A 57338-nucleotide genomic window follows, 5' to 3' on the forward strand; every position below is an offset into this window, starting at 1 on the left:
GATCCACAAAGCGCAGGTCCTAAGTTACATGAAACTTCTTAATGTGCCGCTCGGGCTGCTACTGAATTTTCACGAACTGAAGCTAACAGACGGCATCAGTAGACTCATCCTGCCTGGAGCAAATATTTGACACAATGAGAAATTTCCCGAAACCAAATTTTACAGGAGGAAACGGAGGAAACAGAGTTCCGCTGAAGAAATTTCGTCTTTTCCTTCTGTTGGTTTCAGCGAATATCTTTTTTTAGAAAAAGAGCTAAAACAAGCGGCAACTAAACAATTGAATGTGTTTCTGAAAGTTTTTCTCTCCGTTCCCTCCGTTATCTTCTGTTCAATGTCCGGTTTCCGACAGCTTTACCAACAGCGTTATGGCCGAAACACAACCGCCGGAACCACGCCGCAGCCGGGAGGAAATTCTAGCGACGGTTCGCGCACATCAACCGCTCGCCAGTGAGTTGCCCACGCTGGATCGCCAGTGGATCACCTACCCAGACCGGCCGGCCCAATTCGCCAAGGTTCTTTCTGAAATCGGCGGGCAATTTGTGCGCGTGTCCTATGCGGCAGCGGCTCATGTTGCGCTGGGCGAAATTCCAGCGTATCGCGATGCCAAGCAATTCATCTCGCTCGTGCCTGGCATTGGCACATCAAATGTCGATTTGACCGCAATCAGCGATCCGCACGCCTTGGAGCCGATCGACTTCGCCATTCTATCGGGCAATTTCGGCGTGGCGGAAAACGCCGCCATTTGGGTGACCGACCGCAATTTGCCGCTGCGGGCCCTGTTTTTTATTGTGCAGCATTTAGCACTGGTGTTGCCGGCCGGCCAAATTGTTGACAATATGCACCAAGCCTACGAACGAATAAAGTTCGATCGGGCGGAGTTCGGCGCGTTTATTGCCGGGCCTTCCAAAACGGCGGATATCGAGCAATCGCTGGTCATTGGGGCGCACGGGCCGCGGTCGCTGACAGTGTTTTGCATCGGATGACGCGGGCTACCGCTCATGCACCAGAAATCGGCTGGAACGCGGCCTCCGGCTGCGGGCCACTGCCGGCGACCCACACCGCGGGCGAATTCGTAGAAAAAAACATTGGACCCTGATTTTGTCTCACGGCGAGGATGTTCATGATGATTCGGCAGAACTGGCATCGACTGATTCCCTGCGTACTCCTTGGGTTAGTGATGAACTGGGCCGTCAGCCTGCGGGCTGATACGATCGAAAAGCCGCAGTTGAAGAGCGGCATCGACCGCGACACATTCGATTCATCCGTCAAGCCCGGCGACGATTTCTTTCAATACGTCAACGGCCAATGGATCAAGGAAAACCCCATTCCCGCCGAATATAGCCGCTGGGGCGCGTTCCCGAAGCTGCACGACGACAATCTCACGCACTTGCGCGAAATTGTGGAAGGGCTTTCCAATCAAACCACGCCGCTGGATGCCGATTCGCGGAAGCTCCGCGATTTCTATCAAACGGCCATGGACGAAAAACAGCTCAACGACCAGGAAGCCAAGCCGCTGGCGGACACGTTTGAGAGCATTTCAAAAATTAAAAGCACCGACGAATTGATCTCGCTGATCGGGCAGTTGCGCGCTTCGGGGCTTTCAGCGGGGCTATTCGGATTTTCCGCCGATCAAGACGAAAAGCACAGTTCGCAGTATACCATCGTCCTTTGGCAAGGCGGACTCGGTTTGCCGGATCGCAGTTATTATTTAGACACTACCGACGACTCAAAGCGCATTCGCGATCAATATCGGCAGCACATCGAAAACATGTTTAAGCTGCTCGGAGATTCGCCGGAAGCGGCCAAAGCGGCCGCCGACACAGTCTTGCGAATTGAAACACAACTGGCCGAGGCTTCCCGCACGCCGGTGCAATTGCGCGATCGGGAAGCGCAATACAACAAAATGACCTCGGCCGAACTGGCCGAGTTGACGCCGAATTTAGATTGGAGCGCATTTTGGAAACTCGTGAATGCCCCCGCAGTGACCGAAGCGGTCGTCGGCCAGCCGGAATTTTTCAAGCGCGTCAATGAATTGCTGAAATCGACACCGATTGCCGATTGGCAAACCTATCTGCGCTGGCACGTCATTCACTCCGCCGCGCCCTATTTGAGCGACGATTTTGTCAACGAAAACTTCCATTTTTATGGCGCCCAGTTGCGCGGCATCAAGCAATTGCAGCCCCGCTGGAAACGGGCGATTGGCACATTGGACGGCCAAATGGGCGAGGCGCTGGGCCGGCTGTACGTCCAAAAATATTTTCCGCCGCAGGCCAAACAGCGAATGGACGAGCTGGTCAAAAACCTGATGCTGGCCTACAAGGAACGCATTGAATCGCGCGATTGGATGAGCCCGGAAACCAAGCAGGAAGCGCTGGCCAAGTTGGCGGCGGTGCGACCGAAAATCGGTTATCCGAACAAATGGCGCGATTATACCGCACTCGAAATTGGGACCGATTCTTACCTTCAAAACGTAATGCGGGCCGATGCCTTCGACATGCAGTACCGATTGGCGCGACTGCACAAGCCCGTGGATCGCGACGAATGGTCCATGTCGCCGCCGACGGTGAATGCCTACTACAATCCAAATCTCAACGAAATTGTCTTCCCCGCGGGCATTTTACAGCCGCCGTTTTTCGACATGACCGCTGACGACGCCGTGAATTATGGCGGCATTGGCGCGGTCATTGGCCACGAAATTACGCATGGCTTTGACGATCAAGGAAGCCGCTCCGATGCCGACGGAAATTTACGCAACTGGTGGACCGCCGACGACCGCGCTCATTTCACCGCCAAAACCGACAAGCTGGTCAAGCAGTACAACGAGTGCAATCCCATCGAAGACCTGCATATTAACGGCCTCTTGACATTGGGCGAAAACCTGGCCGATTTGGGCGGCGTCACCATTTCCTATGCGGCGTATCAAAAATCGCTGAACGGCAAGCCGGCGCCGGTCATCGACGGCTTCACCGGCCCGCAGCGGTTCTTCATCGGTTACGCCCAGGTGTGGCGCGGCTCGCAGCGCGACGCCGATTTGAAAGTGATGCTCCGCACCAATCCGCACTCGCCGGAGCATTTCCGTACTTTGGTGCCGCTTTCCAACGTCCCGGCTTTTTACGAAGCGTTTGACATTCAGCCCGGGCAGAAAATGTATCGCCCACCGGAGCAGCGGCTGGAAGTGTGGTAGCAGACCTCGGAAATTTACACTTCGCTGTGGCCTCTGAGCACGCTTTTAGGCGTAGTCCACGGTTTGGCATAAGCCGAAATCAAGAAGGCAGGCGGCCACAACAGTCATGTCTATTCAACCACGGCAAGCAACCGTCGTTTGCGGACGGCCCGCACGAATTCCCGGTAATCTTTTTCATTTTGATCGGCGTAAGATTCCGCAAAGTCGGCAATGGATTGATCGAACCGATCGCTGGCCCCAAGATATTCGCTGATCGTCTTGGGGTTCCCGCTGCGGGCATGAGCACGCGCCAACACCCATCCGCAATATTGCGCATAGACATTCATGGTAGGCGGGTCATACACCTCGACCATGGGCTTGACTTTGACATCGTGCAATTGGCGGATGTAGAAATGCCGGCCCCCGCGGCCGTAAGTCCAACCGAGGAATAAATCGCTGGCCGCCTGCATCAGCCGCTGCCCAATCACCACACGCTCGCCATGACTATCGTATTCCGACTTTCCTAAATACGGCTCCAACACCGACGAATTGGCTTCCTTCACCTGCAAGAACAGCGGATCCTCAGGGCCAGCCATCAGCAGCAAAATTCCACAGCGCGTTCCGACGCTGCCAACCCCGACGACCTTGACGGCATGATCGGTCAACGTATAGCGGTCGATCAGCACTCGGCGCTCGTCAGGCAGCGTTTTGCGGTAACGATGAAAGGCTTGCTGCAAGTCTTCAATAAACTCGCGCGCTTCGGCATGCCGTGGGTGATACACCAGCGGCGGATTATCGCGGATTTTCGGCTGATCTTTCTCCAGTTCGACGAGTTTTGGAAAATCGTGTTCCGTACCGCCGTGGGCAGCCTTGCGAATGTCGGCTTGGGCCTGCTCGCGAAACGATTTTTCGGGCAAGTGATCGAGCAATTCGTCGACATCGATTCGCTCATACCAAATTTCGAGGGCCGGCATTTGCGAATATCTGGCCATTTGCTCGCGATAGCTGCAGGCACAGGCCAAGGCCGCGCCGCGCGCTTGCCCACGCTTAAATTGGTTGTGGCGACCGGCGATCATGAAGCTGGCGGTCAACCGTTTCAAATCCCATTCCCAGGGCCCGGGCAAGGTTTCGTCGAAGTCGTTCACGTCGAAAATTAAATGCCGCTCAGGCGTGGCGAAGACGCCGAAATTCATCAAGTGGCAATCGCCGCAGAGCTGGACCTTCAAACCCGTGATGGGAGTGCGCGCCAGGTCGGCGGCCATAATCGCGGCGGCCCCTCGATAAAAAGCGAACGGCGATTGGAGCATCCGGCCATAACGGATCGGCACCAAATGCTTGACGCGCCGCGCGCTGGAGGCAACCAGAATCGCAATCGGATCGTCCCGATCGGCCGGCGCCGACCAGTCGGCATGGCTGGAACGCGGCACATGCTGACGCAATTCTTTGCCATGCACGTGGCGGTGGCTGATCAGGCGATGCTTGCTTGCCAAAGCATTTGCACGCGATGGCGAGGGAGCTTTTTCGGTTTTCTCTCGTTCGGTTACGATTGTTTTGTTCATGACATTCACCTAGCTGGTACGTCGGCGAAAATCGTCGGTTTCTATAGAGTTAATAGAACAGTGAAAAAACCTCAGTCAAGCATAATCGAGGGATAGTAGTGGGCCAATTTGAACATAGCCCGACTGTGTCAGTCGGGAAAAGCGGCTGTCGGAATTTCAAATTGTCCCAACACCCGAGGGATTGTGGCATCGGCCACGCCCAGGCCATTTTTTTCAGGGCCATCAAGCGAGTTACAGAAGCGGGAAGGCCAATTGATAGCAACTGTGCTTTCGGCAAAACGGAGAGGATGGGATTCGAACCCATGGTGGGCTGTGACACCCACACCGATTTAGCAAACCGGCGCTTTCGACCACTCAGCCACCTCTCCAGCGATGGCGCAAACCGCCACAGCGTAACGGTTGCCAGGCCGTAATTCTATTGATTCCACTCCACGCCGCAAGGTTCAGTTGATTCCCGGTGGAGTGGATGGCAAGAAGTTTCCGGATTTTATCTCACCAGGCCGGGTTTGACGTCGAGACTCAATGGCTCGGTCAAACCTGCTTTCAGCCGCTCCAGGGCAATCGCCCCCATCACGGCGTTGTCGGTGCACAGTTGCGGCGGAGCAATGTGCAGCGTGAAGTCGCGCTGGCGGCAAGCTTCCTCCAGGCGCTTTCGCAACCGCAAGTTGGCCGCCACGCCGCCGCCGACGGCCAACGTCTTCAGGCCGGTTTTATCGAGCGCCAACGCCGATTTGTCGACCAAACAATCGACCACCGCTTCCTGAAAGCTGGCCGCTAAGTCGGCCACGGTTTTTTCGTCCAGATGCAATGTGTCGGCCGGCGGCGCCTTGCCGGGCGGATAAATTTGATACCGCACCGCTGTTTTCAGTCCACTAAAACTGAACGCCAGTCGATCGCGGTCTTGCAAAAAGGCGCGGGGAAAATCGTAAGCCTGCGGATTTCCGCCGGCTGCGGCCTGCTGAATCGCCGGTCCGCCAGGGTACGGCAATCCCAGCAGGCTGGCCACTTTATCGAACGCTTCGCCCGCGGCGTCGTCGATGGTGCCCCCCAGCAATGTGAAGTCGAGCGCCGTCTGGCAGCGATACAAACTGCTGTGCCCGCCGCTGACAATCAATCCTACGCAGGGAAACAAATGCTCCGCGCCGGCCACGCGGCAGGCGTAAATGTGCGCTTGCAAATGATCGACTGCCACCAGCGGCTTGCCCGTCGCCACGCACAAGGCCTTGGCCGCGGCCAGGCCGACGAGCAGCGAACCGGCCAGTCCCGGCGTGTTGGCCACGGCCACAGCATCGAGTTCGTTCACCGTCAGGTTCGCCCGGCGAAGCGTCTCGTCGATAACGGGCAAAATCCGCTCCATGTGTGCCCGCGAGGCAATTTCCGGCACCACGCCGCCGAACCGCCGGTGCAAATCGTCCTGCGACGCCACCACCGAGGAAAGCACCACGAGCGGCTCGGCAATCACAGCCGCCGCCGTTTCGTCGCACGTAGTTTCCAAAACAAGGATGCGCATGGGGCAGTGCCAGTTGTCAGTGGTTGGTGCCAGAAGTAATTGGTCATTGAGCGGTGGCCGGGCGGGTTACGAGCGGAACACGCTGTGCCACAGCAAGGCGGTGCCGGCGACCGCGAACATAATCCCGGCGGTAACCACATGGTAGGCATTGTGGTTGGCGCCCAGCATCACATTTTGGTGATGCGTCGACATGCGATCCATGGCCGCCAGCAGGTTGCCCCAAAAGTGCGACAGGCCGCTGTCAGGGCTGAGGGTGATTAAGCCCGCCATGAGAAGCAGAACCAGGCCGGCCATCAGTTCGAGGATGCGGCCGGCGGAGCCGCCGAGAAAGCGCAGCGGTTCGTCGTCGGCCGGCTCCCGTGGACCGCGCTCGATGAGTTTGGCCTCGGCCACGGCTTTGGCGTGCAGCTCTTCGGCGGCCTGCTGTTGCTGGACCACGGAAACCTGATTGGCGCGAACCAGGCCGCCGTCGTGAATCCACTGGATGATGCGCGGCAAATCGTCGGCATCGAGCCAGACGCCGTGACGACCGCAAATATCGATAATCACGCTGCTGCCGTGGCCGTAATTTTGGCGGATCATCAATTGCTGACAGGTGGGGCAATGTCGGTAGTACAAATCACCGTCGGGCGGAGGAGCATCAGCGTGCGGCGCGCGGGCAGTGGTGGGAGTTAAACGGGGATCGATATTCAACCCTTGCTGGGCCGCTTGCTCGGTGAGCTGTTGAAACGACGCGTGGCTAAGCCACAGGCCGCCGCAGCGCTGGCACTCCATCGTGGAAACATCTCCCAGAGCGCGGCTGCTGAGGACGTGGCCCTCGCCGCAGGCGGGGCAAACCAATTGCGAGGCGTCGCCGGCCGTGGTTTCCGGGTGAATGGCGGCGCCGCAGAATTCGCAAAACCGGGCCTGATTGCTGACGCGGGCAAAGCAGTGCGGGCAAACGGTGTCGAGATCGCGGTCATGGAGCGAGAATTCCGCGCCACAGTACGCGCAGCTGAGGGCGCCTTCGGTGCGCGGGGCGCCGCAGTGAGAGCAGCACACCGGTTTGGCTTCCTGTGATTGCGGGGCCGGAACGGTGAGAATTTGCCCACAGCGGCAGTGAAAGCGAGTGCCCACGCCCAGTTGGGTGGCATCGTACTGACGTTTGCATTGCGGGCAAGCGACCAGGAGGCGGCGCATGATGATACGATGCGGCAGTAATAAGATGAATTGTTTTGCGGCGGTAAATGACGGCCCGGCCACGCGAGCGGGAGCCTTTTGTTATTCGCGATACGGGAGAAAATATTGCTGCGGAAGGAAATAGCCGGACGGCCACGCCGTCCGGTCCTGAGGCTGTGAGCATCCAGCTATGGCTACCGCAGGTTCGTGAAAGTGTTTATTGCGTGTGGGCCAGCTCGGTGGACAAGTAATCCAGCGCTTTTTGCAGTTGACGGTCGGTGAACTTCGAGGTGTGAGGGACGAGGGACGAGGGTTGAGCGGCGGCGGATTTTTCCGATTTGCCCGGTGCGGTGACATCGGCGGAGGATTTGGCGTCGTCGTGGTGGACCTCATCGTGATGCGCGTCGTCGTGATGAGCATCATCATGCGCGTCCGCGGATGGTTTTTCTGGGCTGGCGGCGGCCAGGGTTTGCGGCGGTTTCTCCTCGTGGGAGTGGCCGGGGACAATGTCGCGCTGGCGGCGGTCTGCCAGCAGGGCGCCCATTTCGCCGTCGGACAAACGCACCTCGTAGCCGTCGTTGGGCTTCACGCCCCATTCGTCCGTTTCCTTGGAATCGGGAAAGCGATGGATGTTGTGACCGTTGGGCCGCGTGTAAGTGGCGGTGGTCAACTTCAGCGCGCTTTTGCCGTCTTCCAGCTCGATCACGTTTTGCACGCTGCCTTTGCCCCAGGTCCGCTCGCCGATGATGACGGCCCGATCGTGGTCTTGCAGGCAGGCGGAAACAATTTCGCTGGCGCTGGCGCTGTATTCGTTCACCAGCACGGCCATGGGGAAGCCTTCGAACTTGGTCGCGGGGGTGGCATCCCACACGCGCTCCGGACTGTTGCGCCCCTTGGTGCTGACAATGCGCCCCTCGCTAATGAACATGTTGCACACGTCGATGGCCGACGTGAGCAGCCCGCCGGGGTTGAATCGCAAATCGAGCACCAGGCCGCGCATTTTTTGCTGCTTCAGCGTTTCCAGGGCGCGCTTCAAATCGTCGGCGGTATCCCGGCTGAAGGCGGAAATGCGGATATAGCCGATGTGCTGGTCCGTGTCGAGCATGTAATTCCACGTATCGTCGCTCTGGTGCGAATCGCCCATCACCGTGTCGACGTGAATCAGTTCGCGCTGGATGGTAAAGGTTTCTTCCTTGCCGGTCAGGGCGTGGCGCACGGTGAACGAGACGGTGGTGCCGACTTCGCCCTTCAGCTTGCGGACCACATCGTCCAGCGACATGCCGCGAATCGATTCGCCTTCGATCCGGATGATTCGGTCACCCGCCAACACGCCCGCCTTATAGGCCGGCGTGCCGACCAGGGGCGTGCTGACTTTCACCTGGCCGTCGTCGGGAGTGATTTGAATGCCGATGCCGCCGAACTGGCTTTCGACCGTGGTGCGGAAGCCGTTGATTTCGTCGGGGCTGATGTAACTGGAATAGGGATCGAGCTTGCCCAGCACCCCTTTAATGGCGGCTTCCATCAGCTCGCGCCGGTCGATCGGCTTCACATAGTTGCGTTCCACCTGGTCGATCGTGTCGGCCAGCGATTTATAAAATTCGTAATCTTGATCTTCCAACTGGCGACGGGCCGCGGCTTCGGCAGGGGTAACCGGGCCGGGTTTGGCGCCATCGGCGGCTGATCCTGAGCTTTTATCGTCGGCGGGTTTCGCGGAATCAGTCGATTGATCGTCCGACGATTTGGCGGAGTCGCCGGCAGGCGGGGTGGACTTTTTCTCAGATTTCTCCAGCGATCCCGGCGCGTCGGGGTCGGCTTGCGATTTGCCCTCGGCGGGTTTTGCGTCCTCGGATTTGGGGTCAGCGGGTTTGCCGTCGGCGGGTTTAGCGTCCGTGGCGGCGCCGTCGGCCGCATGGGCGGTTCTGGCCAAAGGAGTTGTGAACACCAGCGGGGCCACGGCGGCGCCGCAGGCTGCGGCAAACATCCACAATCCAAGCAGGCGGCCCAGAGCAGAAAATTTGCCGATGCGACGAACAGACGCCTTCATTGCAAGTACTCCAATTTTCCTTGTTCCATAACGCCCAGGTGCAATCGAAAAGCCCGGTCCTCAATGGTCACTTCATTATAAACGACTTTCTGGGAGGGGAGCATAGCGTTTATGCAGAACATTCTGGCCTTGCGGGGAGCATGCCACCGAGCCCTTGCCGCACGAATCGGCTTGTACGGCAGCGGCTGAAAGACCGTCCTGCACGGCATTTTACGCGCCACTGGTTTGTGGCTGCGGTGACTACAGTCGTTGCCCGGAGACATCCGATTGGTAAGAGCGGCATGGTCTAGCGCAGGGCAGCGCATAAGTTCCACCACCGCGCGAAAGCTGGGAGCCCTAACGCGCGCATTTTCGTGTGGAAGGGGGACCCGTTTGAAACCGTCGTTAAGCGTGCTGCTGTCGGTCCATAACGCCCAGGCGGTGCTCCAGGCCGGCGTGCATAAATTGTTGGACACGTTGCCGGAACTGACCAACCGCTTTGAAGTATTGATCATCGACGACGGCTCGACCGATGCCACCTCCGAAGTGGCCTACGATTTGGCCCGCGATTTCCCCCAAGTAAAGGTGACCCGCCACGCCACCGCCTTGGGTTGGGCCGCCGCCCTGGCCAAGCAAGCGCGATGTGCCCGGGGTGAATTTTTGATGATTCATTGCGGCGGCGCGATCGACGCCGACGAAGTGGTTTCGCTGTGGCGAATGCGCAATCGCATGGCCGCGGCGGCAGGTGCGCACACAAATGCAAAGGATAAGGCCGGGCCGCGCGGAAAATCGTGGCGGGTGGACGCCCAATCGCAGACAACCGTGCCGCCGGCGGCGGGGAAAATCCAGTTCACCCAACTGCTCGGCGGAAAGTGCCTTCACGCCCGGGCCCCCAAATCCAACTTCTTATTGCTCGGGCGGGGGCAGTTGGAGCGGCTGGAGCATTCGCTGGCGGCCATTCCGCGGCCCAATTGGTTGGAAGCACCCGCCCCGAAACGGAGCCACAGCCAGCAGGCACTGAATAAACAGCACAACCTGAAATCGCCCAGCATTTTGGGGCGCGTGCGGAATTTCACGTTGGGTGAGTAAGCCGATAGGCAGAACCTGCCCAGCTGTAAGCCGGTGATGTCATGGCCGGCGATTTGTGGCGCTGCAGCTCGCTTTGTTCCATCCCCGTCCCCGTTTTATTGCGCCGAACTCTCGGTTAGAATGCACCGCTTGCGGCAATCACAGAATTGCCGACTTTTCAGTCTAAATGCGCGGTGCATTGGGTCCGCGCTTTCTTACGGGGAGGTTTCGGCCATGAGGCGTTCGAAAATCGCTTCGAAAGATAACGTTAGCAAAATTCTGGAACGCGCGCTTGACGCCGGCGAGGGTCTGCTGCGGCTCACGCCCACGTGGGTGCCGCGCAGCTTTTTGCACCCAGGCAAGCGCATCAAACTGCATCCGGACGATTGGTATGCCTACGGCGCCCAGCGCGGCGGCATTGACGAACGCTGGTTCGCCAGCACCACCGAAGCCGCCAACGAAGGCCGGCTGCCCGACGAAGGGTTAAGTTACGCAGCGTTTGGCGGCGAGCGATTCACGCTGCGCGATGCCGTGGCCGAGGCGGGAGCGCGGCTGATCGGCCGAGCGATGTTCGACAAATACAAACACTGGCCGGTGTACTCCAAATTCTTCGACAACATGGGCCCCATTCCGCATCACATGCACCAGGGCTTCGAGCACGCCAAGCTCGTGGGCCAGGAAGGCAAGCCGGAAAGTTATTATTTCTGCCCGCAATACAACAACTGCGACAATCATTTTGCGTACACCTTCATGGGCTTGGAGCCGGGCACGACGAAAGCCCAAGTGCGGCGGTGCCTGGAGAATTGGAACCAAGGGGACAATGGCATTTTAGATTTGTCGCGGGCCTACCGGTTGAAGCGCGGCACGGGTTGGTTGATTCCGCCGGGGGTGCTGCACGCGCCGGGCTCGCTCTGCACGTACGAGCCGCAATGGGGAAGCGACGTGTTCGGCATGTTTCAATCGATTGTCGAAGGGCGGTACGTGCCCTGGTCGCTGCTGGTGAAAGACATGCCCCAGGAAAAACACCACGATTTGGATTTCATCGTCAGCGAGCTCGATTGGGAACGCAACGTCGACACGCATTTCAAAGAACACAATTATTTGGAACCGATTGCGGACAGCGCGAAATCGGGCTCAGGCTTCACCGACCGCTGGATTGTGTACGGCACAATCGACGGCGTGCAGCTGTTCAGCGCCAAGGAATTGACCGTGGAGCTCGGCGCGAAGTGTGTGCTGAAAGAACCCGGCGCCAGCGGTTGGATCACCGTACAAGGCAAGGGACGGATGGGGAAGCTGAATTTGCAAACCCCGGCGATGATTCGCTTCGGCGAGGAAACCGAGGACGAAGTTTTCATTTCGCACGAAGCAGCGGCCCGCGGCGTGGAAATCGAAAACACCGGCAGCGAACCGCTCGTCGGGCTACGTTATTTCGGCCCCGACGTGCACGCCAATTTGCCGAAGGTGGGTGATCACACGAGATAACCCAAGCCGACGGCTCCGCCGTCGAACGAATTGCAAAAAACATAACCATTTCAACCCCAAGCCGACGGCTCCGCCGTCGGATAACCGACGACCAAGTCGTCGGCTTGGGAATGAAATTGAATCCTCAATGGAATATATCCATGCCCAAATGGTGGCTCATCACCTGGACGACTTACGGCTCCTGGCTGCCGGGCGATCCACGTGGATTTCGCACTTGGCGAAAGCGCGAGTATGTGCCGCCGCCCAAACGGTACGCGGCTCCCGGAGAACCCGTTTACAATCCATCGGTTTATGCCGAGAGGCGTCGTATTGCACAGCAAACAACCGCCGCATCGATTTCGTTAACCAAGCGGCAACAACTGTGCGTACTCAATGCGACAGTCGACGAAATCCGACAGATGGATGTAGTGCCAGCCATCATTTCCATCGGGACAACACACGTGCACTGGCTGGCGCAATTTGAACGGCTTTCAATTCGCTTGGCAGTCGGTCGTATCAAAGCAAAGGCGACCCTCTCGCTAAGAGAGATTGGCTTTGACGGTAAGCGACCCTGGACCAAAAACTGCCACATGGAATCGAAACAAACCGACGACGAATTTCATGGTGCCTTTCGATACATACACCATCACGTACATGAAAATTGCCTAATCCATGTCTGGCCGAGCTTTGCGGACATTATCGACGAGATCTTAAACTCGTAATGCCCAAGCCGACGGCTCCGCCGTCGAACGAATTGCAAAAAAACATAACCATCCCAACCCCAAGCCGACGGCTCCGCCGTCGAATAACCGACGACCAAGTCGTCGGCTTGGAAATCCATATTTCAAATCCGGAATCATCCATCATGCCCACGCACACGCTGCCCAAGTTGCACAACGCCATGTGGCCGGGTTTGGTCGGCAAGGAAGCGGGGACCGATCATCCGCCGATCAGTTTGGACCGCATGCTGGAATTGACGGCCGCAGCCACGGTCAACGGCCAAAAATTCGACGGTGTCGATCTATTTCTCTTTCATCCGCATACCGATCCCGATGCCGGCGAAGATGAAATTCGCAATATGGCCGATAAAATTGCGGCCCACGGATTGGCCGTCGGTTCACTTGTCGCGCCGGTGTGGCCGGGCACGGTTGGCGATTCAGCGATGGGGGACGCCACCGCCCGGAAAAAATTTGTGTTGGCGGTGGAGAAAGCCTGCCGCATTGCGCGCATCCTCAATCAACACGGCGTGCGGAAGTACGGGGTGATTCGCATTGATTCAGCGGACAATCCCGCGCATTGGGCAGCCGATTCGAAAGGCAACACAAAAAAAATCGCCGACACTTTTCGCGAAGCCGCCAAAGTGGCAAAAAATTTCGGCGAACGCTTGGCCGCCGAGGGAGAAATTTGCTGGGCCGGCATGCACAGTTGGCGCGACATGCTCAATTTGCTGGAAGCGGTCGACATGCCCGACACGGTCGGTTTTCAGGCCGACTTGGCTCACACGTATTTATATTTGCTGGGCTGCAACGCCCCGGAGCACGCGCTGGCCAAGCCGAATCACAGCGACGCTGAGTTTTGGCACGCCTACGAAAATATGGTGAACGCCTTGCGGCCCTGGACGATCGATTTCCACGTCGCCCAAAACGACGGCAGCGTGCACGGCACCGGCAGCCACGACAAAACCGGCCGCCACTGCCCGGCGGACGATCCCAACGGCAAACTCGACATTGTGAAGTGCGCCGGCTACTGGCTCAAAGACGCCGCCCAGCGCGGCATCAAACACATCTGCTGGGACGGCTGCATGTTCCCGAATGCGATGCTGGAAACGCAGCAAACCTGGAACACGATTTTGGGCGTGATGCTGAAAGTGCGGGAAACCTGCGGTTGGAATGACTAATGACGAATGTCTAATGTCTAATGAATGACGAAGTACAAATGTCGAACGATGGCCAGCCACAACAGCGCTCAAAATATGATCTCGAAGAACGAACCGCTAAGTTCGGCGAATCGGTGGTTCGCTTCGTTAAAGGCATTCAATTGACAGCGGTCACCAATCCAATTATCGGTCAACTAGTTCGTAGTGCGACAAGCATCGGGGCCAACTACTGCGAGGCCGACGATGCCGGCTCTCGAAAAGAATTTCTATATCGCATCAGCGTTTGCAAACGAGAAGCTCGCGAAACAAAGCATTGGCTTCGAATGCTAGTCGCCGCTCTGCCGGAATTGAAAGCCAATGCACGCACATTGTGGGTTGAGGCGAAGGAATTACACCTTATCTTTGCCGCCATTTTCCGCGCCAAGACAAAGAAATGATTTCGTCATTCGGAATTCGTCATTCATTAGACATTCGTCATTCGGAATTCGTCATTTTCATCCCTCTCCCAAACTCACATGACTAAACCAATTAACCTCGGCCTCGTCGGTTACGGCTTTATGGGCCGGGCGCATTCCAATGCATATCGGAAGGTGAACAATTTTTTCAATCTGGAATACCGGCCGGTGCTGAAGGCGGTTTGTGCGCGCGATGAGAAGAAGGCGAAAGCCTTTGCCGAAAAATGGGGTTATGAATCGGTCGAGACCGATTGGCGAAAGCTCGTCGCCCGGAAAGATATTGACGCCGTCGATATTTGCACGCCCAACAATTTGCACAAAGAAATTGCCGTCGCGGCGGCTGCCGCAGGCAAAACCATTCTGTGCGAAAAGCCGCTGGCCATGAACGCCGCCGAAGGGGCCGAAATGGTAGCGGCCGTCGAAAAAGCCGGCGTGCCGAACTCGGTCTGGTATAACTACCGCCGCGTGCCGGCCGTCACCTTCGCCAAAAAGCTGATCGAGCAGGGCAAGCTGGGCCGCGTGTTTCACTATCGGGCGAATTTTTTGCAAGACTGGACCATGTCGGCCGATTTGCCGCAAGGCGGCCCAGCGCTGTGGCGGCTCGATGTGGCGGCCGCCGGCAGCGGCGTCACCGGTGATTTGCTCGCCCATTGCATCGATACGGCCCTGTGGCTCAACGGCGGCATCAGCACCGTTAGCGCCATGACCGAAACCTTCATCAAGGAGCGAAAGCACACGCTCACGGGCAAAGTGGAAAAAGTCGGCATCGACGATGCCTGCGCGTTTTTGTGCCGATTTGGGAATGGCTCGCTGGGACTGTTCGAATCGACTCGTTACGCCCGGGGGCACAAGGCGCTGTACACGTTCGAAATCAATGGCGAGCATGCCAGCATCAAGTGGGATTTGCACGATCTGCACCGATTGGAATGGTTCGATCATCGCGATGAAGGCCCGCTGCGCGGTTGGCGCAGCATTCACGTGACCGACGGCGAGCATCCCTACATGAGCCATTGGTGGGTGCCGGGCTTGCAAATCGGCTACGAGCATTCGTTCGTGCATCAGGTGGCCGATTTTTTGGATGGCCTGGCCAAAGGCAAACCGACCAGCCCGACATTCCGCGAAGCGCTGGAAACGCAAAAAGTTTGCGACGCCGTGCTAGCCAGCGGGAAAAGCGGGCAGTGGACGCGCATCGCCTAAAAATGCTACGCTGCTGGGGCACTTCCGCTTGAGCGGAATTTTCAAACGCATTCCAGCTTCCTCCCTTTGAACTTGCTTCACAGAATTTCCCGCCATGCCCAAATACATTGTCCGTTATGGCGCGATGCGGTTTCTGGGGATCATGGCGACCCGCGGAGAGGAAGTGTTTACGCGCGGCTCGCAAGTGGTGGCGCGCACCGACCGCGGCTTGGAATGCAGCGTGGTGCTGAGCGAGGCCACGGAAGAAAGCACGAAGGAACTGAAGAATCCCGTTCAGGGACAGATTTTACGGGCGATGACGCCAGCCGATTCAGTGGAGCTGTCGCGTCTATTGGCCCAGCAGCGCGACGAGTTTATCAAGTGCCGCGAGCTGGTGGCCGCTTCCGGCCTCCCGATGGAACTTGTCGATTTGGAACACATTTTCGGCGGCGAACGGATCGTGGTGTATTATCTGGCGGAAAATCGGGTCGATTTTCGCGATTTGGTGAAGCAGTTGGCCGGCGAGTTTCAAACCCGCATCGAATTGCGGCAGATCGGCGTGCGCGACGAAGCCAAACTATTGGCCGATTACGGCGATTGCGGCAAGCCGGTCTGCTGTAACACGCATTTGAGCGAAATGCCGCCGGTTTCGATGAAAATGGCGAAACTGCAAAAGGCCACGCTGGACCCCACAAAAATTTCCGGGCGTTGCGGGCGGCTTAAATGTTGCCTGCGTTACGAGTACGATACGTACGAGCAACTGCAGAAAGAGTTGCCGCCGGTCGGTTCCGAAGTGCTCACGCAGCGCGGCCGGCAGCGCGTGCTGGCTCACGAAATTTTAGCCCAGCAATTGTTGGTGGAGACGGAAGACCATCGTCGGTTGCTGATTCCCGCGATGGATGTGCTGACGGTTCTGAAACGAGGAGCCGAAGACGCCGACACCGGCGGAACGGCCGGCGAAGCGGAAGCGTGATAACCCAATCGAATTCCTAGACCATACCTCTCGAATCACCACCATGCCGATGCTTGATCCTGCCCATCCACTTGCCAAACTTTTGCAGAGCGACAAACGCTATAAGTTCGAAGCGTATGCTTTCGTGTTCGAATCACTGAATTATGCCCAAGAGAAAATGGGGCTCGGGCAGGAACAACCCACCGAAGAGGAAGAGGCGGAGCCGACCGCTAAACACAAAGAAGAACCCGCGGCCAAACGCAAACAGGAGCCCACGGCTAAACGCAAGGAGGAACCGGAGGCTAAACGCAAGCGCAAATTGGAGCGCCACATGACCGGCCAGCAATTGTGCGAGGCCATTCGCCAGTATGCCTTGGAGCAATTCGGACTGATGGCTAAGGCCGTGCTGAATAGTTGGGGCGTGCGCAGCACCAGCGATATTGGAAATATCGTGTTCAATTTGATCGAGATTGGGCAGATGCGGAAAACCAAACAGGACAGCCGCGAAGATTTTAACGACGTATTCGATTTCGACACGGCCTTGGTGCGCGACTTTAAAATTACGCCGGCCCCGCAAGCCCAAGCGGAATGACGGAAACAAAATGGCTCGCACGAGCAAGGTTCGATGGCCAACATCAGCAAACCACGCCGGCAACAAAAGGTTGTGGCCCAGCCCGCTCAGGAAGAACCTCGCCCCGCGCCTCGTCGCTGGCAAATTGTGTGCTTGGTGTTCAGCGCCATTCTGTTGATTGCTTGGCTGGGAGCATTGTCGTGGATGGCTTGGAAATGATGATTCGCTTTGCGCTCCGACCGTATGTGCCTACCGGCAAAGCAGTTTCCGCCGGTCCAGCTTCACCCGCTTGCAAGGCTCAAGTGGGCGTGCGAAAATCGGCCTCGTTCGCTCGCGGCTGACCATTCGCGGTTTACTTTTACCGCCACGTGATTGGCAAGCGATTTTTTCAGATCGGGTCCAGCGCGGAGGTGTCATTGGATGAACGTGGTGCCAGTGGGGAATCATGTCGTAATTAAGCGTATGGAGGGAGAGAAAAAAACAGCCGGCGGCATTGTCCTGCCAGATAGCGCCCAGCAAAAGCCGCAGCAGGGGCGCGTGCTTTCGGTCGGCGACGGCCGGCGACGCAAAGACGGCGCCCGCCTGCAAAGCCAGGTTCAAGAAGGCGATCGAGTGCTGTTTTCGACGTATTCGGGCATGGAAGTGGAAGTCGACGGCGAAAAATTGCTGATTATGACCGAAGACGATATTTTGGCGGTGATCGATTAGCCAAGCCAGTGGCTGAGCGATGATCGACTCTCCTGCAGCGTGTTGTATAATTAAGCATCTAACCAATCGCCGCCCAGCGATGTGCGAAACGCGGCCGAACTGCCTGTGTTCTTTCCTGGGAGGTGGATATGCGCATCTCGCGAAAGCATTTTCTGGCGTCTGTTGGCTGCATTGTCTTGGTTTCGGGTTTCTCGTTTTCTTATCCCGCGGCGGTCTTGGCGGCAGATAGTGCTCCGGCCACAACGGACCAAAAGGGGGCGGCTCCTGTCCAATTCGACCCGCAGCTTTATCAAACCACGGTCGATCGGGGCGTCGATTACTTGCTGAAGAAGGGCGAGGCCGACGACGGCTCCTACAGCGCCCAAATTAGCCCGGCGGTAACCGCCATCTGCGTCGACGCGCTCTTGCGCAGCGGCCGTTCGCCGGATGATCCAGCCATTGCCAAAAGTTTGAAGTATTTGGAAGGCTTCGTGCAGCCGGATGGCGGCATCTACCGGCCGGACTCGGCCATTCAGAATTACGAAACCAGCATTTCCATCATGTGCTTTGCCGAAGCGAACAAAGACGGCCGCTACAAAGACTTGATTAAAGCCGCTGAAAATTATGTGAAAAGCATCCAATGGGGCGCCGACGGGAAAACCGACGATTCGGCCCTGCAATACGGCGGCGCCGGTTACGGCCGCACGAAAACTCGGCCCGATTTGTCCAATACCAGTTTCTTGCTCGATGCGCTGCAAGCCGCCGGCGCGGAAGCCAACGACGAAGCAGTGCAACGCGCGCTCGTGTTTGTGTCGCGCTGCCAAAATTTGGAAAACAAATACAACACGACGCCGTTTGCAGGCAAAATCAACGACGGCGGTTTTTATTACACGCCGTGTGATGACGGGCAAAGCCCCGCCGGAAAAACCGAAGACGGCGGCTTGCGCAGCTACGGCTCGATGACCTACGCCGGGCTGAAAAGCATGATCTTCGCCGGACTCACGCCGGAAGACGAACGCGTCAAAGCCGCCCTCGACTGGGTGAAAAAACATTACGATTTATCGCGCAACCCGGGCATGGACCAAAAGGGCTTGTACTACTATTACCACACTATGGCCAAGGCGCTCAGCGAATTGAAAAGCGACACCTTCACCGACGACAAAGGCGTAGCGCATGCGTGGAAGGCCGAATTGCTGCAGGAATTGGCCAAGCGGCAGCAAGACACCGGCGCGTGGGTGAACAGCGCCAACCGTTTTGACGAAGGCGACCGGAATTTGGTGACCAGCTATGCGCTGTTGTCCCTCAGTTACTGCAAGCCGGCCGGTGCCAAGTAAATGGTGCCCACTGCGTAAATGATTCAGCCACACGGCAGCCCGGGGAGTAAATTCCTCGGGCTTTTTTCATGCCGTCGTTTTTTTAAAGCGCTAAGCGTTACAATAAAACCATGTCGCCGCCAAACTTTATTTTCGTCACCTGCCAATGCGGCGCGGAAGCCGCCGTGAAAGCGGAAATCGCCCGTAAGTGGCCGGCCTTTCGGTTCGCATTCTCTCGGCCCGGTTTTCTCACGTTCAAAATCCCGCCGGGCGCGGCGCTGGCCGACGATTTTGATTTGCACAGCGCCTTCGCCCGGGCCTATGGTTTTTCGTTAGGCAAAGCGGATGGCGAGACCCTCGACGAACGCGCTCGCCAGGTGTGGCAGTTGGCCGCCGAGCGCGAGTTTGAAGTGCTGCACGTTTGGCAGCGCGATTTGCACGAGCCGGGCTATCGCGGTTACGAACCGGGTTTGACCGAAGCCGCCACGCAGGCCGATTCCGCAATTCGCGCGCAGGGCGCTGAGCGATCGGCGCAGGAATTGTCGACGCCCGGTGAAAAATTAACGCCTCCATCCGCTAGCGGTTTAGCAAGCGCCTCGAGCGGTTTAGCGGTCGTCGTTAAAAAGGCGCGGCATTATGAGCCGCCGAACTCCGCGCGCGCCACTCAGCTCGTGCTCGATTGCGTCATCGTCGAACCCAATCAATGGTGGATCGGTTATCATCGGGCGAGTTCCATTTGCTCGCGCTGGCCCGGCGGAATGTTTCCGCTGGAATTGCCCGCCGATGCGGTTTCGCGGGCATATTTGAAAATGGAAGAAGCGCTGGCCTGGTCGCGCATGCCGCTGAAAGCCGGCGACGTGTGGGCGGAAATTGGCAGCGCGCCCGGCGGAGCCAGTCAGGCGCTGCTACGCCACAGCCTGAAAGTGATCGGCATCGATCCGGCCGACATGGACCAGCACGTGCTGGCAAATCCCCATTTCACGCATTGGAAAAAACGGGGCGCCGACATCCGCCGCCGCGAATTTCGCAAAGTGAAATATTTGGCCGCCGACATCAACGTCGCGCCGGCATACACGCTTGATACCGTCGAAGCCATTGTCACGCACCCGGAAGTCAAAATTCAGGGGCTACTGTTGACGCTGAAGCTGCTCGATTGGAAATTGGCCGAACAACTTCCGGAATTTCTCGACCGAATTCGCTCCTGGGGCTACAGCCACGTCCGCGCCCGCCAACTGCACCACAACCGGCAGGAAGTGTGCGTGGCGGCGCGGCGAAAGGAAAAGTAGCTGGCGCGGCCACCGTCCCAGCCGACGGCTTTGCCGTCGAACGAATTACAAAAAAACATAACCATTTCAACACCAAGCCGACGGCTCTGCCGTCGCATACCGATGACCAAGTCGTCGGTGCCATAACCGCCAGAAAGTTTGCCTGGCGGCGCGGCGAAAAGAAAAGTAGTTGGCGCGGCCACCGCCCAAGCCGACGGCTTTGCCGTCGCATACCGACGACCAACTCGTCGGCCTGAACTCACCAATCCGCCGGTGGATGCAGCGTGCCGCTGGTGATTTCACGGCGGCCTGCTGTCGTATCCAACAGCAGTGCGCCATCGGGCGCAATCCCAGCGCAGCGGCCGGTGATGGTTTGTTCTCCCTGATAAACCGTCAGCATTTTGCCGCGCTGCAGGCACAGCATATCGAATCGCTGGCCGAGAATTTCCAGCGGCTGGCCCAGTTGCACGAGCGCGGCTTCCATGTTTTCCAAAATGGCCAGCAGCAATTCCGTGTGATCGTGCGTGCGGCCGGTGAGATCGCGCAGCGTGGCGATAGCATTCCGCAACGGCGGCGGCGCATCCGTGGCCGTGTTGTTGCTGTTCAGGCCAACGCCAATGATGTGGTACCCAGCCGGCAGCACTTCGACCAAAATGCCCGCCAGCTTTTTGCCGCCGACAAAAACATCGTTGGGCCAGTGCAGACCCAGCGGTTGTTCCGCCAGCCGCGGAGCCAGCGCATCGATCAAGGCCACACCGACGGCCAGCGACAGCCGAGGCACCATGCGGCGCTCGAAACCGAACTGTTGCGGATCAACCAGCAGGCTAAACGCCAAGCTACCCTCACCCGTCCACCAGCGATTGCTGGCCCGGCCGCGGCCCGCGGTTTGAGTTTCGGCCACAACCAGCGCCGGCAGCGCGATTCGGCCGGCGGCAGCCTCGTCGGCCAAAGCCCGGGCGCGCGTTTGCGTGCTATCCAGCTCCGGATGATGCTCGGCGTGCGCCAGAAACGTGCTGCTCAGAAGTGCTTGGGTATCAATCATGTTGTTTCTCGACGCGCGGCCCTCTCAATCTAAAGTCCCCAGCCGAATTTAAGCCACAACTGGCCCAATTGGTGGTGGGACAATTTGAACACAGCCCGACTATGTCAGTCGGGAAAAGCGGCTGTCAGAATTTCAAATTGTCCCACAACTGGCCCAATTCCACGGCTTGAAGTCGTCGCGGTTCATTTGCGATAATGCCCAGTTCACCCGCACAGCCAAAGTTTGTGCTGCCAACGCGCCGCATCCCAAATTGGTTCGCAGCAGCCAATATGGCAGCCCTGCGGGTTCCCAGTCAAAGCCCTGGCCATGCTTACATATCGCTTTCAAATCATTGCCGTCCAATTACTTATGCCGCAAATTCAGTTTATGGCGCGCCGCTTGCATTTTACCGGGCCGACTGGCCGGTTCCCTGCGCCGATTGGCAGGTTCCCCAGGTCGTCGGCCGATCGTCGCCGCATCGAGCATGCTTCTACGGTTGCCTGCGGTTTTCGGCCGTTTTTCCACCGGTTTTCGACCGTTTTTCACCGTTTTTACCGTTTTTCATCCAACGATAACTCTGGGAGTTAGGCAATGAGTGCGACGGCAACTAAATCCAAACCCAAAACCTCGAGCAAGACACGTCTGCAACCCTTGGGCGACCGCGTAGTCGTGGAACGTGACGAATCGGAAACACGCACCTCCGGCGGCATTTTGCTCCCCGACACCGCCAAGAACAAGCCGGCCCGGGGAACGGTCATTAGCGTCGGCGACGGCAAGCTCACCGACGACGGCAAACGCAAGCCGCTGCAAGTCAAACCGGGCGACCGCGTGCTGTTCACCAGTTACGCTGGCGAACAATTCAAAGTCGGCGACAACGAACTGCTGCTCATGCACGAAGAAGCATTCTGGCGGTGATCGAAGGCTGAAATCTATTGAACCGCAGAGGCGCGGAGATGCTGAGAAAACAGGAAGATAAAATTGGCAAGTCTTTCTCCTCTCCGCGACTCAGCGTCTCTGCGGTTCTCCCAATGCGAAAAAATCAAACTCATAATTACTCAGGAGTAAATTCCACATGGCAAAGATGATTGCTTTCGATCAGGAAGCCCGCGAGGCAATGCGGCGCGGCGTTTCCAAATTGGCCCGGGCCGTCAAAGTCACGCTGGGCCCCAAAGGCCGCAACGTCATTCTGCAAAAAAGTTTTGGCTCGCCGACCGTTACCAAAGACGGCGTGACCGTGGCCAAGGAGATCGACCTGGAAGACGTGTACGAAAACATGGGCGCCCGGATGGTGCGGGAAGTAGCGAGCAAAACCAGCGACGTGGCCGGCGACGGCACGACCACCGCCACGGTCCTGGCCGAAGCCATTTTCAACGAGGGGCTGAAGGCCGTCGTGGCGGGCGTGAACCCCATTCACATGAAAAACGGCATTGAAAAGGCCGTGGCCGACATCATCGACAAGCTGCACAAAATGTCGATCAAAATCAAAGGCAAAACCGAAATGGCCCAAGTCGCCACGGTGGCCGCCAACAACGATCCGGAAATCGGCAGCATTTTGGCCGACGCCATGGAGCGCGTCGGCAAAGACGGCGTCATCACCGTCGACGAAGGCAAAAGCCTCAAGACCGAAACCGAATGGGTCGAAGGCATGCAGTTCGACCGCGGTTATCTCTCGCCGTACTTCGTGACCAATCCGCAGCAAATGAAGTGCGAATTGGAAGACGCGTACATTTTGGTTTACGAAAAGAAAATTTCCAACGTTAAGGAACTTGTTCCGGTTCTGGAGCAAGTGGTGAATGCCGGCAAGCCGCTGTTGATTGTGGCCGAAGAAGTGGAAGGCGAGGCGCTGGCCACGCTCGTCATCAATCGGTTGCGGGGCACGTTTGCAGTGTGCGCCGTCAAGGCGCCGGGCTATGGCGATCGCCGCAAGGCCATGCTGGAAGACATTGCTGTGTTGACCGGCGCAACGCCGGTGTTCGAAAGCCTGGGCACCAAGCTGGAAAGCCTGACGCTGGCCGACTTGGGCCGCGCCAAGAAAGTGATTGTCGACAAAGACAACACCACGATTATCGAAGGCGCGGGCAAAAGCACGGAAATCAAGGGGCGGATTGAATCCATCCGCCGCGAAATCTCCACCTCCACCAGCGATTATGACAAGGAAAAGCTGGAAGAACGGCTGGCCAAGTTGGCCGGCGGCGTCGCCAAAGTGAACGTGGGCGCCGCGACTGAAAGCGAAATGAAGGAGCGCAAAGCCCGCGTCGAAGATGCCCTGCACGCCACGCGTGCGGCGGTAGAAGAAGGCATTTTGCCCGGCGGCGGCGTGGCGCTGTTGCGGGCCAGCACATCACTCAAGCCGGAAGGTTTGCAGCACGACGAAGAAGTGGGCTACAACATTGTCGTGCGTGCCTGCCGTGCTCCGCTGACAATGATTGCCGCTAACGCCGGCCAAGACGGCTCCGTGGTGTGCGAGAAAGTTGCTGAACTGAAAGGAAACCACGGTTACAACGCGGCCACCAGCGAGTACGAAGATTTGGTCAAGGCCGGCGTGATCGACCCCACCAAGGTTACCCGCACGGCATTACAAAACGCCGCCAGTGTGGCCACGCTGTTATTGACCAGCGACGCCCTAATTGCCGACAAACCGAAAGAGGAAAAAGGCAAGAAAGGCCCAGCCGGCCACGGCGGCTACGACGACATGTATTAATGAGGGCGCAGGGAGTAGGATTCAGGGCGCAGCTCATAAAGCCGCGACCGCTGGTCGCGCTTGTTATCTGGGAAAATTATTTAGCCCCCGGCGAAAACGCCGGGGGCTTTTTTTGCGTGCCGATTACTGGCCGCGTAGCGAAAATGCTTGCCTTTGGCGAAGAATTTGACCAGACTAACGAGGCGGTGCAACGGCCGCTGCGGGCCAGCGCGATCGCAAACTCCGGAAATCGGCACAGTAGGAGCTACGGGCATGGCAAAGAGGAAGAGACGGGGGCAACATCCGGCAGTTCGCACGGCGCGAAAGTGGCCCGGGTTTGCGCATGCCGTTGGGGCAGTGCTGGCCGGCGCGTTATTCCTGGCGGGCGTGGTGGAGGCGGCCATCACCGGCACCGTGACCGCCCACGATCCGTCGCCGGTTGTCGCCGACGGGAGCATGTTCTACTATTACGCCACGGGCAGCAGCACCGGATTGATCACGCGGTCGTCGTCGAACTTAAGTGCCTGGCAACGCGGTCCGACGATTTTTTCCACGCCGCCCTCGTGGGTCACGACCGATGTGCCCAATTACGGCGGCAACTTGTGGGCGCCCGATATTGAATACTTCGACGGGCAATATCATTTGTATTATGCGGCGTCTTCGTTCGGTAGCCAGGTGTCGGCAATCGGCATGGCCACCTCGCCCACGTTGAACACGTCGTCGCCAAGTTTCGGTTGGGTCGATCAGGGTGCGGTGATTCAATCGACCACGGGCAGCCTATATAACGCCATCGACCCGTCTGTTTTTCTGGATACGAACGGATCGCTGTGGATGTCGTTCGGTTCGTTCTGGCAGGGAATTTATTTGACGCAGTTGAATCCGACGACCGGGCAGTTGCTGAATCCGTCGACGCCGCCGACCCGCATTGCTCGGAAAGACACGGGGACCGACGCCATTGAGGCGTCGTATTTATACAAGCGCGGCAACTACTATTACTTGTTCGTCAATTGGAACGACTGCTGCCAAGGGGTGAACAGCACTTACGAAGTGCGCGTCGGCCGCAGCACCAGCATTAACGGGCCATTTTTGGATAAGAACGGCGTGGCGTTGACCGACGGGGGTGGAACACTGTTTTTAGACGACGCCGGGGCAATTCTGGGCAATAGCGCGATCATTGGGCCCGGACAAATCGGCATATTTTCCGACGCTGGGGTCGATTACTACTCGTTCCATTATTACGACGGCAACAATAACGGAACGGCCAAGTTCGATTTGCTGCCGTTGTATTGGACCGGTGACAACTGGCCTTCGGCGGTGCCGGTTCCTGAGCCTGCTTCATGGGGATTAGCGGTGATTGCCGCAGTTGGCGGCTTCCTGCTGTGCATGTTGATTCCCCTGGCCACGGCGCGGCGAAAGTTAAATCGCGTCAAACGGCTGCAACAGGTTGCTTAATTTTCGACGCCACTGTCGTGGCGTATCGTAGGTTTCCAATCGCGCCGCAAACTATTCCACAAACCGCAGCAGGGCGTACGATTTTTTGCCGCTGCGGAGAACCATGACGGTTTCGCTGGCTAAATGTGCGGCGGTCAGCTTCGCTTCAAGTTCGCCGATGCGGCGGTTGTTGACGTAAGCGCCCCCTTGCTGGATGGTGCGGCGGGCGTCGCCTTTGCTTTTCGCCAGGCCGCTTTCGACCAGGGCTTCGACCAGCGGCAGGCCTTCGCCTGCCAGCCGGTTGCGCGGGAGTTCTCGGCTGGGCACATCAGCGAAAATTTCGCCCAGTTGTTTATCGTTCAACTGGCTGATTTCCGCGCCGAAGAAAATTTCGGTGGCGCGCTGGGCGGCAGTTAAGCCCGATTCGCCGTGAACCATGCGCGTAAGTTCCTCGGCCAGACGGCGCTGGCTTTCGCGCTGGCCGGGATTGGCGGTTCTGGCGGCATCGAGCGGTTCCACGTCGGCCTGCGATAATTCGGTGAGAAAGCGCAGGCACTTGCCGGCATCGGCATCGTCGACGTTGATCCAGTATTGATAAAACTGGTACGGGCTGGTGCGCTGGGCAGATAGCCAGAGCGTGCCGCTTTCGGTCTTGCCCATTTTTCCCCCGTCGCTTTTCGTGAGCAGCGGGTTGGTGAGGCCGTACAGTTGCACGCCGTGCATGCGGCGGGCCAAGTCGATGCCGGCGGTGATGTTGCCCCATTGATCGCTGCCGCCGATTTGCATTTCGCAGCCGTGATTTTGGTAGAGATACACAAAATCGTAGGCTTGCAGCAACATGTAGCTGAATTCCGTGTAGCTGATGCCGCTGTCGCGCTCCAGGCGGCCTTTGACGGAATCTTTGGCGAGCATCACGTTCACGGGAAAATGCTTGCCGACATCGCGCAGGAATTCGAGATAGCTGAAACGGTTCATCCAATCGAAGTTATTCACGAGCAGGGCGGCGCTTTTGCTGGGGGAATCGAAATCGAGGAACCGCCGCATTTGCGCCGCCATACCATCGACATTTTTTTGCAGCGACTCTTTAGAGAGCAGATTGCGCTCCTCGCTTTTGCCACTGGGGTCGCCAATCATGCCGGTCGCGCCGCCCACCACGGCAATGGGCTTGTGGCCGGCCTGCTGAAAACGCCGCAGCATGAGCAGCGGAATTAAATGGCCCACGTGCAAACTGTCGGCCGTGGGATCGAACCCGGCGTAAACCGCGCGGGGCTTTTCGTTCAGCCAGGCGGCCATTTGTGGCGCCGGCTCGGTCGTTTGATGGATGAGCCCGCGCCACGTGAGTTCGGTGATGATATCGATCATAAGGGGGCAGGGCGCAGGGGGCAGGGCGCAAGGGGAAAAGCACAGCGGAAAGAGTGCACGACGCACGGCGCAGGGGGTAGAAAGGTAAGGCTTAGCACGGCTATCCTCTGTTTGGAAGTGAATTTAATAACCCATTAATTAAACGACCGACTTCTTCAATCTGCTCGATTAAATTAGCACGTTGGGCATCGTCAAAATACTTTAGTCTGGCCGACAATAAAACCTGAGTTCCGATTTCTGCCCGGGATCCGTTCGCAATCGATAAGAACCGGCGATATTCTTGCGTGCTTCGGCGTGCATGGCCTTCTGCAATATTTGAAGGAATTGAAACAACAGCCCGGCGCATTTGCTGTGTCAAGCCAAATCGTTCGTCAGCGGGAAAATGGGCGGTAGCCTGGTAAACCATCTCGGCTAAGTCCATGCTTTTTTGCCAAGCAATCAAATCTCGATAATTTTGGATGCTCATTTCATGCCCCTGTTTTCTAGTCGCCTATTTTTCTGCGCCCTGCATCCTGTCCCCTGCGCCCTCACCGCCACATATCGTCCATGGGGTTTGTCGGTCCTAGCAGTTTGGCCTTGGGGAGCGCTTTCAGGGCCAGTTCGGCCAGGCGCAAATCTTCGCGATTCGTAATTTTTAGATTGATACTGGAGCCGGGCACGATGTTCACTTTTTGCCCGGTGCGCTCGACGAGTTGGGCATCGTCGGTGGCGACAAAACCGCCGCGCTGCGCGTAGGCTTTGAGCAACAACTCGCGCCGAAATACTTGCGGCGTTTGCGCTTCCCACAGGCCGTCGCGGGAAACAGTTTCGACAATGACGCCGCCGCTGACGCGCTTGAGCGTATTGCCCACCGGAATGGCCGGAATGGCGGCGCCGGTTTTGACGGCGGCGGAAAAAATTTCGTCGATCCACTCGTTGGCGATGCACGGCCGGGCGGCATCGTGCACAGCAATGAAATCGATTTCCGGTTTCACTTTTTCCAGCGCCTTTTGAATTGAATCGGCCCGTTCCGCGCCGCCATCGACCACGTCGATGCCGAGAATGGCGGCGTTGGCGGCGAATTTGGATTGAAAGTATTCTCGGTCTTCGGCTGAGATGACCAAAATCAACTGCGGCACGTCGGGGCGGTTCAAAAATTTTTCGGCCGAGTGGAGCCAGACGGGCCGGCCTTCCAACGGCGCAAAGGGTTTTTTGTAATTTTTATCTTTGAATCGGCTGCTTTTTCCGGCTGCGGCGAGGATGACGGCAAACGTGGGCATGGCAAACTCCAACCCTGCGAACAGAAGATGCTCGCCATTGTGCCGATTGCATGGTGTCGGTCAATTGGTTTTGAGCGGAAGTCGTTTCGGGCGGTCGGCTTCCGCCGCGGCGGAAAATGGAGAATTTGACTCCCGCCGGCGTGGGTCTATAATCGGTCGTGTAATTATTGACTGCGCAAGAGCTTGCGCATTTTCACATGGACTGGTTTCTGGCCCGATATGGCACCGGCAAAACTAGCCTGTGGCATGCCCGAACGGAGTGGCGTGCGGCGTTATTCCCGGCGGTGGAGATCGCATTGCTTCGCTTTGGGCGGGATTGTAGCCGCAGCGTTCGTTTTGTGGCTTAATCAATCGACCGCTTGTGCGGATGACGCTCCAACGGCGCCTACTGCCGGCGAAAAGTCAGCCACCGATCAGCCATCTCCCGAGAATCAAAAACCCAATCCTGCCGATGCTGAAAAGCCGGCGGAGGCACAGCCGGGGCAGGGATTTCTGATTCGCGTCAACTTGCCCATTACCGACGATGTCGACACGCAAGTGCGGCGCGGCATTCAGCAGTTGTTGGGGAACATCAAGCAGGGGAGCCCGCGTCCAGTGCTGGTGGTGGAGTTGTGGCCGGGACAGACGGATGGAGGCGTCGGGAGCGATTTTTACCGCTCGTTGTCGCTGGCGAAATTTCTGTCGCACGATTTGCACGATATGGCCCCGGGAGTGAAAACCGTGGCCTACATTCCCAAAACCGTGAAGGGGCACGCGGTGCTGGTGGCAATGGCGTGCGAAGAAATCATCATGGCCCCGGATGCGGAAATGGGCGAGGCGGGCATTGACGAAGCCACGATTGGGCCGACCATCCGCAGCGGTTACAAAGAAATTGCCGATGCCCGGGGAACTATTCCCGCCGCGATAGCCCTGGGCATGCTCGATAAAAATCTCAAAGTGCTCAAGGTGACGACCGAAGTTGGCACCGAGTACGTTTTGGCAGACGATCTGGACGAGTTGAAGAAGCACCGCGTGGTACAAAATGTCGAGGAATTAAAGCCCCAACCGCTCTTGGTCGACGGCCAACAAGCACGGCAAGAGTTGGGCTTTGTGAGCTACCTGGCCGACGATCGGGCCGACGTGGCCAAGGCGCTTAAAATTCCGGTCGATGCGCTGCAAGATAATCCCGCCTTGGCGGGCGGCTGGCGGCCGGTGCAAGTGGATTTGAAGCGGCCGATCACCTCTACCACCGTGAACCGGGTGCAAAAGCTGATTGAAGACCAAATTCGCGTCAACGACGTGAACCTGGTGGTGCTGTTCATCGACAGCGAAGGTGGCTCGTACGATCAAAGTTTGCGATTGGTGAATTTTCTGGCGGGGCTTGATTCGAGCCAAGTTCGCACGGTGGCCTATGTTCCGCGGCAGGCCCGAGGCGATGCGGCCTTAGTGGCCTTGGCGTGCGATCAGCTCGTGGTTGGTCCCAATACAAAACTGGGAGGCGAAGGGGCTGATGCGCTTAAGCCCGACGACCGGCAGTTGGCCGTGAACGTGTTGGAAGACGCGCTGAAGAAGAACAAATCGCGGTCGTGGTCGCTGCCGGCGGCGATGATTGATCCGGAACTCAAGGTGTATCGCTACACCAATCCCGGCGCCAACATCACTGCCTATTTCTGCGAAGAGGAACTTAAGCAGCAGCGTGATCCGGGCGCGTGGCGGCAGGGGGAATTGGTTACAGGCAGCCGCGGGTCTTTGCAAGTGACCGGCCAGAAGGCCGAGCAATTGGGGCTGGCTTGGAAAGTGGTCGACAATTTCGAACAGTTCAAGCAAGCCTACGGGTTGGAGCGCAATCCGGCGATGGTCGAGCCGGGTTGGGCCGATTTTTTGATCGACGCGCTAACGTCCGAGGGCGCGCAGATGTTTTTGCTGATCATGATTTTCGTGGGCGTGTATTTGGAAGTGCATGCGCCGGGGGTTGGCGTGGGCGGGTTTGTGGCACTGTTAGCGGCGCTGTTGTACTTTTGGGCGCAGCACATGCAAGGCAATCCGGTGGCGCTGCAAGTGCTGCTGTTTATTGCCGGCATTTTGTGCGTTGCCCTGGAGATATTTGTGCTGCCGGGGTTTGCGATATTTGGCTTTGGGGGCGGGTTGATGATTATCGCTTCGTTGGTGCTGGCCAGCCAAACCTTTGTCATTCCTGGAAACGAGTATCAGTGGGAAAAATTACGCAACTCGCTGTTGGTGTTGGGCGGGGCAGTGACGGGCAGCCTGGTGGCGGCGATTGCCATGCGCAAATTCTTGCCGCATGCGCCGGTGTTCAATCGCATGATGCTTGCGCCGCCATCGAGTGAAGAAATGGAAGCCATTTCGCACCGCGAAGCGCTGGCCGATTATCGGCATCTACTGGGTCAGCAAGGGGTGGCGACAACACGGTTGGTTTTGTCAGGGAAAGCCCGCATTGGCGATCAATTGGTGGATGTGATTGCCGACGGCGAGGCCATCGATCGGGGCGCCCCAATCACGGTGGTCGACGTGATTGGCAGCCGGGTGGTGGTGCGACCGGTGCGCGGGTAATGTTCTCCCGTCTTCAAGAAGCAGCACTTGCAAACGAGCGATAACTCGGCTGGTAACTGTGCATTACTTCTTCGGGCCATGTCAACCATCAAGTTTCAAGCGACGCCCTATGCCATTGGCTCCTGGACCGTGCTTAGACTGCCGCAGACCGCGAGCAAGAAGCTGCCGTCGCGCGGCATGAGCATGGTGGAAGGGACCATCAACGGTTTCCACTTTCGGGCACCGCTTGAACCGGACGGAAAGGGAAGCCACTGGCTGAAGATCGAGAAAAGCATGCAAGCGAAAGTGGGGGACACGGCGAGCGTGGAAATCGAACCGATCGAGCAGTGGCCAGAGCCCAAGATTCCGGCGGATGTGAAACAGGCGCTTGCGGGCGCCCCCAAATCGCTCAGAGTCTGGAACGAAGCGACGCCAATGGCGCACTGGGATTGGATTCGCTGGGTGGGCATGTCCAAAAATCCCGACACACGGAAGAAGCATATTTTGGTGGCACTTTCCAAGCTTGCGCGCGGCGAGCGGCGACCGTGTTGTTTCAACCGGAGCGTGTGCTGCGAACCCGCAGTGTCCAAAAATGGAGTGTTACTGGACCCGGCCGCTACGGGGCCAAAGTGAGGAGCGGGAATCACCCGGTCCGCCACCCAAACACAATGAGGGGATTATCTGATTTCCGGTTGAGTTCCAATCTGGCGCGTTTCGGCGTAAAATTCTCGGCGTGCCGTTCACTGCCTCGTTCCTTTTCCTTCGCCCCGCATTTGCATGTCTCCTGTTTTTTGGGCCGCCATATTGTTGGTGGTTGGCTTAACACTGGTGATGGTTGAGATATTCGTCCCCTCGGGGGGCGTGATTGGGTTTTTGTCGTTCACCTCGATCATCACCGCAATTGTCATGGCATTTTATCAAAGCGGCCCGACGGTGGGCATCATGTTTTTGTCGGTGTCGTGCGTGGCGGTTCCGGTCCTGCTGATGATGGCGTTTCGTGTGTTGCCGCGCACGCCGATGGGCCGTCGCTTGCTGCCTGACATTCCCACGGCCGATGAAGTGCTGCCCGATCGGGAGGAGCGACGCCGCTTGCGGCAACTGGTGGGGCGCGTGGGGAAAGCAAAATCGCTGATGTTGCCCAGTGGGGCGGTCATGATCGACGGTCACACGATTGACGCCATGAGCGAAGGACAGCCGATCGAAGCGGGGCAAAGCGTGCGCGTGATCGATGTGCGCGGGACCATGGTGGTGGTTCGTGCGGTCGATGAACACGCGGTCGATCAGGTGGGCGGGGAGAAATCGCAGGAGGAGGACGACATTCTTTCGCGGCCCATCGATTCGCTGGGGCTTGATCCGTTTGAAGATCCTTTGCAATAAAGTGCTGGTTTGCCGGCTCTCGTTGGCTACAAAAAGTTGCATCGGCTTGACACCGGCGCCTCGGTTGGCAACACTGCGCAGGTAGCCAGATCGGTAAATTGAAGTCGTTTTTATTCGCTCCACACCTCCGGTGCAGCCATGCCATTTGTCGTTGCCGATGCGGAAGTCAATCAGGTGATCACGATTGCCGTGATCCTCGTGCTGCTGGTCGTAGCATTGGTCATGCTGGTGGTATTTGCACGGTATTTCCGGTTGTGGATTCAATCGGTGACCACCGGGGCTGGCATCGGGATTTTTGATTTGTTGGGGATGACATTTCGGAAGGTGAACCCGGCGGTGATTGTGCGCAGCAAAATTATGGCCGTGCAGGCGGGCTTGGGGGACGAGACCGGCGTGACCAGCAAAGCGCTGGAAGCCCATTATTTGGCTGGCGGGCGTGTGCCGCTGGTGATCCGGTCGATCATCGCGGCAAACAAGGCGAAAACGATCAAGCTGGACTATAAACTTGCCACGGCCATTGACCTGGCAGGCCGCGATATTTTGGAAGCGGTAAAGACCAGTGTCTATCCGAAAGTGATCGATTGCCCGGCCCGGGGTTCCGGCAAAGAAACGCTGGATGCCGTGGCGAAAAACGGCATTCAATGCAAGGTGAAGGCCCGCGTCACGGTGCGGACAAATTTGAACCAGGTGATCGGCGGTGCGACGGAAGAGACCATTATTGCTCGTGTCGGCGAAGGAATTGTCAGCGCCATCGGCTCTTCGGAAACGCACATGGACGTGCTGGAAAACCCAGACCGCATTTCCAAGGCGGTGTTGGCGCGGCGGCTTGACTCGCAAACGGCGTTTGAGATTGTGTCGATCGACATTGCCGATATTGACGTGGGGGAGAACATCGGGGCCCGGTTGCAGGCTGATCGGGCCGAGGCAGACATGCGCGTGGCCCGGGCCAATGCCGAGGGGCGCCGGGCGATGGCCGTGGCGTTGGAGCAAGAAAACATTGCCTCGGTTGAAGGCGCCCGGTCCGAACTAGTGGCGGCGGAAGCGGAAGTGCCCAAAGCGATTGCCGCCGCGTTCCAAGACGGGGTTTTGGGGATCGTGGATTACTACAAGTTGCGGAATATTCAGGCCGATACGGAGATGCGGCACAGTATTTCCGGTGTAGGCACGACTTCGACGCCCACGTAAGGGACGAGGGGGTGCGGGACGCGGGGTGAGACAAATCAGTGAAATGTGAATTGGTGAACGGATAGCGATGTCCATACTTTTACTTGCCGCCGGCTGGAACGATTTTTTAAGGCTGCTGCCGTTCGTGATCGCGTTTTTGGTGTGGGTGATCGGCCGCTTTGCCAGTCAGGTTCCGCAAAAGCCGCCGCAGCGTGGCGCAGCGCCCCCGAAACCAGCGCTGCCGCAACCGCCCAAGCAGGCCGGCGATTCGCTCCAAAGCGAAATCGATCAATTCCTCCGGCAGGCGCAGGCAGCGCGCGAAGGGCGCGCGGCTGCCAAGCCCGGCGAAGCCACGCCTGCCGCGGGAAAAATGCGGGACCCGATGTTTCCTTCCAAGGACGCGCGGCTGCCGTCCAGCGGACGACCGGGCGATTCGGGACAGCAGCGAACGGCGCGTCGTCAGCCCCCAGCAAAACAGAAGCCCGACGCTGGCCAGAAAGAATTTGCTCCAGGTTCGGGCACAACGCCGACAACCATCGCTGCCGATGTGGCGCGCGATTTGCCCCAAGCCGGTCGTGGCTCGGTGGCGCAGCATGTGGCCGAGATGCTTGACAGCTCCAAGTTCACAAAACGGGCCACTGAACTTAGCCAGGTGCAGCAATCGACGGATGCGGAATTTCGAGCGCACATGCAGCGTGTGTTCCAGCATGATTTGGGGAACCTGAAGAAAGAAGCGGCCGGAATTTTTGAAGCGGCTGGCGCCACGGCCAACGCCGCCTCCGCCGCCGTGATGGCAAAAGCAAACCTGGCAGCCGCGGGGGCGGAATCGGGCACGGCGCCGGTCGCCACTCGCAAGCGCACCAGTGATATAGCGCTGTTTTTGGCCGGCCGAAAGAACATGCGGGACGCAATTATTTTGACTGAAATTCTACAGCGGCCGGAACACCGTTGGTGATACGCAATTGGGCATCGTTTAATAGTAATCGAAACGCAAGGAAAACTGGACCAAGCCCATGGACACGGTTGTTCCAGGAAAAACCCGGTTAGGATGGATCGGCACCGGCGTGATGGGGCGCAGCATGTGCGGCCATTTGCTCGACCGCGGCTTCGTGATGACGGTGTACAGCCGCACGAAGTCCAAGGCCGAAACCGTATTGGCAAAGGGGGCCAAGTGGGCCGATTCGCCCAAAGCCGTGGCGGAACATGCGGACGTGGTGTTCAGCATTGTCGGGTTTCCAGCCGACGTGCGCGAAATTATGCTCGGCCCGCAAGGGGCTTTAGCGGGTAGCAAGCCGGGGACCGTGCTGGTCGACATGACAACCAGCCAGCCGTCGCTGGCCGTGGAAATTGCGGAGCAAGCAAAAGCCAAGGGCGTACACGCCATCGACGCGCCGGTTTCCGGCGGTGATGTTGGCGCCCGAGAGGCGCGGCTTTCGATCATGATCGGCGGTCAGCGCGATGTGGTGGAGGCCTTGCGTCCGTGTTGGGAAGCGATGGGTAAAACCATTGTTTATCAAGGCCTGCCCGGCGCGGGGCAGCACACGAAAATGGTGAACCAAATTCTCATCGCCACCGGCATGATCGGTGTGTGCGAAGCGCTGCTGTACGGCTACAAAGCGGGGCTGAATTTGGAAAGCGTGATGCAGTCGGTCTCGTCGGGGGCGGCGGGCAGTTGGTCGCTTTCCAACTACGGTCCGCGGATGATGGCCAACAACTTTGACCCCGGCTTTTTCGTCGAACATTTCATCAAAGACATGGGCATTGCCCTGGAAGAATCGAAGCGGATGGGCCTGTCGATGCCGGGGTTGGCCTTGGCTCATCAGTTGTACGTGGCGCTGCGGGCCCAAGGGCACGGGCGCGACGGCACGCATTCGCTGATGTTGGCCCTGGCTGCGCTGTCGAACGTCGATTGGAAAAACCGTTAGCGACTGTTCTGGTGAGGCAATCTACTCTTGGCGCTTAGCTATGCCATGTTAAAATCAGCGGCCAATTAGGCGGCGGAATTTGCAGCCGGCGAGGAGCCGGCCCACGCCGCTGCAGATTGATTTGCTTGATCTGCCAACATTTCCTCATCACACGGAGTCTGCTGTGGGTGTCAAGAAGACCGGCAAGGGCCGCCGTAAATTAGGCCGTAAGAAACGCCGCATGCGTTCCCGCATTCGGCATCGTAAAGGTTAGGCGCCGGTCGCCACGGGTCCCAAAAAGTGCTAAGCGACTTTTGCGGGGAAGGCAGTATTGGGCCTTATTCGGTCAAAATTGTCCGAATTTTCCGTGCTGTGGCGTTTGCACATCGCCAGCCGCAAGCTAGGGTTGCATAACCGCCACGACAGGGCACGATTGCAACGTGGCAACTGGAGCGGCCCAACCATGCGCAAACTGTTGATTTTTTCGATTCTGTCGATTTTACCGGCGTTCGGCTGCGCCGACGGTATTGAAACGATGCGGCGGATCGAGGTTTGGAAAGCCCAAACCTTCTTTACCCCGACACAGCCGGTCGTCATGGCTCCGGCAGGCAGCAATCCGTGCGGCGCACCGGTGGCAGCCACACCTGGCTGTAATTGCCAACAGGGTGCGGCAGCGCAAGCTATTGCGGTCCCCGCGGCTGCCGCAGCCACGCAGATCGGAAGTTCTGCGGTAAACGGTGTCCCAGGCACGGTAAGCGCCGGCTATCCGGCAGAATCGAGCGAAACGGATGTTCCCATGCCAGGCACGGTCACCGTGGGTCCAGAACGACCCGCCGAAACGGTCTCAACGGAAGAATTGAACGGCGTTTTGAAACAGCCGTAATCCGTCGCCGACTTCGCCAGCTTCGCCCCGCGTCCAGCGCGGATGGTGCGTCGGATCGATATGCCGCTCCGGATGCGGCATCAGGCCGAATACACGGCCCGTCTCGTCGCACATGCCGGCCACGTTGCAGTGCGCCCCGTTCGGATTATCGGGATACGAAATCGGCTGATCGACATCGGCTGTGGATTTCGGCCCATGCTCATTCAACGGCGCGTACCGCAACGGCAATTGCCCGCGCCGCTTGAGTTCCGACAACACGCTTTCGTCGGCGACGAAAAAGCGTCCTTCGCCGTGCGCCACCGGCAGGTACATTTGCGAAATGCCAGCCAGGAAAACGCATTGGCTTTTCTCTACGGCCAGGTTCACCCAGCGATCTTCGAATTTTCTGGATGTGTTCCAGGCCAGCGTGACCGGCAACGCCGGGCCTGCAATACCATCGGTCAGCAAACCGCATTTCACAAGCACTTGAAACCCGTTGCAAACGCCCAGAATAAGTTTTCCCGCTGCTTTGAATTGTTGCATGGCGTCGGCCAGGTGATGCTGTAATTGCACGCCGAAAATGCGGCCCGAGGCGATGTCGTCGCCGTAACTGAAGCCACCCGGGACGCACAAGACTTGATAATTTGCCAGAATCTGCGGTGATTCAATGGCGCGGCCGACGTGCAAAATATCCGCCTGCGCGCCGGTCCGCTGAAATGCATAGGCGGTTTCGGCGTCGCAATTGGTGCCGGGGGCTCGCAGAATTAGAACACGCGGTTGCATAGCAGATATCCAGCCGACGACTTCTCGTCGGAATGAGGTCACCACTTCAACGGTTTTTGCCACGCCTGTTTGAGCGCGGCGATGCCGACTTCGATGATGTGTCGTTCGGCAATCGGATTGGGATCGACGTCGACCACCAACAATTGCGGCGCGGCGGTCACTTCGCCGATGGCGGCATGCGGCACGTCGCCCATGGTTTGTTCAAAATGTCCGACACAATCGGGCGGCACTTCGACTAAAAAGCGACTGTTCGATTCGGAAAACAATAGCACCGTGGCCAATCCGCCGGGAATTTCGGCCGCTTGGGTTGGCGGCACTTCGTGGGGCACTTCCAACAAATACAAGCGTGCGCCCAGTCCGCCGGCAAACGCCATTTCCGCGGCGGCAGCAGCCAAGCCCCCTTCGCTTAAATCGTGGCAGGCGCGCACATGCCCGGCATGAATCGCCGCGTGCATTGCCGCAAAAGTGGCTTTAGCCCGTGCAGGATCGACCTGCGGCGCGTGGCCGCCCGACAAATTGGTCACGAGTGCAAAGTGCGAGCCTCCCAGTTCGCTTTTTGTCGCGCCGACCTGATACAACACATTGCCGGCCCGTTTGAGATCCATGGTGACGCAGCGGCCGACATCGTCCACTTGCCCCAACGCACTAATGAGAAGCGACGGCGGAATGGCCAGGCTGCGTTTCTCGCCGGCGGCGTCCACATATCGAAATTCATTGTTCAGGCTGTCTTTGCCGCTGATGAACGGCGTGCCCAAGGCAATGGCCACGTCGTGGCAGGCCAGCGCCGCCCGAACCAGCGAACCGAGCGTTTCCGGCCGCTCGCAATCGCCCCAGCAGAAATTATCCAGAATGGCAATGCGCGCGGGATCGGCCCCCACGGCCACGCAATTTCGCACCGCCTCGTCAATGGCGCTGGCGGCCATGTGGTAGGCGTCAAAATCGGCATAGCGCGGATTCATGCCGCAGGAAATCACCAGGCCGCGGCGGGAATTCAACTCCGGGCGAATTACCGCGGCATCGCTGGGACCGTCGTTGTAAATGCCGACCAGCGGCTTGATGACGCTGCCGCCTTGCACTTCGTGATCGTACTGGCGAATGACCCATTCCTTGCTGCAGACGTTGAGCGAACCGAGGATGGCCAGCAGCGCGGCGTTGTAATCGGAAGATCGGCGAAGGGATTCGGTTCCTACAGTCTCTGCCGAATCCAGCGGCTTGGTTTCCGGCGGTGTGTACACGGCGGTTCGAACGATCTTCGGGCGGCCATCGTGCAAGAATTGCATTTCCAGTTCGGCCACTTGCTGATTGTGATAGAACAATTGCAAACGGCCCGTGGGGCGGAATTCGCCAATGGCCGTGGCTTCGACTCCCTCGGATTCGCATAGCGATTTTAAGGCCGGCCAATTCGCCGGCGGCACGGCCAGGACCATTCGCTCTTGGGCTTCGGAAATCCAAATTTCCGTGTACGACAGGCCCGAGTATTTCAGCGGCACGCGGTCCAAAAACACCGCCGCGCCGATGTCAGCGCCCATTTCGCCGACGGCGCTGGAAAATCCGCCGGCCCCGCAATCGGTAATAGCGGAATACAGACCGCGATCACGAGCCTGCAAGATTACATCGAGCAGCATTTTTTCCGTGATGGCGTTGCCAATTTGCACCGCGCCGCCGGAGAGCGATTCGCTTTCGCTGGTCAACTCGGCGGAGCTGAACGTGGCGCCGTGAATGCCGTCGCGCCCGGTGCGACCGCCGACGGCGACAATCAAATCACCCGGCCGCGGCTGTTTGTGCGATTTGTCGACCGGCAGCAAACCGACATTGCCGCAAAAGACAAGCGGGTTGCCGAGATAGCGCGGGTCAAAATAAATGGCGCCGTTCACGGTGGGAATGCCCATGCGGTTGCCGTAATCGCGCACGCCGGCCACCACGCCCTTCATCACCCGGCGCGGATGCAGGACGCCCGGCGGCAGCGAATCGGCAGGGGTGTCGGGCGGGGCGAAGCAAAACACGTCGGTGCTGGCGACCGGCTTGGCGCCCAGGCCGGTGCCCAAGGGATCGCGAATAACGCCGCCCAAACCGGTATTCGCGCCGCCATAAGGTTCCAATGCCGAGGGATGATTGTGCGTTTCGACCTTGAAAACGACGTGGTACTGGTCGTCAAATTTTACGACGCCGGCATTGTCTTGAAACACGCTGACGCACCAATCGTCGTGGCCGTCGGCTTGCCTCTGGGCGCGGATTTTTTGCGTGGCGGCGAAAATGGTTTCCTTCAGCATATTTTCGAAGTGGTGCGATTGCGGCTGGGCGCCGGCAGCGCTGCCATCGGCGCTTTTGGGCCCGGTGTAAGCGATGCGACCGGCCAAGGTTTTGTGGCTGCAATGCTCGCTCCAAGTTTGGGCCAGCGTTTCCAATTCGGCGTCGGTGGGGTCGCGCCCCAACTGGCAAAAATGGGTCTGGATGGTCTGCATTTCGTCTAGCGACAGAAATAATTGCCCAGTGCGGCTGAGCTTGACCAGGGCCGTATCGTCCATGTCGCGCAGCGGCACCGTAACAAGCTGGAACACGTAATCGCTGCCCACCGCTAAACGATCGAATTTCAACGGTCCGACGACAACTTGCTCGATGGCGTCGTTGGCCAGCACCTTGGCCGCCAGCAGCGGAAGTTTTTCCGCCGGCAAATCGCACAGCCAGAATTTTCGCAGCGTGCGGACTGCCTCCACCGCAACGCCAAAATCGGCAATCGCCGCCGCGGCGCTTTGTGCCACCGGGTCCATCACGCCGGGCTTAGTAAGGACGTGGACTAATGTGGATTTGAGGGACTGCGCTGCTCCCTCACCCTGCCGCGGCGAGTCGCCTGCGGAGACCTGCCCGCCCCCAGAGGGAGAGGGTTCGGAAGCGACCGAAGCGGCGCCGACTTGCGACACCACGGCCTGCTCCACCACACGGTCGGCAAACAACTCCTGGGCCAAGCGTTGCACTTGCTCGCGCTGCAATTTGCCTTGCAGCAAATAACCGCTGGCGGCCGTCACTTGCAATCCGGAAGCGAGCCCCAATTCGGCGGCGTCGGCAGCCACTTGCAAGGCCAACCGGTCTGGCTGGCCCGGCGCCGGATAGATGTCAATCTCCCAGAGCATCGCGAACTTGTTTCCCTTCCGTGAGTAGGGCGTGAAGCTGTGCGGCATCGCCGCGCTCGATTGCCGTCCGAAACGCTGTCACCTTTTTCTCAAACCCGGCCAGCGACTTCAAGACGTGGGCTTGATTTTCCAGGAGAATTTGGGTCCACAAGGCGGGATCGCCCGCTGCGATGCGGGTTAAATCGCGCCAGCCACCGGCGGTGAGGGGCAAATCGGCCGGCGGTGTATTTGCCGCGACTGCCGCGGAAATCAAATGGGGAACGTGGCTGGTGCCGGCCAAAGCCAGATCGTGAATTTCCGGCGACATGGTCAGAACGTTGGACCCCAGGGCAGACCAAAAATCGGCGATTTCTTTTGCATCGGCGGCTTTGGTGCGCGAGGTGGGAGTGACAATCGCGACGCGGCCTTCGAATAAATCTGCCCGGGCGAATTCAACGCTTTTTTTTTCGCTGCCAGCCAACGGATGACTGCCCACAAAGCGTTTGCCCGGCTTAAGCGCGGCTTCCACCTTGCGGATGATGGCGGCCTTGGTGCTGCCGGCATCGGTAAGAATTGTCTGATCGGACGATCCCTTCGCGGCTAGCAAAATGTGGTTGGCAATTTCGCCGACGGGCGTACACACGATGACAACATCGGCGGCGGCCATGCCTTGTGGCATGTCAGTCACCGACGAAGTAATGGCGCCAAGCTGTTTCGCTTTTTCCAGATTGGGACCCGATTGCGGTCGGCCGATGCCGACAATTTCGGCTGCCAGCCCTTTTTTGCGCAGCGCCAAACCGATCGAGCCACCGATCAAACCGACGCCGATAATGGCTACCGTATTCCAGCGAGGCATGGGCACTATCCTGCCATAAGGACAAGGCTTTTACCAAGCCCCGGTTCGGCAGTGTCCTAGAACTGTGATGCTGCGGGCAAGCTGCTAAAATGCGCGTTGATACTGGCGGTAGTGTCTTAACTGTTTGTTACTCAAGTGGGGTTGGTTGGCTGGTCGGTAAATAGCCATCGTATGAATGTAGCTGCAAAGATCACGCAACCAGTGGCAATCAAAAAGAGCGATACCTCCCGGTAAATTGCCTCGGGCGATCCCCAAGAATCCATGTATCTGCCTCCACTCATTCCCGTCACCGTGATCACGGGCGGCCACACGATACTGCCACACTGCCAGCGCAACACGAGTCCAATTGCCAACAGAACTGCTGCGCATAGATAACCGATAATAAGTTTCGCCATATCAACCCCCCAGTGTTTGGTTGTCTGCCGATGCTAATTCTACCTTAGCGGGCCCGTCTGTTAAATGCCCGGCGCTTCTGAGTTCTAGGATGCTACCCTGGTTCGGTGCAGTTTTGAACCGAGACAGGTAGTGGTATAATTGAGGGCGCCCTAACTAAACCATCATTATTGGGCAGGTGCATTCATGACACGCGTCACCGTCGACAGTTCGCTCCAGGCCAAATTGACCGGCAGCGATCCGTTGGTTTTGTGCAGCGAGACTGGGCAAGTATTGGGCTATTTTCATCCCGTGCCGCCGCCGGGAACCATCCAATCGCCGTTTACGGATGAGGAAATCGAGCGCCGCCGGCAAGATCGGAAGGGAAGCCCACTCACCGATGTGCTAAATCGCCTCGGTGAAAAATGAGTTTCACCGTAATCTGGACAAAGTTCGCCGAGAGCGATCTGGCGGATATTTGGCTTCGCGCCGTAAACCGCCGGGAAATTGCCGAAGCCACTTCCAAGTTGGACGCGGTGCTGAAATCTGATCCGCACAATTCCGGTGAATCACGAACCGGCAACGTTCGAATTACTTTCAGTGGCCCACTTGGAATCCACTTCGAAGTGCTGGCAGCTGATCGGATTGTATACGTCTTGGCCGTGTGGCGAATCGATCACAATTAGGTGCTCGAAGTAGCCGCGCCACTTTTACACTTCGGCCGGTTGCACTTCGCCTTCCAGACCGGCGGCCAGCTTGTGCAGGGCTTCGGTTTCGATTTGCCGCACACGTTCGCGGGTCAGGCCCAGCGCTTCGCCAATTTCTTTCAGCGTGCGGGGCTCGTTGTCTTCCAGGCCGAAGCGCATCCGCAGGACGGTGGCTTCGCGGGCGTCCATGGTTTGCAACATTTGCATGACGTGGTGCAAATTGTCGCTGTTGAGCAGCATTTCCTCGGGGGGCTTGGTGGCGTCGTCGGTGACCATTTCGCCCAACGACCAGCCGGCTTCGGGCTGATCGGTTTGCGGTGTGCTGTTATAAATGCGGATGGCTTTTTTGATGATCGACAGCTTTTTCCGCGGCAGCCCCAACACGCGGCCCACTTCTTCCGGCGTGGGAGAGCGGCCGAGCTCTTCGGTCAGGCGAGCACTGGCACGGCGCCACTTGGAAAGCAGCTCCACCATGTACGCTGGAATGCGGATGGTTTTGGCGGAGTTGATGAGGGCCCGTTTGATCGATTGTTTGATCCAATAACTGGCGTAAGTGCTGAAGCGGGTGCCCATGGCCGGATCGAACCCTTCGACCGCCCGCAACAGGCCCAGATTGCCTTCTTCGATCAGATCTTGCAGCCCCAGGCCTTTGCCGGTGTATCCGCGAGCGATGTTGACGACCAACCGCAAATTGGCGCGGACCATGCGATCCCGTGCTTTGACGTCGCCGTTGCCAATGGCAATGGCCAATTCCTGCTCCTGCGGCCCATTGAGGAGGGCGGTTTCGTTGATCTCGCGGAGATAAGTCTCCAGCGGAGTTTGGACGGCCGCGGCAGGGCGGCGACGTGTGGTAGGCATAGTCGAGTGCGTTTCTCTTTTCTTGGCTAGTGGCAGCGGCGCAGCCACTTGAGAGACCATGGGAGCCTGCAGGGGGTTCCGTCTGCACAAACGTAGCTATCGACCTCGCTTTCCGATCTTCTCCAATACCGTGCGGACTTGGCAACGTGAACCGGATATAGTCAGGATGCTGCCCGTACCGAACAGCACGCTTGGTGCGGATTGGCGCGGATCGACGATTGCACCGGTTTCTGACGATTGCTGCGGGCCAATAAAACGATTCAGCGTGTTCAACGGTTTCCGCAAGGCGCGCGCTGAGCGCATGGCCGAACGATTGTGCGTGCTATACCGGTCGTAGGCAGAAACGCATGCGCTGGCAGGTGAGTGCAAAGAATGCCAGGAGGTCGGCTTACCGCCGTCTGGAGATCGCCTTTGTGGCCCTGGTTGGCTGCCACGTGCCGCAAATTAGGCCAACCGCCGAGTCGTTGGCGTTCCGATGGAAATATCTACTGACTTATTCGCCAGCCGACTGAATCAGCGGGCCGCTTTTGCCCACGCCGCCTTTGAGTTCGGATGCAGGGGTGCCGGAGGCGCCATTGGCGCCGCCGCCATTCTCGCCGCCAGAACCTTCGCCGCCGGCCCCGGCTCTTTCTTCCGCCTCATGCTCTTCGCTCCATTGCACCCGCTTACGTGAGAGGCCAATTTTGCGTTCCTCGGTGTCGACGCGCAGAATTTTGACTTCGATTTCGTCGCCCACTTTGACGATTTCTTCCGGGTTTTCCACCTTGTGGTCGGCCAACTCGGAAATGTGCAGCAAACCTTCCAGACCGTTTTCCAGGCCCACAAACACGCCGAAGTTGGTGAGCTTAGTCACTGTGCCTTTGACGATTTGGCCCGACTGGTAACGGCTGGGGATATCCGTGGCCCAGGGATCGTCTTCCATTTGCTTTAGTCCCAGGGCGATTCGGCGGCGCTGCTGATCGACCGAGAGGACCTTGCACTTGATTTTTTGTCCCTTCTCGACCACCTCGCTGGGATGGCTGATTTTGCGGGTCCAGGACATATCGCTGACGTGCAGCAGGCCGTCGATGCCTTCTTCAATTTCGATGAAGGCTCCGTAATTGGTGAGATTCCGCACGGTGCCTTCCACCAGAGTGCCAATCGGGTAGCGATCGGCCACTTTGTCCCAGGGATTGTCCTGGGTTTGCTTCATGCCGAGCGAAATTTCGTGCTTTTCCTTGTCGATTTTGAGGACGACCACTTGTACTTCGTCGTCAATGTGCACCAATTCGTTGGGATGGCTGATGCGCTTGGTCCACGACATTTCGCTGATGTGAACCAAGCCTTCGATGCCTTCTTCCATTTTCACGAACGCGCCGTAGCTCATCACGTTGACCACGGTGCCCTTGTGCACCGAGCCAACCGGATACTTTTCCGCCACATTGTCCCAGGGACTGGCGGTTTTTTGCTTGAGGCCGAGGGCGATTTTTTCCCGTTCGCGGTCGATGTGCAGAATTTGCACTTCTAATTCCTGATCGATGGCCACCATTTCGGACGGATGGCCGATGCGGCCCCAGCTCATGTCGGTAATGTGCAACAGGCCGTCGATGCCTCCCAAATCGACAAAGGCGCCGAACTCGGCGATGTTTTTCACCACGCCCTTGCGCAACTGGCCTTCCTGCAACGTTTCCAACAGTTGTTTTTTCTTTTCGGTCCGTTCTTGCTCGATGAGCGCACGGCGGCTGACGACAATGTTGCGGCGCGACTCGTCAATTTTGAGCACCAAGCATTGAATGGTGCGGCCCACGTAATCGCCAATGTCGGACGGGCGGCGAATATCGACCTGGCTGGCAGGCAAAAAGACGTTCACGCCGCTTACATCGACCAGCAAACCGCCCTTGATTTTTCGCGTGACGGCGCCCGTCACTACGTCCCCTTCCTTGACCGAATCCATCACCTTGTTCCATTCTTCGATCTTGCGCGCTTTGCGCTTAGACAAGGCAATCAGGCCGCGGGCTTCGAGATCGGTGCTTTCATCGACTTCCTCGATCAGGACCTTCAGGTGCTGGCCGATTTCGGGCGGGTCTTCCGATTCATCCCATTCGTGGCGGGGAATTTGGCCTTCGCTTTTATAACCGACATCGACCAACACAAACTCATCATCAACACGGATAATGCGCCCCTCGACGATTGCATTTTCGTTCAGGTCAACATTGGCCACGGCCAAGGAGCCGCTGGCGGCATCGGACATGGCGAGATCTAGTTCCCGATCCAACTCTTCGTCGTCGATATCCAATCCGCGAATTAAGTTTCGATTGACCATGAAAAATTTCTGCTGTCGGAAACTTGGCTACTTGTCACGAAACAGTTTTCGGCACGTGAAAGAATTTGATCTTCACCAAGCCGATGGGCGGCGACAAATCAGGAGCACACACCGCAACGGCGGATTGCCCTGAACACGGCCGGCTTACTCCCTCGATACGAACCATTGCAGAAGCCGCGTCGCGCTGAAAGAAAAGAAACCAATTCCGAGTTAAAGGACATCCCTCGCTGGCGGCCCAGAACCGTACACCGGCGCTGAAAACAGGCCCCTGAGGGTAGCCCGACAATATATCACGATTGTGCTCGTGCTACAATCGCGGGCAGCACGATCAGTTAGTTTGGGGGTTTTGTTCACTGCCGAACAGCGTTGTGGCAGCGCGGGTGCGTGACCACTTTCGTGATTTACCGCCGGTTTGCTATGCTGAATTCATGAATCCCCTACCCGGCCCGTCCGATTTGCCCTCCGCCGCCGAAAAACCTGCAACTCCTTTTCCGGCGGCTGCATTCCCGACGGCGGTAGCCAAGCCCGTCATGTCGTCAGCTTCGGCTGCTTCGTATCCGTCCGTGCCACGGCAGATGTTGGACGAATTCGACTTGGGCATGCCGCGGCGGCGGCGGGCGCTGCCACTGGTGTTGTTTTTGCTGACCTGCTTTTTCACTTACGCGGCCGGCACGTATCATTGGGCGCCCACTCTGTTTGGATTTCAAGGCGAACAATGGAATTGGAACGCAACCTGGCACCAACTGAAAGCCAACTGGGCAGATGGCTTAACCTACATGGGCTGTGTCATGGCGGTGCTATTGGCCCACGAAATGGGGCACTTTTTGATGACCGTGCGGTATCGCGTGCCAGCCAGTTATCCCATTTTCATCCCGATGCCTATCATGCTTACCGGCACGATGGGAGCGGTGATCGGCATGGAGGGCTTTCGGGCCAACCGACGGCAAATGTTCGATATCGGATTAGCCGGCCCGTTGGCCGGATTGGCGGTGACCATTCCGCTGGTGTGGATTGGCATTAAAATTGGCGAACACGCGCTTCCACAACATGGCGGTTTTATCTTCGGCGATCCGCTGTTGGCCAGATGGCTCATTCACTGGTTACGGCCCGACATGGCGCCTGGTGAAGAACTGGTGATGAACCCGGTTTACATGGCCGGCTGGGTGGGAATGTTCGTCACCGGATTGAACATGATGCCTGTCAGCCAGCTCGACGGTGGGCATGTGATTTATGCCTTATTCCTGGGGCGCTCGAGGATTATCGCGCGGGGGTTTTTACTGGCGGCGATTGCGTATATTGTTCTTGCCCACCAAGTTTCGTGGACGTTGATGATTGTGATTGTCACGTTCATTGGCGTCGATCATCCGCGCACTGCGGACGACACGGTTCCCTTGGGCGCGGTGCGAACCATTCTGGGCCTGCTCTCGCTGGCGCTGCCGGTGCTTTGTTTTACGCCGTTCCGCATGCAGTCGGTGTGACCACCGGGTGGTGGGACAATTTGAAATTCCGACAGCCGCTTTTCCCGACTGACACAGTCGGGCTATGTTCAAATTGGCCCACCACCGACCACCGCTGTTACATCGACCTAAGATGTGCTCGCGCACTGCTTGGCCACGTGTAACGCAAAATCAAACCCAGCAGAATCATGGCCGCGCCGGCGACGGTCCACCAGGCAGGTTTTTCGCCGCGCACCAGAAATGCCCACAGCGGCAAGAGAATCGGTTCCAACAGCGCAATGGCGGCGGCCTCCTGGCTGGAAATGGATCGTAGCCCCCGACCAAACAGCGTATATGGCAGCGCCATTTGGAAAAAGCCAAAGCCCACGAGCAGCGGCCATTGCCAACCACTGGGCCACAGACCGCACCACAACACAAAGGGCGCAAGGATTGCCGCAGTGGCCAAATGATTGACGCTGACCAGCCAAAAGGTATCTTCGCCGCGCAGGCTGCGGAACGACATGATGACTCCGGCATAGCTGACCGCCGCCGCCAGGCCGCACACCACGCCAATATGCGATTCGCTTCCCGCTTCGTGCAGCAAAATCAATCCCACGCCCAAAGCGCCGGGCAGCAAGGTGAATAAATCGCGTCGGTTGAGGGGCTCGCGCAAGACCAGCACACTGACGCCGAAAATCCACCAGGGTGCGGTATTTTGCAGCCAAATGGCATTGGCTGCCGTGGTCAACGACATGGCAGACAGGTAAGTCACATTCATCACTGCAAAGCTGCCGATCATGGGCAAGAGCTTGATGGGCCAGCGCGGCCGGCGGACAGCCGGCAGAATGAGCAGCCCGGCAAACAGCGCCCGCCAAAAAGCCAGCAGCACGCCGCGCTGGTCGCTGGGCCAGGCATCGAAGGCGGGATTTTTGGCGAAAAACCCACTGGAACTCCACATCACCGCGGCGGCGACAATGCACAGCCGGTTGACGAAGGCATTCGCCGGGGCATCGGTGGCGCCGGGTGCCGGCTCCAAGGGCGCCAGTTCGCCGGGAACGTCCAGCGGAATCGGCGGCGGCGAACCGGGTTCACTCATCCCGCACCTTGCCGAGGGCCGCGTGGTAGGAGAAGTCGAACAGCAATTCCCATTCGCGGCGTTGAATTTGACGGCACAATTCTTCGCTGGCCGTGCTTTTGTCGCTGGCGGCCACCACATCGACGAAGGCGAAGGGATCCCACTGGCTTTGGCGCTTCAAAAAATTCGCCGCTGGCTCCGCTGGAACCGCCTGGGCGATTTCTTTCGCCGCACTGCACAGCGGCGCGAACACTGGATGCCGGCCCACGCGCCGAAACCAGTATTTGGCGTTGTCGTAATCCGGCTCGCGGCGGTGCAAAATGCCGTGCCAATAACTGCCCGTGGCGGTATGGATTTCCTGGCTGATGCCGTGGGAGCGGTCCAGAAAATCCCAGCGCAGCCACAGACCGGCCAAACAGGCCTAGGCCAATGCCTGATCGACGACGCGATGTGGAACAAAAGCGGCCGGGATCGAAACGGCTTCCAATGGTTCGCGCATCTGGGCCGCGGCGCGGCCGGGTCCCAAGGCATTCAGGGGCGCTGTTTCCAACAACGGGGCAAATACTGGCCCATAATCGGGCGGGTGGAATCGCTTCATCCTTTGAGCCCCTTCATCGCTTGGTTAATGTTGCCCAGGTAGTCGCCAGCCAGCCGAAAAATGAGCACCGTAATTAAACCGGCCACCAGGCACCAAACGCCCCAGCCGGCCAGGCGCGTAAAAATGGCAAACGCGGTACGCGCTGCTTCCAACTGTTGCCGCGCTAAAATTTCCAAGGATTCCACCAGCCGGCCGCTTTCTTCGCCCACTTGGACGGCATGCACCAGTTCGATGGGAAACACACCGGCTTCGGTCAAGGCTTCGTAAATGGGATGACCACGTGCGATGACCTGCTCCATGCGCTTCCACTGCTCGGTGAATTCCACGTTGTGCGTGCTGGCCACGGCGAGCTGTAAAGACCGTTTGACGTCGAGTGCGGCGCCCAGCGTAATGTGGAGCGTCCAAGCAAAGCGTGCCACCGCCAAGGTTCGCAGCGCGTCGCCCAGCATGGGAAGGCGCAGGGCCAGGCGTTGAATGGGGTGGGTCCACATCTGTCCGGTCCGCGCTGCGCGGTAGAACAAAAATAATCCCACCCCCACCAGCGCGAGAAACATCAGGTAGACCACTAACCCGCCGACGCCCGTCAAGCCCAAGCCCAACAGATCGGTTTTTGTGCCGGTGATGTTGGTGATGGTCGCCGACATCCAAATCAAAAACCCAATGACCGCCAGCGCCATGGCCAGTTCCATCAGCGGCCAGGTAATCGTGGTCAAAAACATCCGCCGCAGGGCAAGTTGCTCGTCGTAATGCTCGGCCAGTTGTTTGAGTACTTCCGGCAAATGTCCAGTTTGTTCGCCCACGGAAACGACTTCTCGCACCAATACGGGAAAGTAGTCGCCAGTTTCCTGCATGGCCACGGTGACGGTCGAACCGGTGTTGACCATGCCGGACATGGTTTCGATCCGCTCGCGGAGGGCCGGGGACGAACGCCGCGCCTCGCTGCCCAGCGCCTTGCGAATGTCGATCCCCGCCGCTAGAGACATCGATAGGCGGCGCAGAAAATCCGCCAATGTTTTGGTTGACGGCCGCGGAGCAAATAATTGGGCAAACGGCATTGCGCAGCTCGGGCAAAGGCACGGATGGGACGGAACAGGCCAAGCGAGTTGCCTACTGCCAAGCATATCTAGCAGATATGTCACGGAACAGGGTGCGACCGCGCCCAAGTGTGCGCTGCAGCCGGCACTCTCGAAGCGGAGCCTTATCGGCCGATGCCAATGAAGAAGCTGAAGTTTTGGATTTGGTCGCCCGGCGCACTGGCGACAGGGAAGGCCAGGTCCAATGCAATGGGCGCGGGACCCATCGCCGGAACGTTGATGCGTAAACCAAAGCCTGGCGATACGCGGATATTGCCCCAACGGACATCGGGCTCCACGGTGCCGAAATCACAGAATACGACGCCTCGTAACGCATCGTCCGCGGTAATCGGGAACAGGTATTCGGCGGTGCCCAGCAACATGAAGTCGCCGCCGACGCCCACGCCGTCGGACGCGCGGGGCGTGACTCCGCGGAAGGCAAAGCCGCGCAACGTGCTAAAACCACCCGCGTAGTAGGCGTCGTAAATGGGCGTGTCGGGGCCGCTGATATCCATCTGTGCGCCAAGCCCAATTACGTGGCGGCCCGAACCGTCGGCCCGTTCGTGCAACAGAAAATACTGCTGCCCTTGCACGTCAACGCGCGGGTACTGGAACGAGCCCACCACTTCTTCAAAGGTGGCGGAAACCAAATGGCCTTCGGTCGGCAGGAACGGGCTGTCGCGGGTATCGTGCGACATGCCCACCGAGAAGCCGTACAAATCGTTGTTGCCCAGCACTTCTTGCAATTGAGGGGGGGGGCTGGCCACGGCGTTGTAAATTTGCACTTGTTCGCCGCGGAAGCCAATCGTGCCTTTCAGGTCGGGAGTGAAGGCATAACCCAAACTGGTTGTACCGCCGACGCGGCCTTCCGTCCAACTGTCATAAATTCGGGTGAAGTAGTAAGCCGAAATACTGAACTGCACGGGCGTATCGAAAATGTACGGATCGCGGAATGTGACCGCGTAGCGCTGCAATTCGGTGCCTGGTTCGGCCTCCAAGCGGAACTGCTGTCCGCCGCCCCGCCAAGCGGTGCCGTTGGTAATATCGTCCCACGACCGGGGCAACCGGGTGATATCGAAGTTTTGCTCGTCCAAGACAAAGTTGCCCACCAGGCCCGCGTCGGAGTTTATGCCGGCGCCAATCATCAACCGGCCGGTCATCGTTTCCTGGGCCGTGACGTTGATGTCGGTTACCGCGTCCCCTTCCGGAATGACTTGATAACCGACGTTGCCCGGCGGCTGCGGCGGCGCTTGCGGTGCAACACCCGGCGCGGGAAGTGTGCCGTAGCCTGTCGGCGGCGCGCCATAAGCGGGAGGCGGGACCGCACTATTGCCTGCATAACCCGGTCCGAAGGCGTTTCCGCCGCTGGTGGCAAAGCCCGGCGGATAACTATTGGGCTGCCCCGGCTGAGAGTAAGCCGGCGCCGTACTCGCTGGAGCTGACGGTTGTGCCATCGGCGGCGAATAAGCCGGTACGGGCGGTGAACTCGAGGGGGGCAAACCGCCACCTTGATATTGTGCGTTGAAGGCCGGCGTCGAGCTGCCGCCGTAAACTGCGTTGGAATACAGACCGGCCGCCGGTGCAGACGTGGCCGGTGGAGTTGCCATTACGGCCGGTGAGCCGCCAACGGGCGGCGGAGCATAAATCGGCGCTGTGGTAGCGGTGGGCGGATACGTTGCCGGAGAGTACGAAGTGGGCGGCGCGGCAGAATAGGCGCCGGGCTGCGTTGCCGACGATAATGGGGTCATCGCCGTGCTAGGCGACATGGGCTGCGCTCCCGGCGGCAAATAACTGGGCGTGGAACTGCCCGCCGGAACGTTCCATGCGGAGCGGGCTTGATCGCCCGTCGGCGTGTTGTAGCTGGACCAATCGGAATTCGAGGCCGCCGAGTTGGCGCTGCCATAGCCGGAACCAGGACTTTGGAACCGCGCTTGTTGAATATTGTGATCCGCGGGCCGCACCACCGGCTGCTGCTGCGGCGCGTAGATGTCGACTTCGTTTCCGTCGGAATCCAGCGTGCGCGTGATGTCGAGCACCACTTCATCATCGTCGGGCGCTTGTCCACGATAGCTGTCGTATCCGCCGCCGGCTGGATAACCGGGGCCCGAACCGACTCCGCCCCCATAGCCGTTTCCGTTTCCATAACCGCCCGGACTGTAATCGCCACCCGATCCAGCACCGCTGCCGTAGCCGCCGCTGCCAAAGCCTCCCACATGAGCGCCTCGCCGGCTGGGAGGGGTGTCAGGCTTTTGCGCGACGGCGTCGGCATCGTCGGGATTGGAGTCGGGCTTGTTGAAGGCAATTTTCGGAGCGCCCCCCTTGCTGGGATCGACATTGAACAGGGCACTGGCGCGCAAGCGGCGTTCGTCTTCGCGAATTTTCTTCGTGTCGACAATATCGCCGGGGTGCAGCGACAGCCGGTCATAAATGGTGGAGTGCTTGGTGTGCGGATCGTCGCCGGCGATGTTCACGTTGATTTTTCCCACGCGGTAGCGCTTGCCTTCGCTGACGTTGTAAACCAAGTCCATTTGGGGCTGGTCTTCCAGCAGGCGTGTTTCCGCCTGGACATCGGAAAAAATGTAGCCGTGCGTGCCATACACGTCGCGGATGGCGACCAGATCGTGATCGAGCGTGGTCTGGTTGAACGGTTTGCCGCTCGTCTGTTCCAGCCCCTTGTTCAAATCTCCCACTTGAAATTTTTCGTTGCCAATGAACGAAACGTTGCGGATCGTGAAGCGCGGACCTTCGTCGATAATGTAGTTGAGCGAAAGCCAATCGTTGGCTTCGTTGTACTGCAGGTCGGGGGAAATTTTCGCGCGGAAAAATCCCAAGCCGCGGTAATAGGCGTAGAGCTTTTGCACGTCGTCGTCGATTTTTTTCCGATCGACCTTGCCGCCAAACAGCCACAGCACGCCCGGCTTGATGGAAATTTGCGTGCGCAATCGGGCGGCGCTGGCGATGGTATTGCCTTGGAAGCTGACCCACAGCACGCGTTGTTCTTGCCCTTCGTCGACCAAAAATACGGCCTTGCGATCATTCGGTTTGTCCCCTTCCAGCGTGGTTATGACCACGTGGTTGTAGCCGGTTTCGTGATAATACGCTTCGACGCGCCGCCGGGCCTCTTCAATGGCGTAGGGGTCCAAGGGTTGACCCTTTTCCAATTCTGATTTCTTCCGCAGCGTTTGCGTGCGCACATCTTGATTGCCGACAAACTTCACTTCTTCAATCGTGGGCCGTTCCACCACTTGGAAAATTACGACAATGCCGTCAGGCACCGCCTGAAATTGCGACCGCACGTCGAGAAACTTTCGCGAACTGGCCAGGGCCCGCACGTCTTCTTGCACCAACCGCGGATCGAACGGTTGACCGACGCGGGTACTCAGCTTCGGCATTTTCGCCACCGGCGTGGTGTGATTTCCTTCCACGCGCACTTCGCGGACAATGGTTTCGCCGGATTGCGGGTTGCCTGCGTCAGACGAGCCCGCCGGGCCATTGGGTGGGCCGGGATCGGCCATGGCCGGAGCGGTGTACGAGGGGAGCTTGGACACGCCGGCGGTATCCGTCGAAGACGCCGCGGCGCCGGTCGAAGAGGCCGCAAGATTAGGCGCGGTGGCAGGAGTTCGGGACGCCATCATCGGCACCGTGCCGTAAGTGCCGACGGCAGAAGTTTGCGGCAAATTACCGGCAACGGATGGTGTGGTAAGCGGGGCGCTGCTCGATGGCGCAGCAGCAGGTCTGGTTGGCGGCAAATAGCTTGGTCCTTCTGCAGCGGCTTGTGTTGGCGTTAAAGAATTGGATGTCGGCGGTACATAACCCGCTATTGGCGCGGTGGTGGTTTCTGGCCGGCCAAAGGGCGCAGGCTGAGCATACGATGCCGGCGGGGCGCTCAATGAAGACGGCGCACTTGAAGGCGGTGGGGCGTAGGACGGCAGTGGCGAATAGGACGGCAGTGGCGATAATTGCCCGCCGGATGCCGTGGCCGAAGGGGGCAGGGGATAAGCGCTTCCGCCGTCATACGAATTCTGAGCGAAGGATGGGCGCAGGGCGAGCATTAGCCCGGCGGCTAGCGCCAGACTGCCGACGATCAAACGGCGACGGAGTGCGACCATCAGGTTCGCTTCCCTGCGACGAATGTCAGGCACAGATGTTGAAAAACCAGACGAGGTTGTTGCGAATCAAGTTCCCACCCAGAACTGGACGGGAATTACCCCTTTCAGGCGCACGCGATAAGCCCACACTGGCCAGCCCGGCGCGCCGAGATGCCTGTGAAAGTTCCGCCCGAAGGGTGCGGAAAAATACTGCAAACCGCAATCACCGGCAAGTCGAACTGCGGGCGAATTAGCGAGAAATGTGCGATCACCGCCGCCGTGGCAGATTTGGCAAATTACGTAACTCGCTAGCACGGCACGAAAGTATAGTCCAGTCGTCGGATTTACCGTCGGATGCCCGTCGTTCAAGCCATCGGCATGCAGAAATCAAATTACTGCTGTGCCATGGCCGGGAGAGGTGATGACGGCGTTGCAGAAGATGCAGCGGAGGCAGGCGTTGCTTTTTCCGGCGCGGCCGCGCCGGTCACAATCTCCAACCGTTCCACGGTAACGGGCCGGATTTTGCCCCGAGTCTCGGTGAGCAATTCCAGCGGACTAGCGAGCGAATTGGTGAGCTGCCGAAATTCGTCGCTGGAAGAAAATCGCCGTCCGTTGACCTCGTAAATGCGATCGTATAATTGCAACCCGGCGTGCTCCGCCGGCGAGCCAGGCGTTATGCCGACCAGCAGCACCGCGTCGGGTTCGGCATCATCCACGCGCCATGCCAGACCCAATCGCACGGGTTCGCCCGCCGGCTGAATGCTCATTTCTATTGGTTGTTCGTTGGCGGCGCGCAAAACTTTGATTGGCACAGTGCCCTGGGTGGCCAACACCAACTGTCGCAATTGCTCCACGCCGGTTAGTTCGCTGCCGGCGTAATTCAGGATGCGGTCGCCCATTTTCAAACCGGCTTTGGCCGCGGCGCTATCAGGGGCAACCGCCGCGATTTGCAGCACGCCTTGCCTGGATTGGGTTTCGTCCCACGTGATGCCCAATCGTCCGGCCGGCGAGGGCGCGAGTTGTTCCACCAATGGCTGCGAGGCGGGCGACTCAGACCGGGCGGCCGTGCGGAATTTCGGCCGGGCCGTTTCGTCGGCCAAATCCAGCGCGGCGCGGAACAGGAGCTGACTCACGGTTTTTAGCCCGGCCGAGTTGATTTTGTCGGCTTTGTCGCTGGGACGGTGATAATCTTCGTGCAAGCCGGTGTGCAGCATCAGCACCGGAACGCCGGCGGCAAAAAACGGTTGATGATCGCTGTCGGCCTTCATCAGCCAATCGAAATCCAGCAGCAAACCGGTTTCCTCGTTGTCGCGGCTGAGCAGTTGCCGCCAGTCGTAACTGCTACGGCCGCCGTAAACAATGACTCGGCTGTTTCGCAACCGGCCGATCATGTCGACATTCAGCACGGCCGCCACATTGGCCAGCGGCACCGTGGGGTGATCGATCCAGTATTTTGAGCCCAGCAAGCCTTCTTCCTCCGCATCCCACAGTGCGAACATGACGCTGCGCTTGGGGGCCTGGGGAAGTTGATTGAACGCATTGGCCGTTTCCAAAATGCCAGCATCGCCGCTGGCATTGTCGTCGGCCCCGTTGTGAATTTGCCCCAGTGGGCCGAAACTATTGGACGGCTTGCCATAGCCGATGTGATCGTAGTGGGCCGTGACCAGGACGAATTGCTTTTTGAGCTCCGGATCGCTCCCTTCAATCCAGCCCAACAAATTTCGCGAGTTGGCTCCGAATGGTTGGTAATAGCCACCCCCCACGCCGCCGCCGCGCAGCTTGAGCCGTTGGAATTGCTCTCCTAAATAAGTTCCCGCAGCGCGGCCGCCCCGGGTTCCGGTTTCACGCCCTTCCAACGCATCGTCGGCCAGCACGTTGACGAAGTTTTGAGCATCGTCCGCCGTGATGGTTTCCATGGCGGATTTCGCCACCGAAAGATCGGCCGCCAACAACCGCGATGGCGCCGGCCCCGCAATTAATTCTCCAAAAAAGAGCCACCCGACTCCGCCGAGAATGATGGCAGTCCGGCGGACAAAGTACGGCTTTGTTGCTTGTTTAGAGAGCTGGCGTGCGGCGCACGATGTTGCCATGAAAGGCTCCAATCAATCGGCAATTCTGTGGGCGGCTGAAACGGACTGCGCGGGAAAGGTTTATCGTCAAAGATACACTACAAAACCGGCAGCGTGTCCCAGACCTGCTGCCGGTCGGTGATATGGATGAGTAAAATCGCCTGCTTTTAGAATCTGCCGCGCCTAAAGCGTGGTGGTCGTGCCGCCCGTGGTTGTGGTGCCCGAGGTCGTGGTCGTGCCGCTGGTGGTCGTGGTGCCGCTGGTCGAGGAGGTCGACGTACCGGTTTGGCCAGTCGCGAAATTAAAGGTTGTCACGTTGCTCACGGTAGAAAACAACGGCAAAGCGGTAATCCGCACATAGCGCCGATCGGCTGATACCACCGCAGTGGCAAATAAATTGGTGCCTTCGGGCAAGACCGTAATCACGGGTTGATAGCCCACGGCCCCGGCGCGGAAAAACGGGAAATTGAACGGCGTCACGGGGGCATTCCCGGCGCCTGCGCCGGCGTCCGGCAAATCGCTGGCGGAGCCGGAAGACGATTCGCTGTCAAACGCAGACAATTGTTCCGACAATACCGCGCGGCCGACCACTTCCTGATTTTCAGTCGCCAGGGCCAATTGCGCCTGATCCAGCGGATCTTTGCGGCTGCCATTGTTCAAATCAAAAAGAACCAAAGCATCGCGCTCGCTGACGGGAATTTGCTTGTGGATGTGCGCGACCTTGGTCGTGCCAAAATGCGTGTACACATCGACCGTGACCTTGTCGGTGGCCACATGTCCCCACAAACGCCGCACCAACACTTTGTATTGACCGCTGAATCCCTGCGGCAGAATGTACGACTGAGAATACTCCGCGGCGCCGTCGCTGCCGGGCGATTTCAATTTGGCGTATGTGTCGCCCTGCATCACTCCGCCGCCGGTGGTGCGCGGGTTGCTGAACTTGCAGACGGCGCCGGTCGGTTCTTCCACCGCTAAATCGACGTCGGCATCGCCCGTCCAACTGACCTTCACCACACAATCGCGGGCTTGGGCCTCGTCAAGCTGACGACGGAAATCGTCGGCCTGATTCATTTGCCCCTGGCTGCGCAGTTTTTCTAAAAGCGCATCGGCGGCATAGCGGGCCGATTCCACAATTTCCTTTTTGTCGTTCGGCCAGGCCTGGCTGAGCACACCCAGACAAGCCCAGCGGATGCCATCGACATCGTTCAACCGCTGGGCAACGGTCAGGCCGTGCATGTACGGCTCGTGGCGATACGGCTGCATCACCGAAACCTGTCGAAGCAATTTTAGCGCCCGGGCATCTAAACCGATGCGCGCCATATACACCGCCACATTCACTAGATCGGTGGGGGAACGGGCAAAGTCGGCGGCCGACATCAACGCCCGTTCGATTTCGTCTTTGGGTGCGTCGGAGGCTTGGAGCGATAGCGCCAAGGCCTCGTACATCCAAGGTTGGGCATAACCGTTGCGCAGGGCCGCATTAATTAAGGCGGTAACCTCGACGAATTTGCGCTCGTTCATCAATTCCTTGGCCGTATCGGCAACGGCCGCATTACGTTTTCGGGCAATCTCGGCCGAGTGCTGTTCGTCGGGCTGGGGCAATCCGGCGAAGTAATCGTTCCACGCTTGATTGGGATCGGCGCTGGAGTCGATGGTGATTGTGCTCGCTGCCGTCGCACGCGCTGACGGCGCAGGTGCTGCCGCAGCCGGCGACGAATTCGACACGGGTCGAACTGTCGCGGAGGAGTGATTATCTACGGACTGCGGCCGGCTTTCGGCGGGCTTGGCTGCGGATGAATTCTGCGAATCGTTTACATCCAGCGCGCCGCCGGTGCCACGTTCGGGCACAAGCGTACGGCCCGACTCGGCGGGCAGGCTAAATGCGCCGCCGCCGATGCCGCCGCCCAATCCACCGCCGCCGCCGCCGATGCCGCCACCTAATCCACCGCCGCCACCGATGCCGCCGCCACCGCCGCCAATGCCGCCCAAACCGCCGCCCAATTGTCCCAAATTGACGTTTTGACTTTGAATGGGCACCACCAAATCGCCGACATAATACACCTTGGTGGTTAATGTGGTGTCAGCTTTTTCCTTCGTGGTGATTTGAAGGATTTCGTCCTTAATCAAATAACTCAAATTGAACCGCGACAGAATTAACTTCAACGCTGACTTCAAGGAAATATCTTTA

48 protein-coding genes and 1 tRNA gene are annotated in these 57338 nt (G+C 58.5%); 27 read left to right on the forward strand and 22 right to left on the reverse strand.

Annotated elements, in window-relative coordinates; translation table 11 throughout:
- Window positions 1-365 precede the first annotated feature (365 nt).
- Both VMJ32_03025 and VMJ32_03030 read left to right on the forward strand, forming a co-directional pair.
- Window positions 366-983 carry an LUD domain-containing protein gene (locus VMJ32_03025; GenBank protein ID HTQ37970.1) on the forward strand — a complete coding sequence of 206 codons (618 nt, stop codon included), beginning with the start codon at window positions 366-368 and terminating at the stop codon, window positions 981-983.
- Between the two features lie 137 nt (window positions 984-1120).
- Window positions 1121-3184, forward strand: coding sequence for a M13 family metallopeptidase (locus VMJ32_03030; protein ID HTQ37971.1), 2064 nt, complete (start codon window positions 1121-1123; stop codon window positions 3182-3184).
- 110 nt (window positions 3185-3294) lie between these two features.
- On the opposite strand, the gene VMJ32_03035 is transcribed toward VMJ32_03030, so the two are convergent.
- The 5 genes from VMJ32_03035 to VMJ32_03055 form a co-directional block, all read right to left on the reverse strand.
- Window positions 3295-4722 carry a DUF2252 domain-containing protein gene (locus VMJ32_03035; protein ID HTQ37972.1) on the reverse strand — a complete coding sequence of 476 codons (1428 nt, stop codon included), beginning with the start codon at window positions 4720-4722 and terminating at the stop codon, window positions 3295-3297.
- Window positions 4723-5001: 279 nt separating this feature from the next.
- Window positions 5002-5090: transfer RNA gene (locus VMJ32_03040), tRNA-Ser, on the reverse strand.
- Between the two features lie 119 nt (window positions 5091-5209).
- Window positions 5210-6232 carry a tRNA (adenosine(37)-N6)-threonylcarbamoyltransferase complex transferase subunit TsaD gene (tsaD, locus tag VMJ32_03045; GenBank protein ID HTQ37973.1) on the reverse strand — a complete coding sequence of 341 codons (1023 nt, stop codon included), beginning with the start codon at window positions 6230-6232 and terminating at the stop codon, window positions 5210-5212.
- Window positions 6233-6298: 66 nt separating this feature from the next.
- Entirely contained in the window at window positions 6299-7411 is a 1113-nt protein-coding gene (locus VMJ32_03050; protein ID HTQ37974.1) for a zinc ribbon domain-containing protein, read from the reverse strand.
- Window positions 7412-7607: 196 nt separating this feature from the next.
- Window positions 7608-9434, reverse strand: coding sequence for a S41 family peptidase (locus VMJ32_03055; GenBank protein HTQ37975.1), 1827 nt, complete (start codon window positions 9432-9434; stop codon window positions 7608-7610).
- 372 nt (window positions 9435-9806) lie between these two features.
- Here VMJ32_03055 and VMJ32_03060 point away from each other — a divergent pair, with 372 nt between their 5' ends.
- The 12 genes from VMJ32_03060 to VMJ32_03115 all read left to right on the forward strand — a co-directional run bounded on the left by VMJ32_03060 (window position 9807) and on the right by VMJ32_03115 (window position 20258).
- Entirely contained in the window at window positions 9807-10502 is a 696-nt protein-coding gene (locus VMJ32_03060) for a glycosyltransferase family 2 protein (protein HTQ37976.1), read from the forward strand.
- A 213-nt stretch (window positions 10503-10715) separates the two neighbouring features.
- Entirely contained in the window at window positions 10716-11963 is a 1248-nt protein-coding gene (locus tag VMJ32_03065; GenBank protein ID HTQ37977.1) for a hypothetical protein, read from the forward strand.
- Between the two features lie 140 nt (window positions 11964-12103).
- A complete protein-coding gene (locus tag VMJ32_03070; protein ID HTQ37978.1) occupies window positions 12104-12664 on the forward strand; it encodes a hypothetical protein in 561 nt (186 codons plus the stop codon).
- Window positions 12664-13839, forward strand: coding sequence for a TIM barrel protein (locus VMJ32_03075; GenBank protein HTQ37979.1), 1176 nt, complete (start codon window positions 12664-12666; stop codon window positions 13837-13839). The genes VMJ32_03070 and VMJ32_03075 overlap by 1 nt, the downstream gene beginning before the upstream one ends.
- Window positions 13840-13859: 20 nt before the next feature.
- Window positions 13860-14255: a four helix bundle protein gene (locus VMJ32_03080; protein HTQ37980.1), complete on the forward strand. Its 396-nt coding sequence runs from the start codon at window positions 13860-13862 to the stop codon at window positions 14253-14255.
- A 78-nt stretch (window positions 14256-14333) separates the two neighbouring features.
- On the forward strand, window positions 14334-15470 hold the full coding sequence (locus tag VMJ32_03085; GenBank protein HTQ37981.1) for a Gfo/Idh/MocA family oxidoreductase: 1137 nt from the start codon (window positions 14334-14336) through the stop codon (window positions 15468-15470).
- Window positions 15471-15564: 94 nt separating this feature from the next.
- Window positions 15565-16422: a regulatory iron-sulfur-containing complex subunit RicT gene (gene ricT / locus VMJ32_03090; GenBank protein HTQ37982.1), complete on the forward strand. Its 858-nt coding sequence runs from the start codon at window positions 15565-15567 to the stop codon at window positions 16420-16422.
- A 49-nt stretch (window positions 16423-16471) separates the two neighbouring features.
- Window positions 16472-16993 carry a Minf_1886 family protein gene (locus VMJ32_03095; protein ID HTQ37983.1) on the forward strand — a complete coding sequence of 174 codons (522 nt, stop codon included), beginning with the start codon at window positions 16472-16474 and terminating at the stop codon, window positions 16991-16993.
- A gap of 33 nt (window positions 16994-17026) precedes the next feature.
- Window positions 17027-17191 (forward strand): hypothetical protein, encoded by a 165-nt coding sequence (locus tag VMJ32_03100; GenBank protein ID HTQ37984.1) that lies wholly within the window; start codon window positions 17027-17029, stop codon window positions 17189-17191.
- Window positions 17192-17392: 201 nt separating this feature from the next.
- Complete coding sequence (locus VMJ32_03105; GenBank protein HTQ37985.1) at window positions 17393-17680, forward strand: co-chaperone GroES; 288 nt, start codon at window positions 17393-17395, stop codon at window positions 17678-17680.
- Between the two features lie 128 nt (window positions 17681-17808).
- The gene (locus VMJ32_03110; protein HTQ37986.1) at window positions 17809-18993 is read left to right on the forward strand and encodes a hypothetical protein; all 1185 of its coding nucleotides are present in this window, start codon (window positions 17809-17811) and stop codon (window positions 18991-18993) included.
- A gap of 110 nt (window positions 18994-19103) precedes the next feature.
- Window positions 19104-20258, forward strand: coding sequence for an SAM-dependent methyltransferase (locus VMJ32_03115; GenBank protein ID HTQ37987.1), 1155 nt, complete (start codon window positions 19104-19106; stop codon window positions 20256-20258).
- Between the two features lie 238 nt (window positions 20259-20496).
- On the opposite strand, the gene VMJ32_03120 is transcribed toward VMJ32_03115, so the two are convergent.
- Window positions 20497-21279: a biotin--[acetyl-CoA-carboxylase] ligase gene (locus tag VMJ32_03120; protein HTQ37988.1), complete on the reverse strand. Its 783-nt coding sequence runs from the start codon at window positions 21277-21279 to the stop codon at window positions 20497-20499.
- A gap of 570 nt (window positions 21280-21849) precedes the next feature.
- On the opposite strand from VMJ32_03120, the gene VMJ32_03125 reads away from it, so the two are divergent.
- Complete coding sequence (locus tag VMJ32_03125) at window positions 21850-22173, forward strand: co-chaperone GroES (protein ID HTQ37989.1); 324 nt, start codon at window positions 21850-21852, stop codon at window positions 22171-22173.
- Between the two features lie 157 nt (window positions 22174-22330).
- Window positions 22331-23959, forward strand: coding sequence for a chaperonin GroEL (gene groL / locus VMJ32_03130; protein HTQ37990.1), 1629 nt, complete (start codon window positions 22331-22333; stop codon window positions 23957-23959).
- An 80-nt stretch (window positions 23960-24039) separates the two neighbouring features.
- Here groL and VMJ32_03135 read toward each other — a convergent pair whose 3' ends face one another.
- Window positions 24040-24213 carry a hypothetical protein gene (locus VMJ32_03135; protein HTQ37991.1) on the reverse strand — a complete coding sequence of 58 codons (174 nt, stop codon included), beginning with the start codon at window positions 24211-24213 and terminating at the stop codon, window positions 24040-24042.
- Between VMJ32_03135 and VMJ32_03140 the strand changes: the two genes are divergently transcribed.
- On the forward strand, window positions 24212-25390 hold the full coding sequence (locus VMJ32_03140) for an arabinan endo-1,5-alpha-L-arabinosidase (GenBank protein HTQ37992.1): 1179 nt from the start codon (window positions 24212-24214) through the stop codon (window positions 25388-25390). The genes VMJ32_03135 and VMJ32_03140 overlap by 2 nt on opposite strands.
- Window positions 25391-25441: 51 nt before the next feature.
- Here VMJ32_03140 and tyrS read toward each other — a convergent pair whose 3' ends face one another.
- From tyrS to ispD, 3 genes are all read right to left on the reverse strand, one after another.
- Window positions 25442-26731, reverse strand: a complete 1290-nt coding sequence (gene tyrS, locus VMJ32_03145) for a tyrosine--tRNA ligase (GenBank protein HTQ37993.1) — start codon at window positions 26729-26731, stop codon at window positions 25442-25444.
- Window positions 26732-26831: 100 nt separating this feature from the next.
- A complete protein-coding gene (locus VMJ32_03150; protein HTQ37994.1) occupies window positions 26832-27197 on the reverse strand; it encodes a four helix bundle protein in 366 nt (121 codons plus the stop codon).
- Window positions 27198-27258: 61 nt separating this feature from the next.
- Window positions 27259-27990 (reverse strand): 2-C-methyl-D-erythritol 4-phosphate cytidylyltransferase, encoded by a 732-nt coding sequence (gene ispD / locus VMJ32_03155; GenBank protein ID HTQ37995.1) that lies wholly within the window; start codon window positions 27988-27990, stop codon window positions 27259-27261.
- Window positions 27991-28236: 246 nt separating this feature from the next.
- Here ispD and VMJ32_03160 point away from each other — a divergent pair, with 246 nt between their 5' ends.
- From VMJ32_03160 to VMJ32_03190, 7 genes are all read left to right on the forward strand, one after another.
- The gene (locus tag VMJ32_03160) at window positions 28237-30540 is read left to right on the forward strand and encodes an NfeD family protein (protein HTQ37996.1); all 2304 of its coding nucleotides are present in this window, start codon (window positions 28237-28239) and stop codon (window positions 30538-30540) included.
- A 78-nt stretch (window positions 30541-30618) separates the two neighbouring features.
- The gene (locus VMJ32_03165; GenBank protein HTQ37997.1) at window positions 30619-31152 is read left to right on the forward strand and encodes a YdeI/OmpD-associated family protein; all 534 of its coding nucleotides are present in this window, start codon (window positions 30619-30621) and stop codon (window positions 31150-31152) included.
- Between the two features lie 144 nt (window positions 31153-31296).
- A complete protein-coding gene (locus VMJ32_03170) occupies window positions 31297-31896 on the forward strand; it encodes an NfeD family protein (protein ID HTQ37998.1) in 600 nt (199 codons plus the stop codon).
- Between the two features lie 138 nt (window positions 31897-32034).
- Window positions 32035-33081, forward strand: a complete 1047-nt coding sequence (gene floA / locus VMJ32_03175; GenBank protein ID HTQ37999.1) for a flotillin-like protein FloA — start codon at window positions 32035-32037, stop codon at window positions 33079-33081.
- Between the two features lie 67 nt (window positions 33082-33148).
- Window positions 33149-34015, forward strand: a complete 867-nt coding sequence (locus tag VMJ32_03180; protein HTQ38000.1) for a hypothetical protein — start codon at window positions 33149-33151, stop codon at window positions 34013-34015.
- A gap of 58 nt (window positions 34016-34073) precedes the next feature.
- Window positions 34074-34985 (forward strand): NAD(P)-dependent oxidoreductase, encoded by a 912-nt coding sequence (locus VMJ32_03185; GenBank protein HTQ38001.1) that lies wholly within the window; start codon window positions 34074-34076, stop codon window positions 34983-34985.
- A gap of 442 nt (window positions 34986-35427) precedes the next feature.
- Window positions 35428-35847, forward strand: coding sequence for a hypothetical protein (locus tag VMJ32_03190; GenBank protein HTQ38002.1), 420 nt, complete (start codon window positions 35428-35430; stop codon window positions 35845-35847).
- Here the strand turns inward: VMJ32_03190 and purQ are convergent.
- The 3 genes from purQ to VMJ32_03205 are packed head-to-tail and all read right to left on the reverse strand — an operon-like array spanning window position 35809 to window position 40572.
- Complete coding sequence (purQ, locus tag VMJ32_03195) at window positions 35809-36609, reverse strand: phosphoribosylformylglycinamidine synthase I (GenBank protein ID HTQ38003.1); 801 nt, start codon at window positions 36607-36609, stop codon at window positions 35809-35811. The two genes, VMJ32_03190 and purQ, sit on opposite strands and share 39 nt — an antisense overlap.
- Before the next feature lie 38 nt (window positions 36610-36647).
- Window positions 36648-39737, reverse strand: coding sequence for a phosphoribosylformylglycinamidine synthase subunit PurL (gene purL, locus VMJ32_03200; protein HTQ38004.1), 3090 nt, complete (start codon window positions 39735-39737; stop codon window positions 36648-36650).
- A complete protein-coding gene (locus tag VMJ32_03205) occupies window positions 39721-40572 on the reverse strand; it encodes a prephenate dehydrogenase/arogenate dehydrogenase family protein (GenBank protein ID HTQ38005.1) in 852 nt (283 codons plus the stop codon). Before VMJ32_03205 ends, purL begins: the two co-directional genes overlap by 17 nt.
- Window positions 40573-41151: 579 nt before the next feature.
- Here VMJ32_03205 and VMJ32_03210 point away from each other — a divergent pair.
- Window positions 41152-41373: a hypothetical protein gene (locus VMJ32_03210; protein ID HTQ38006.1), complete on the forward strand. Its 222-nt coding sequence runs from the start codon at window positions 41152-41154 to the stop codon at window positions 41371-41373.
- Window positions 41370-41630, forward strand: a complete 261-nt coding sequence (locus tag VMJ32_03215; GenBank protein HTQ38007.1) for a type II toxin-antitoxin system RelE/ParE family toxin — start codon at window positions 41370-41372, stop codon at window positions 41628-41630. The genes VMJ32_03210 and VMJ32_03215 overlap by 4 nt, the downstream gene beginning before the upstream one ends.
- A gap of 24 nt (window positions 41631-41654) precedes the next feature.
- Here VMJ32_03215 and VMJ32_03220 read toward each other — a convergent pair whose 3' ends face one another.
- Together VMJ32_03220 and VMJ32_03225 are read right to left on the reverse strand one after the other, a co-directional pair.
- Entirely contained in the window at window positions 41655-42509 is an 855-nt protein-coding gene (locus VMJ32_03220; protein HTQ38008.1) for an RNA polymerase sigma factor RpoD/SigA, read from the reverse strand.
- A gap of 493 nt (window positions 42510-43002) precedes the next feature.
- Window positions 43003-44811 (reverse strand): 30S ribosomal protein S1, encoded by a 1809-nt coding sequence (locus VMJ32_03225; protein ID HTQ38009.1) that lies wholly within the window; start codon window positions 44809-44811, stop codon window positions 43003-43005.
- Window positions 44812-45239: 428 nt separating this feature from the next.
- Between VMJ32_03225 and VMJ32_03230 the strand changes: the two genes are divergently transcribed.
- Complete coding sequence (locus tag VMJ32_03230) at window positions 45240-46289, forward strand: site-2 protease family protein (protein ID HTQ38010.1); 1050 nt, start codon at window positions 45240-45242, stop codon at window positions 46287-46289.
- A gap of 97 nt (window positions 46290-46386) precedes the next feature.
- On the opposite strand, the gene VMJ32_03235 is transcribed toward VMJ32_03230, so the two are convergent.
- From VMJ32_03235 to VMJ32_03265, 7 genes are all read right to left on the reverse strand, one after another.
- Complete coding sequence (locus VMJ32_03235) at window positions 46387-47343, reverse strand: DMT family transporter (GenBank protein HTQ38011.1); 957 nt, start codon at window positions 47341-47343, stop codon at window positions 46387-46389.
- Window positions 47336-47737 (reverse strand): hypothetical protein, encoded by a 402-nt coding sequence (locus VMJ32_03240; GenBank protein HTQ38012.1) that lies wholly within the window; start codon window positions 47735-47737, stop codon window positions 47336-47338. Before VMJ32_03240 ends, VMJ32_03235 begins: the two co-directional genes overlap by 8 nt.
- Window positions 47738-47743: 6 nt before the next feature.
- The gene (locus VMJ32_03245; protein ID HTQ38013.1) at window positions 47744-47920 is read right to left on the reverse strand and encodes a hypothetical protein; all 177 of its coding nucleotides are present in this window, start codon (window positions 47918-47920) and stop codon (window positions 47744-47746) included.
- The gene (locus VMJ32_03250; protein HTQ38014.1) at window positions 47917-48975 is read right to left on the reverse strand and encodes a type II secretion system F family protein; all 1059 of its coding nucleotides are present in this window, start codon (window positions 48973-48975) and stop codon (window positions 47917-47919) included. Before VMJ32_03250 ends, VMJ32_03245 begins: the two co-directional genes overlap by 4 nt.
- 143 nt (window positions 48976-49118) lie before the next feature.
- Window positions 49119-53102, reverse strand: a complete 3984-nt coding sequence (locus VMJ32_03255) for a BamA/TamA family outer membrane protein (GenBank protein ID HTQ38015.1) — start codon at window positions 53100-53102, stop codon at window positions 49119-49121.
- Window positions 53103-53473: 371 nt separating this feature from the next.
- Window positions 53474-55171, reverse strand: coding sequence for a M28 family peptidase (locus VMJ32_03260; protein ID HTQ38016.1), 1698 nt, complete (start codon window positions 55169-55171; stop codon window positions 53474-53476).
- Between the two features lie 162 nt (window positions 55172-55333).
- On the reverse strand, window positions 55334-57338 hold a 2005-nt coding region (locus VMJ32_03265), incomplete at its 5' end, for a hypothetical protein (GenBank protein HTQ38017.1).

This window comes from Pirellulales bacterium (assembly GCA_035499655.1).
GTDB lineage: Bacteria > Planctomycetota > Planctomycetia > Pirellulales > JADZDJ01 > DATJYL01.

Coding starts and splice junctions, on each gene's coding strand:
- groL (HTQ37990.1), top strand. CDS start 22,331: ATGGCAAAGATGATTGCTTTCGATCAGGAAGCCCGCGAGGCAATGCGG.
- VMJ32_03110 (HTQ37986.1), top strand. CDS start 17,809: ATGCGCATCTCGCGAAAGCATTTTCTGGCGTCTGTTGGCTGCATTGTC.
- VMJ32_03165 (HTQ37997.1), top strand. CDS start 30,619: ATGTCAACCATCAAGTTTCAAGCGACGCCCTATGCCATTGGCTCCTGG.
- VMJ32_03095 (HTQ37983.1), top strand. CDS start 16,472: ATGCTTGATCCTGCCCATCCACTTGCCAAACTTTTGCAGAGCGACAAA.
- VMJ32_03035 (HTQ37972.1), bottom strand. CDS start 4,722: ATGAACAAAACAATCGTAACCGAACGAGAGAAAACCGAAAAAGCTCCC.
- VMJ32_03070 (HTQ37978.1), top strand. CDS start 12,104: ATGCCCAAATGGTGGCTCATCACCTGGACGACTTACGGCTCCTGGCTG.
- VMJ32_03215 (HTQ38007.1), top strand. CDS start 41,370: ATGAGTTTCACCGTAATCTGGACAAAGTTCGCCGAGAGCGATCTGGCG.
- VMJ32_03125 (HTQ37989.1), top strand. CDS start 21,850: ATGAGTGCGACGGCAACTAAATCCAAACCCAAAACCTCGAGCAAGACA.
- VMJ32_03150 (HTQ37994.1), bottom strand. CDS start 27,197: ATGAGCATCCAAAATTATCGAGATTTGATTGCTTGGCAAAAAAGCATG.
- VMJ32_03225 (HTQ38009.1), bottom strand. CDS start 44,811: ATGGTCAATCGAAACTTAATTCGCGGATTGGATATCGACGACGAAGAG.
- VMJ32_03065 (HTQ37977.1), top strand. CDS start 10,716: ATGAGGCGTTCGAAAATCGCTTCGAAAGATAACGTTAGCAAAATTCTG.
- VMJ32_03140 (HTQ37992.1), top strand. CDS start 24,212: ATGGCAAAGAGGAAGAGACGGGGGCAACATCCGGCAGTTCGCACGGCG.
- VMJ32_03100 (HTQ37984.1), top strand. CDS start 17,027: ATGGCCAACATCAGCAAACCACGCCGGCAACAAAAGGTTGTGGCCCAG.
- floA (HTQ37999.1), top strand. CDS start 32,035: ATGCCATTTGTCGTTGCCGATGCGGAAGTCAATCAGGTGATCACGATT.
- VMJ32_03260 (HTQ38016.1), bottom strand. CDS start 55,171: ATGGCAACATCGTGCGCCGCACGCCAGCTCTCTAAACAAGCAACAAAG.
- VMJ32_03055 (HTQ37975.1), bottom strand. CDS start 9,434: ATGAAGGCGTCTGTTCGTCGCATCGGCAAATTTTCTGCTCTGGGCCGC.
- VMJ32_03075 (HTQ37979.1), top strand. CDS start 12,664: ATGCCCAAGCCGACGGCTCCGCCGTCGAACGAATTGCAAAAAAACATA.
- purQ (HTQ38003.1), bottom strand. CDS start 36,609: ATGCAACCGCGTGTTCTAATTCTGCGAGCCCCCGGCACCAATTGCGAC.
- ispD (HTQ37995.1), bottom strand. CDS start 27,990: ATGCCCACGTTTGCCGTCATCCTCGCCGCAGCCGGAAAAAGCAGCCGA.
- VMJ32_03120 (HTQ37988.1), bottom strand. CDS start 21,279: ATGATTGATACCCAAGCACTTCTGAGCAGCACGTTTCTGGCGCACGCC.
- VMJ32_03230 (HTQ38010.1), top strand. CDS start 45,240: ATGAATCCCCTACCCGGCCCGTCCGATTTGCCCTCCGCCGCCGAAAAA.
- VMJ32_03185 (HTQ38001.1), top strand. CDS start 34,074: ATGGACACGGTTGTTCCAGGAAAAACCCGGTTAGGATGGATCGGCACC.
- VMJ32_03080 (HTQ37980.1), top strand. CDS start 13,860: ATGAATGACGAAGTACAAATGTCGAACGATGGCCAGCCACAACAGCGC.
- VMJ32_03210 (HTQ38006.1), top strand. CDS start 41,152: ATGACACGCGTCACCGTCGACAGTTCGCTCCAGGCCAAATTGACCGGC.
- VMJ32_03135 (HTQ37991.1), bottom strand. CDS start 24,213: ATGCCCGTAGCTCCTACTGTGCCGATTTCCGGAGTTTGCGATCGCGCT.
- VMJ32_03250 (HTQ38014.1), bottom strand. CDS start 48,975: ATGCCGTTTGCCCAATTATTTGCTCCGCGGCCGTCAACCAAAACATTG.
- VMJ32_03180 (HTQ38000.1), top strand. CDS start 33,149: ATGTCCATACTTTTACTTGCCGCCGGCTGGAACGATTTTTTAAGGCTG.
- VMJ32_03205 (HTQ38005.1), bottom strand. CDS start 40,572: ATGCCTCGCTGGAATACGGTAGCCATTATCGGCGTCGGTTTGATCGGT.
- VMJ32_03115 (HTQ37987.1), top strand. CDS start 19,104: ATGTCGCCGCCAAACTTTATTTTCGTCACCTGCCAATGCGGCGCGGAA.
- VMJ32_03255 (HTQ38015.1), bottom strand. CDS start 53,102: ATGGTCGCACTCCGTCGCCGTTTGATCGTCGGCAGTCTGGCGCTAGCC.
- tsaD (HTQ37973.1), bottom strand. CDS start 6,232: ATGCGCATCCTTGTTTTGGAAACTACGTGCGACGAAACGGCGGCGGCT.
- VMJ32_03235 (HTQ38011.1), bottom strand. CDS start 47,343: ATGAGTGAACCCGGTTCGCCGCCGCCGATTCCGCTGGACGTTCCCGGC.
- VMJ32_03245 (HTQ38013.1), bottom strand. CDS start 47,920: ATGAAGCGATTCCACCCGCCCGATTATGGGCCAGTATTTGCCCCGTTG.
- VMJ32_03085 (HTQ37981.1), top strand. CDS start 14,334: ATGACTAAACCAATTAACCTCGGCCTCGTCGGTTACGGCTTTATGGGC.
- VMJ32_03160 (HTQ37996.1), top strand. CDS start 28,237: ATGCCCGAACGGAGTGGCGTGCGGCGTTATTCCCGGCGGTGGAGATCG.
- VMJ32_03050 (HTQ37974.1), bottom strand. CDS start 7,411: ATGCGCCGCCTCCTGGTCGCTTGCCCGCAATGCAAACGTCAGTACGAT.
- VMJ32_03030 (HTQ37971.1), top strand. CDS start 1,121: ATGATGATTCGGCAGAACTGGCATCGACTGATTCCCTGCGTACTCCTT.
- VMJ32_03025 (HTQ37970.1), top strand. CDS start 366: ATGGCCGAAACACAACCGCCGGAACCACGCCGCAGCCGGGAGGAAATT.
- tyrS (HTQ37993.1), bottom strand. CDS start 26,731: ATGATCGATATCATCACCGAACTCACGTGGCGCGGGCTCATCCATCAA.
- VMJ32_03220 (HTQ38008.1), bottom strand. CDS start 42,509: ATGCCTACCACACGTCGCCGCCCTGCCGCGGCCGTCCAAACTCCGCTG.
- ricT (HTQ37982.1), top strand. CDS start 15,565: ATGCCCAAATACATTGTCCGTTATGGCGCGATGCGGTTTCTGGGGATC.
- VMJ32_03170 (HTQ37998.1), top strand. CDS start 31,297: ATGTCTCCTGTTTTTTGGGCCGCCATATTGTTGGTGGTTGGCTTAACA.
- purL (HTQ38004.1), bottom strand. CDS start 39,737: ATGCTCTGGGAGATTGACATCTATCCGGCGCCGGGCCAGCCAGACCGG.
- VMJ32_03190 (HTQ38002.1), top strand. CDS start 35,428: ATGCGCAAACTGTTGATTTTTTCGATTCTGTCGATTTTACCGGCGTTC.
- VMJ32_03105 (HTQ37985.1), top strand. CDS start 17,393: ATGAACGTGGTGCCAGTGGGGAATCATGTCGTAATTAAGCGTATGGAG.